This window comes from Streptomyces sp. SID5643 (assembly GCF_009872555.1).
GTDB classification, from domain to species: domain Bacteria; phylum Actinomycetota; class Actinomycetes; order Streptomycetales; family Streptomycetaceae; genus Streptomyces; species Streptomyces iakyrus.
The window spans coordinates 57,080-98,855 of sequence record NZ_WWIC01000124.1; the positions used below are offsets into that span (position 1 = coordinate 57,080).

The 41,776-nt window shown below is 71.9% G+C and carries 33 protein-coding genes; 19 read left to right on the forward strand and 14 right to left on the reverse strand.

What is annotated here, in order from left to right:
• Window positions 1-27 precede the first annotated feature (27 nt).
• Together GTY56_RS15795 and GTY56_RS15800 are read right to left on the reverse strand one after the other, a co-directional pair.
• Window positions 28-240: an EF-hand domain-containing protein gene (locus GTY56_RS15795; protein WP_161366005.1), complete on the reverse strand. Its 213-nt coding sequence runs from the start codon at window positions 238-240 to the stop codon at window positions 28-30.
• A gap of 59 nt (window positions 241-299) precedes the next feature.
• On the reverse strand, window positions 300-1,214 hold the full coding sequence (locus GTY56_RS15800) for a helix-turn-helix domain-containing protein (protein ID WP_161366006.1): 915 nt from the start codon (window positions 1,212-1,214) through the stop codon (window positions 300-302).
• Window positions 1,215-1,263: 49 nt separating this feature from the next.
• On the opposite strand from GTY56_RS15800, the gene GTY56_RS15805 reads away from it, so the two are divergent.
• Complete coding sequence (locus tag GTY56_RS15805; protein ID WP_346345498.1) at window positions 1,264-1,941, forward strand: GNAT family N-acetyltransferase; 678 nt, start codon at window positions 1,264-1,266, stop codon at window positions 1,939-1,941.
• On the opposite strand, the gene GTY56_RS15810 is transcribed toward GTY56_RS15805, so the two are convergent.
• From GTY56_RS15810 to GTY56_RS15830, 5 genes are all read right to left on the reverse strand, one after another.
• The gene (locus GTY56_RS15810; RefSeq protein WP_161366009.1) at window positions 1,908-3,080 is read right to left on the reverse strand and encodes a YncE family protein; all 1,173 of its coding nucleotides are present in this window, start codon (window positions 3,078-3,080) and stop codon (window positions 1,908-1,910) included. The genes GTY56_RS15805 and GTY56_RS15810 overlap by 34 nt on opposite strands.
• A gap of 72 nt (window positions 3,081-3,152) precedes the next feature.
• On the reverse strand, window positions 3,153-3,761 hold the full coding sequence (locus GTY56_RS15815; protein ID WP_161366011.1) for an ATP-binding protein: 609 nt from the start codon (window positions 3,759-3,761) through the stop codon (window positions 3,153-3,155).
• Window positions 3,762-3,930: 169 nt separating this feature from the next.
• Entirely contained in the window at window positions 3,931-4,698 is a 768-nt protein-coding gene (locus GTY56_RS15820) for an enoyl-CoA hydratase/isomerase family protein (protein WP_161366013.1), read from the reverse strand.
• Between the two features lie 81 nt (window positions 4,699-4,779).
• A complete protein-coding gene (locus GTY56_RS15825) occupies window positions 4,780-6,012 on the reverse strand; it encodes an Ig-like domain-containing protein (protein WP_161366015.1) in 1,233 nt (410 codons plus the stop codon).
• A 160-nt stretch (window positions 6,013-6,172) separates the two neighbouring features.
• The gene (locus GTY56_RS15830) at window positions 6,173-7,417 is read right to left on the reverse strand and encodes an Ig-like domain-containing protein (protein ID WP_161366016.1); all 1,245 of its coding nucleotides are present in this window, start codon (window positions 7,415-7,417) and stop codon (window positions 6,173-6,175) included.
• Between the two features lie 186 nt (window positions 7,418-7,603).
• Here GTY56_RS15830 and glgX point away from each other — a divergent pair, with 186 nt between their 5' ends.
• The 9 genes from glgX (at window position 7,604) to GTY56_RS15875 (ending at window position 17,245) form a co-directional block, all read left to right on the forward strand.
• Window positions 7,604-9,856, forward strand: a complete 2,253-nt coding sequence (gene glgX, locus GTY56_RS15835) for a glycogen debranching protein GlgX (protein WP_161366018.1) — start codon at window positions 7,604-7,606, stop codon at window positions 9,854-9,856.
• 86 nt (window positions 9,857-9,942) lie between these two features.
• Complete coding sequence (locus tag GTY56_RS15840; protein ID WP_161366020.1) at window positions 9,943-11,658, forward strand: FAD-dependent oxidoreductase; 1,716 nt, start codon at window positions 9,943-9,945, stop codon at window positions 11,656-11,658.
• A gap of 285 nt (window positions 11,659-11,943) precedes the next feature.
• Window positions 11,944-13,101: a SchA/CurD-like domain-containing protein gene (locus tag GTY56_RS15845; RefSeq protein WP_161366022.1), complete on the forward strand. Its 1,158-nt coding sequence runs from the start codon at window positions 11,944-11,946 to the stop codon at window positions 13,099-13,101.
• A 68-nt stretch (window positions 13,102-13,169) separates the two neighbouring features.
• Window positions 13,170-13,613, forward strand: a complete 444-nt coding sequence (locus tag GTY56_RS15850; RefSeq protein WP_359637248.1) for a cupin domain-containing protein — start codon at window positions 13,170-13,172, stop codon at window positions 13,611-13,613.
• Window positions 13,610-14,878, forward strand: coding sequence for a beta-ketoacyl-[acyl-carrier-protein] synthase family protein (locus GTY56_RS15855; protein WP_161366023.1), 1,269 nt, complete (start codon window positions 13,610-13,612; stop codon window positions 14,876-14,878). Before GTY56_RS15850 ends, GTY56_RS15855 begins: the two co-directional genes overlap by 4 nt.
• A complete protein-coding gene (locus GTY56_RS15860; RefSeq protein WP_161366024.1) occupies window positions 14,875-16,125 on the forward strand; it encodes a ketosynthase chain-length factor in 1,251 nt (416 codons plus the stop codon). Before GTY56_RS15855 ends, GTY56_RS15860 begins: the two co-directional genes overlap by 4 nt.
• A gap of 30 nt (window positions 16,126-16,155) precedes the next feature.
• Complete coding sequence (locus GTY56_RS15865) at window positions 16,156-16,410, forward strand: acyl carrier protein (RefSeq protein ID WP_161366025.1); 255 nt, start codon at window positions 16,156-16,158, stop codon at window positions 16,408-16,410.
• A 1-nt stretch (window position 16,411) separates the two neighbouring features.
• On the forward strand, window positions 16,412-16,891 hold the full coding sequence (locus tag GTY56_RS15870) for an SRPBCC family protein (protein ID WP_161366026.1): 480 nt from the start codon (window positions 16,412-16,414) through the stop codon (window positions 16,889-16,891).
• Between the two features lie 21 nt (window positions 16,892-16,912).
• A complete protein-coding gene (locus tag GTY56_RS15875; protein WP_107459510.1) occupies window positions 16,913-17,245 on the forward strand; it encodes a TcmI family type II polyketide cyclase in 333 nt (110 codons plus the stop codon).
• A 113-nt stretch (window positions 17,246-17,358) separates the two neighbouring features.
• Here the strand turns inward: GTY56_RS15875 and GTY56_RS15880 are convergent, their stop codons facing one another.
• From GTY56_RS15880 to GTY56_RS15905, 6 genes are all read right to left on the reverse strand, one after another.
• Window positions 17,359-18,387, reverse strand: coding sequence for a methyltransferase (locus GTY56_RS15880; protein WP_161366027.1), 1,029 nt, complete (start codon window positions 18,385-18,387; stop codon window positions 17,359-17,361).
• A gap of 39 nt (window positions 18,388-18,426) precedes the next feature.
• Entirely contained in the window at window positions 18,427-19,515 is a 1,089-nt protein-coding gene (locus tag GTY56_RS15885; protein WP_202510238.1) for a right-handed parallel beta-helix repeat-containing protein, read from the reverse strand.
• A gap of 89 nt (window positions 19,516-19,604) precedes the next feature.
• Complete coding sequence (locus GTY56_RS15890) at window positions 19,605-20,264, reverse strand: response regulator (protein WP_161366028.1); 660 nt, start codon at window positions 20,262-20,264, stop codon at window positions 19,605-19,607.
• Entirely contained in the window at window positions 20,257-21,510 is a 1,254-nt protein-coding gene (locus GTY56_RS15895) for a sensor histidine kinase (RefSeq protein WP_161366029.1), read from the reverse strand. The genes GTY56_RS15890 and GTY56_RS15895 overlap by 8 nt, the downstream gene beginning before the upstream one ends.
• A 43-nt stretch (window positions 21,511-21,553) precedes the next feature.
• Window positions 21,554-22,303, reverse strand: coding sequence for an ABC transporter permease (locus GTY56_RS15900; RefSeq protein WP_202510239.1), 750 nt, complete (start codon window positions 22,301-22,303; stop codon window positions 21,554-21,556).
• Window positions 22,300-23,211 (reverse strand): ABC transporter ATP-binding protein, encoded by a 912-nt coding sequence (locus GTY56_RS15905; RefSeq protein WP_161366030.1) that lies wholly within the window; start codon window positions 23,209-23,211, stop codon window positions 22,300-22,302. The genes GTY56_RS15900 and GTY56_RS15905 overlap by 4 nt, the downstream gene beginning before the upstream one ends.
• 205 nt (window positions 23,212-23,416) lie before the next feature.
• Here GTY56_RS15905 and GTY56_RS15910 point away from each other — a divergent pair, with 205 nt between their 5' ends.
• From GTY56_RS15910 to GTY56_RS15940, 7 genes are all read left to right on the forward strand, one after another.
• A complete protein-coding gene (locus GTY56_RS15910; protein WP_161366031.1) occupies window positions 23,417-25,231 on the forward strand; it encodes an ABC transporter ATP-binding protein in 1,815 nt (604 codons plus the stop codon).
• Window positions 25,228-27,102 (forward strand): ABC transporter ATP-binding protein, encoded by a 1,875-nt coding sequence (locus tag GTY56_RS15915; protein ID WP_161366032.1) that lies wholly within the window; start codon window positions 25,228-25,230, stop codon window positions 27,100-27,102. The genes GTY56_RS15910 and GTY56_RS15915 overlap by 4 nt, the downstream gene beginning before the upstream one ends.
• Before the next feature lie 24 nt (window positions 27,103-27,126).
• A complete protein-coding gene (locus GTY56_RS15920; RefSeq protein WP_161366033.1) occupies window positions 27,127-28,905 on the forward strand; it encodes an ABC transporter ATP-binding protein in 1,779 nt (592 codons plus the stop codon).
• A complete protein-coding gene (locus tag GTY56_RS15925; protein ID WP_161366034.1) occupies window positions 28,902-30,674 on the forward strand; it encodes an ABC transporter ATP-binding protein in 1,773 nt (590 codons plus the stop codon). Before GTY56_RS15920 ends, GTY56_RS15925 begins: the two co-directional genes overlap by 4 nt.
• Before the next feature lie 170 nt (window positions 30,675-30,844).
• Entirely contained in the window at window positions 30,845-32,905 is a 2,061-nt protein-coding gene (locus tag GTY56_RS15930; protein WP_161366035.1) for a M4 family metallopeptidase, read from the forward strand.
• 233 nt (window positions 32,906-33,138) lie between these two features.
• Window positions 33,139-34,785, forward strand: coding sequence for a M4 family metallopeptidase (locus tag GTY56_RS15935; RefSeq protein WP_161366036.1), 1,647 nt, complete (start codon window positions 33,139-33,141; stop codon window positions 34,783-34,785).
• A 68-nt stretch (window positions 34,786-34,853) separates the two neighbouring features.
• On the forward strand, window positions 34,854-35,384 hold the full coding sequence (locus GTY56_RS15940) for a DUF1990 domain-containing protein (RefSeq protein ID WP_524540106.1): 531 nt from the start codon (window positions 34,854-34,856) through the stop codon (window positions 35,382-35,384).
• Window positions 35,385-35,458: 74 nt separating this feature from the next.
• Here GTY56_RS15940 and GTY56_RS15945 read toward each other — a convergent pair whose 3' ends face one another.
• Window positions 35,459-38,077 carry an alpha-glucan family phosphorylase gene (locus GTY56_RS15945; RefSeq protein WP_161366038.1) on the reverse strand — a complete coding sequence of 873 codons (2,619 nt, stop codon included), beginning with the start codon at window positions 38,075-38,077 and terminating at the stop codon, window positions 35,459-35,461.
• A 277-nt stretch (window positions 38,078-38,354) separates the two neighbouring features.
• Between GTY56_RS15945 and GTY56_RS15950 the strand changes: the two genes are divergently transcribed.
• Both GTY56_RS15950 and GTY56_RS15955 read left to right on the forward strand, forming a co-directional pair.
• Window positions 38,355-39,551, forward strand: a complete 1,197-nt coding sequence (locus tag GTY56_RS15950; protein ID WP_161366039.1) for a S8 family peptidase — start codon at window positions 38,355-38,357, stop codon at window positions 39,549-39,551.
• A gap of 214 nt (window positions 39,552-39,765) precedes the next feature.
• On the forward strand, window positions 39,766-41,776 hold a 2,011-nt coding region (locus tag GTY56_RS15955), incomplete at its 3' end, for an alpha-1,4-glucan--maltose-1-phosphate maltosyltransferase (protein ID WP_161366040.1).

The following is a 41,776-nucleotide window of genomic DNA, read 5'->3' on the forward strand; positions in this document are numbered from 1 at the left end:
CCCTTCGCTGGGCTGCGCCCGGGCGGGCTACTTGTTCAGGTAGGCCCAGAACTCGTCGAAGCTCAGCCGCTTGTCGCCGTCGAGGTCGCGGGTCTTGATGACGACCTCGGCGACCGACTCGGTGACGTTCCAGTCCCCCGTCCTGGCCAGGGCGGCCTTGAACTCGGCAGCGGTGATGAACCCGTCACCGTCCGTATCGATCCGCTCGAACTGCTTGCGTGCTTCCTCGATGTCCGCCACCGATCCGCCCCTCATCCCGTGCTGTACGTCCTGCTGACGCAGGTATGACGCAGGTCAGATTAACCGGCCGTGTGCGCCTCCAGCGCGGCGACCACCCAGGCGAACTCCGCCCGGTAGGCGGCCTCGGGTCCGGCTCCCTTCACGACGGCGAGCAACTCGCGGTACCGGGCGACCCGGTGGGTGGCGTGCGACCGCAGCCGGGTGAGCACGGTCGCCGGGTCGGCGTCGCCCAGCAGGGCACTCAGCACCTCGGCCGCGTCCGGCGAGCCGGGGGCGATGCCCCGCTCGACGGCGTCGGCCCCCAGCTGCACGAGCCGCCGGGAGAACCACACGGACGCCCCGGCGGGCGTGTCGTGCCCGCGGTCGGCGGCGTTGAACTCGGCCACCTTGCGCATCTCGGCCCGGAAGTCCGGGTTCCGGAGCATCTCCGCCAGCTCCAGCCAGGCGTCGACCTGCTCGGGCGTGGGCTCCTCGGGCAGGTCGGCGACGGTGCTCCGCATGCTCTCCCGGATCACCGGGTCCGCGGTGTCCAGGCCGTGGAACACCTCGTCCACGAAGTCCTCCACGATCCGCCGCCGTTCCGCCGCCGACAGGCGCGCCAGTCTGTTCACGAGGGTCATCTCCTCCGCGTCCGAGCCCCGCTTCGCCACCGTCGACAGCACCGCGCGGGTCACCTTGAGCGACCGGATCTGCGCGTCCAGCGCGACCACGTGCGCCGCCGCGACCTGCGCGACGGTGGTCTCACCGGACAGGAGCCGGCGTACGTCCGCCAGGCCGAGGCCCAGCTCGCGCAGGGTGCGGATCAGCTCCAGCCGGGCCACCGACGCCGCGTCGTACAGCCGGTAGCCGCCTGCTGACCGGGCCACCGGAGGCAGGGCGCCCCGGTCGGACCAGTAGCGGATGGTGCGCACGGTGAGTCCGGTGACCCGGGCCAGTTCCCCGATGGTGAGCAGTCCGGTGCCGTCGTCGATCATGTCTGCGAGTCTGGACCCTCCATCGGGTGGAGACTCAAGGAGTGCGACGGTGGCGAAGACCCTGGGGGACATACTCGACGCGGCAGCGCACGGCGTCTTCCCGCCCACGGACGGCGGGACGACGATCGTGCCCCAGCCCTCGCCCCGGGACGCGGGGGTCATCGCCTTCACGGCCCACTCGGTCGTCTTCACCGACGAGGACCCCGACCGGGTCCGCGACGCCCTCGCCCGGACCGACTGCGACGCCCTCGCGGCCACCATGAACGCCCGCTTCCTGACGGCCCTGATGGACCGGACGGGGCGGGTCTGCGACACGGTCGACGTGCTGCTGACCGGTGCCGCACTACCCGGGGAGCCGTCGGTCGCGCTGACGGAGATCGACGACCCCGGGCATCCGCGCGTGGCGTCGGCCCGCAGGCGGCGGGACGGTGTGCGGGTGTGGGCGGCGGACGGCGGGGTGCTCGTCCTGGGCCGTGGGGTGGCGGGACGGTGGGAGGTCGCCGTCGAGGTGGACGAGGGGGCGCGGCACCGCGGGATCGGGAGGCGGCTGGTCACGGCGGCGCGGCAGCTGGCCGGGGGCGCGCCGGTGTGGGCGCAGGTGTCGGCGGGGAACGCCCGCAGTCTGCGGGCGTTCCAGGCGGCCGGTTACCGGCCGGTGGGCTCGGAAGCGCTGCTCGTCCCCGGAGCCGGGCGTCAGCGGAAGATGCCCGTGTGGCCGAGCGAGTAGCGGCCGGGCTGCGGGTAGACGGCGAGGCCGTGCGGACCGCTGCCGACCGGGATGCGGGCGAGCTGGGTGCCGGTGCGGGTGTCGATGGCGTACACCTCGGCGTCGTAGCGGCCGGACAGCCACAGCACCTTGCCGTCGGCGGAGACGCCGCCCATGTCGGGGCTGCCGCCGTCGGGCAGGTCCCACTTCTTGGTCAGCTTGTTCTGCGTGAAGTCGAAGACGGAGACGGTGCCCTCGCCGCGGTTGGACACGTACATCTCTCGGGAGTCGCGGCTGACGTAGAGGCCGTGGCAGCCCTTGCCGGTCGGCATCAGGGTGGGCTCGGTGAACGTGTCGCCGTCCAGGACCCACATACCGTGGGCCATCATGTCGGCGATGTAGAACGTCTTGCCGTCGGGCGAGATCTTCACGTCCTGCGGCATGGCCCCCTCGAACGGCAGCCGCTGCTGCCCGACGACCTCCATCCGCTCGGTGTCGACCTTGAGGAGCTCGCCGCTGAACTCGCAGGAGACGATGAAGTAGCGGCCGTCGAGGGAGAAGTCGGCGTGGTTGACGCCGTAGCAGGAGACCGGGACGGTCTTCTTGACCGCCATGGTGTGCGGATCGCGGAAGACCAGCTCGCGGTCGAGGGAGGCCATGACGACGGCGTACCTGCCGTTGGGCGTGAAGTAGAGGTTGTAGGGGTCGTGGACCTCGACCTCCTTGCCCGCCTTGCCGGTCTTCGGGTCGATCGGGGTGAGGGTGTGGCCGCGGTTGTTGTTGACCCAGAGCGTCTTCAGGTCCCAGGAGGGCACGACGTGCTGGGGCTGCCGGCCCACGGGGATCGTCTCGATGATCTCGTACGTCTTCGGGTCGATGACGGAGACCGTGTCGGACTCGGTGTTGGGGACGTAGACCCGGGAGGGGAAGTCCTTGACCACCGGGGACAGCTTGTTCGGGCGGTCGGCCGCGTACACGTCCTCGGGGTCCAGGACGGGCGGCATGCCGGGCAGGCCGTCCACGGGCTTCTTCTCGGGTGGGGCGGGGACGGCGGCCTCGGTGCCCCGTGCCTCGGAGGTCCGCTCCCCGGTGCCGCAGGCGGAGAGGACGGCGAGGGCGGCACCCGCGACCAGGGCGCTCTTGACGAGATGGCGGTGCATTGCACCATTTAATGGGCGCCTTGCGGGGAAAAGCGCGATTCGCCCGTCCGGCGACCGGGTGAGGCATCGCGGTCAGCGGTCGGCGACCCGCATCTCGAACCAGGTCGTCTTGCCCCGGGGCAGCAGGTCGACCCCCCAGCGGTCGGCCAGCTTGTCGACGAGGAACAGGCCCCGGCCGCTGATGTCCAGCTCCTGGACGGGCATCAGGCACGGCAGCCCTCGGGAGGGGTCGCGCACCTCGACACGGATCCAGCCGCGGCGCCGGTGCAGACGCAGCCCGAAGACGCGGGCACCGGTGTGCCGGACGGCGTTGCCCACCAGTTCGGAGACGAGCAGGACCGCGTCCTCCGTGGTCTTGGGGGTGAGCCCCCAGTGGCGCAGGACCACGACCTGGGTGAGCCGTCTCGCGGTGGCGGCGGACTCGGGACGGGACGGCAGTGGAACCTCTGCCTCCGTCGGATTGCCGTACAACTCCAGCGCCTTGAGCGCGTGTTCGTCCTCGACGGTCGGCGACCAGCGCGCCGCGGCCGCATGAGCGTGTCCCCGCGGCTGTTCCATACCCTCCAGCCCCGCCATGCCCCCATCATGGCCGCCCGGAGCGCCGCTCGGGGCCGTTCCCGGGGAATACGCCCCGGTGAACGGGCGGTGAAACGGCGCCCCCCTGTCATATGCCGGAGACATTTCGAAGTCGCCGGAAACCCCTCCGACCTGCTGGAACGCCCGTTTCCGGAGTGACCGGCGGGCTCCCCCGACCGAGCGGGCTTAAGGTTGCCTTAAGGCTGCCATAAACCGCCCCATCGAGGGACTCCGGGTCAGACATCGTGTCAATTGCAAGCCCCTGGAGGGGTGTTCAGAGGAACTTCGCCTTGCCCGGCCCCTCCGCCACGAAGCTGCGCATCCCGCGCTCGCGGTCCTCGGTGGCGAACAGACCCGCGAACCAGTTCCGTTCGATCGCGAGGCCCGTGTCGAGGTCCGTCTCCAGACCCGTGTCGATCGACTCCTTGGCGGCGCGCAGCGCGAGCGCCGGACCCTGGGCCAGCCTGGCGGCCCAGGCGTGCGCCTGCGTGTACACCTCGTCGGCGGGGACGACCCGGTCCACCAGGCCGATCTCGCGGGCCTCCTCGGCCTTCACCATCCGGCCCGTGAAGATGAGGTCCTTGGCCTTCGAGGGGCCGACCAGGCGGGCCAGGCGCTGGGTGCCGCCGGCGCCGGGGATCAAACCGAGCAGGATTTCCGGCTGGCCGAGCTTGGCGTTGTCGCCGGCGATGCGGAAGTCGGCACACAGGGCGAGCTCGCAGCCGCCGCCCAGCGCGTAGCCCGTCACGGCCGCGACGACCGGCTTGGGGATCCGGGCCACCGCCGTGAACGAGTCCTGCAAGGCGCGGGCGCGCAGGACCATCGCGGTGTGGTCCATCTCCTGCATCTCCTTGATGTCCGCGCCGGCCGCGAACACCTTCTCGCCGCCGTAGACCACCACGGCCCGGACGTCCTCGCGCCGCGTGGCCTCCTCGGCGAGTTCCTTCAGCCGGTCCTGCGTGGCGATGTCCAGCGCGTTCATGGGCGGGCGGTCGAGACGGAGCGTGCCGACGCCTTCAGCGACTTCGAGAGAGACGGTCATAGGCAGCAGGTTAACCACGACTAACGGGTGAGGCCCCGGTGCGGTCCGTCACACCGGGGCCCTCTTGTCAGCAGCGGAGAACTACTTCTTCCACTTCTCCCACGACATGTTCCAGCCGTTGAGCCCGTTGTCCGGGTCGACGATCCGGTCCTCGGAGTTCTTGACGACCACCACGTCGCCGACCATCGAGTGGTTGAAGAACCACGCGGCGGCCACCTTCTTGTCCCAGCCGCCGCGCACGTCACGCAGGCCGATGCAGCCGTGGCTGGCGTTGTAGTTGCCGAAGGCACCGCTCGCCCAGTAGTTGCCGTGCAGGAACGTGCCGGAGGTGGTCAGGCGCACGGCGTGCGGGACATCCTTGATGTCGTACTCGCCGCCGTAGCCGACGGTCTCGCCGTTCATCCGGGTCACCGTGAGCATCTCGCTGATGACCATCTGGCCGTTCCAGGTCTCCATGCCGGGCTTGCCGGTGGTGACCGGGATGGTCTTGACGACCTTGCCGTCGCGCATCACCTTCATGGTGAGCTTCTTGGCGTCGACGACCGAGACCTGGTTGCGGCCGATGGTGAACTCGACCTTCTTGTCCTGCTCGCCGTAGACGCCGGAGCGGCCTTCGACGCCGTCGAGGTTCAGGTCGACGGTCACCTTGGTGCCGGGCTTCCAGTACTTCTCCGGGCGGAAGTCGAGGCGGTCGTTGCCGAACCAGTGGCCCTCGACCTCGACGGCCGGCTCCGTCGTGATGCGGATGGCCTTCTCGACGTCCTCCGGGTTGGTGATGCCCCGGTCGAAGCGGATGGAGAACGGCATCCCGACGCCGACCTTGGAGCCGTCCTCGGGGGTAAAGGTGCCGGTGAAGGTGTTCTTGGGGGTCAGCGTGGTGAAGTCGGCGTCCTCCGCGGCCGTGCGGCCCTCGGAGTCCTTGGCGACCGCGTGGACCGTGTACTTCGTGGCACCTGCCAGGTGGATGGACGGCGTCCAGCTGGCGCCGTCCTCGGATATCGCGCCGTCGACCTTGTTGCCCTTGGCGTCCTTGACCTCGACCTCGGTCAGCTTCCCCTTCTCGGCGGTCACCTTCAGCGCACCGCTCGTGTCGACGGACTTGGCGCCGTCCTCGGGGGTGATGCCGACGACCGCCTCGGACTGCTTGCTCTGCGCGGCGTCCGAGTCCTTGCCCTTGCTGTCGCTCCCGCCGGAACCGGAGCCGCTGCCCCCGCCGCCGCACGCCGTGACGGCGAGCAGCAGCACGCCGAGTATCAGCGCGAGCACTCCGTTCCTGCGCCCAACCGACGCCCCCGATATCGGTCGCCCGTTCACGTGGTTCTCCCCTCCCCGGGGCCTGGTCAGGCCCGCACGCGCACCCGCGCGTCCCCCGCGCGTCGGCGAATAGTAACCACAGGTCGGACGGCATCGGAGGCCGGCGATTGTCACCGTTCGGTCCCAACGGATCGCCGGGTCAACCCGCCCCCCTGTCCGGCTACTTCACCGCACTGCCCGCCTTCCATGCGTTCCAGTCCATATTCCATCCTCCGAGCCCATTGTCGGGAGAGACCTTTTTGTCATTGCTGTTGACGACTTCGACGACGTCCCCGACGAGACTGCGGTCGAAGAACCAGCCGGCCGGGGTGTCCGAGCCGCCGCCCTTCACGTCCCGCAGTCCGATGCATCCGTGACTGACGTTGGTGCGGCCGAAGACGGTGTGGTGCGCCCAGTAGTTGCCGTGCAGGAAGGTGCCGGAGTCGGTCAGGCGCATCGCGTGCGGAACGTCCGGGATGTCGTACTCGCCCTTGCCGTCGCGCTTCTTGAAGCCGACCGTGGCGCCGTTCATCCGGGTGACGTCGAGCATCTCGGTCACCACCATCTTGCCGTTGTAGGTGGTCGTCTTCGGGGCACCGGCGGTGACCGGGACGGTGGCGAGGGGCTCGCCGTCGCGCCGGACCTCCATGGAGTGCGCGGCGGCGTCGACCACGGAGACCTGGCTGCGGCCGACGGTGAAGGAGAACGTCTTGTGCTGGAGGCCGTAGACGCCGGGCGCGCCCTCGACGTCGCGCAGGCGCAGGGCGACGGTGACCCGGGTGCCGGGTTTCCAGTAGTCCTCGGGGCGGAAGTCGAGGCGGGTCCTGCCGAACCAGTGCGGACGGATCTCGACGGCCGGGCGGGCGGTGACGCGCACCGCGCGTTCGACGGCGGCCCGGTTCGCGATCTTCCGGTTGAACTCCAGGGAGACGATCATGCCGGTGCCGACGGTGGCGCGGTTCTCCGGGGCGACGTAGCCGATGAAGCGTTCTTCCGGGACGTAGGTGGTGAAGGTGGTGCGCCGGGCCGAGCGGCGGCCGTCGCCGCCCACGGCCACCGCGTCGACCGTGTACTTGGCGGCCAGCGCGAGCCGCTGCTCGTCGGGTTCCCAGGTCAGGCCGTCGGCGGAGAGGTGCCCGGGCACCGGGGACTCCTGAGCGTCCTGTGACCTGACGACCTTCACCTTCTCCAGCCGGCCGTCGGGCACGCGCACCCGCAGCCGCTTGCCGGGGCGCACTCCCCTGCTGCCGTCGCCGGGCGAGACCTTGATGACGTCCTCGGGCGCCGGGGGCGCGCCGAACGCCCCGGCGATCCCACCGGTGTCGTCCGAGGTACAGCCCGTGGCCCCCGCGAGGAGCCCTGCCCATGTCACTACGGCGGCCAGCGCGGCCCTCGCGCGCCGCGCGCGCCCTTGTACGTGCCTCACGAGGTGCCCAACGACCGGCCGAGTCCCCGGAAACGACCATGCCCGCCCCCGGGGAAACGTGAGTGCGAGCCACGCTCTGGGCAGAACAGTGGGGAGGACGACGCGCAGGGGAGCCGCGGCCCGGGCCGCAGACAGGGCCGCACCCCTCTGTCCCCCGTCGTCCCACGAGCCGCGGGAGGCTGACAGGTGTCCAGCGCAGCCGAGCAGGAGGCGGTGGCCGGTCGTCGGGCCACCGGGAACGGGCGCCAGGCCGCCGCCGTGAACGGGGCCCGGCCTGCCGCGCCGCCGCCCCCCGTGCCCGCGTGGCCGGGCGCGCCGACACCGCTGGGCGCCCGGTTCCGGGTCGGCCCGGACGGAGTGGCGGGCACCAACTTCGCGTTGTGGGCGGGCGGGGCCGAGGGGGTCGAGCTGTGTCTCTTCGACGAGTCGGGCAGGGAGTCGCGGGTCCGCCTCGCCGAGCTGACCCACGAGATCTGGCACGGCTTCGTCCCCGGTGTGCTGCCCGGGCAGCGCTACGGCTACCGGGTGCACGGCCGCTGGGACCCGTGGACGGGCGCCCGCTGGAACCCGGCGAAGCTGCTGCTCGACCCCTACGCCCGTGCCGTGGACGGGGACTTCGGCCTGCCGCCGGAGGTCTACGGGCACGTCCGCGACTGGCCGCAGCAGCATGTCGCCGACACCGTGCGCGACGACCGGGACTCGGCGCCGCACGTCCCCAAGGGCGTCGTCGTCCACGATGACGACGACTGGGCCGACGACCGCCGCCCGAAGACCCCGTGGGCGGACTCCGTGATCTACGAGCTGCACGTCAAGGGCTTCACGCAGCTCCACCCGGGCATCCCCGAGGAGCTGCGCGGCACCTACGCCGGACTCGCGCACCCCGCGGCCATAGAGCACCTGGTGAAGCTGGGTGTGACGGCGGTGGAGCTGCTGCCGGTGCACCAGTTCGCGCATGAGGACCACCTGCTGCGCCGGGGCCTGAGGAACTACTGGGGCTACAACTCCATCGGTTACTTCGCCCCGCACGCGGCCTACGCGGCCTCCGGGACGCGGGGCCAGCAGGTCGGCGAGTTCAAGCGGATGGTGCGCGCCCTGCACGCCGCCGGGATCGAGGTCGTCCTCGACGTGGTCTACAACCACACCGCCGAGGCGGGCGAGCTCGGCCCGACACTGTCCCTGAAGGGCATCGACAACCGCGGCTACTACCGCCTCCAGGACGACGCCCGCCGCTACGCCGACTACACCGGCTGCGGCAACACCCTGCACGTGGTCCAGCCGCACGTGCTGCGTCTGATCACCGACTCGCTGCGCTACTGGGTCACGGAGATGGGCGTGGACGGCTTCCGCTTCGACCTGGCGGCGGCGCTGGCCCGCTCCATGCACGACGTCGACATGCTCTCCCCGTTTCTCGCGGTCATCGCCCAGGACCCGGTGCTGCGCCGGGTGAAGCTGATCGCCGAGCCGTGGGACGTGGGGTCGGGCGGCTACCAGGTGGGAGCGTTCCCGCCACTGTGGACGGAGTGGAACGACCGGTACCGCAACGCCGTCCGGGACTTCTGGCGGCACGCCCTGCCGGACGTCCGCGAGATGGGGTACCGGCTGTCGGGCTCCAGCGACCTGTACGCCTGGGGCGGGCGCAGGCCGTACGCGTCCGTCAACTTCGTCACCGCGCACGACGGGTTCACCCTGCGGGACCTGGTGTCCTACGAGCGCAAGCACAACGAGGCCAACGGCGAGGGCAACCGCGACGGCACGGACGACAACCGGGCCTTCAACGGCGGCACCGAGGGCGAGACGGACGACGAGGAGGTGCGGGCGCTCCGGCGCCGGCAGCTGCGGAACCTGCTGACCACCCTGCTGCTGTCGACGGGCGTGCCCATGCTGGTCGCGGGCGACGAACTGGGCCGCACCCAGCGCGGCAACAACAACGCCTACTGCCAGGACAACGAGATCAGCTGGCTGGACTGGGGACTGCTGGAGGATCCGGGCTGGCAGGCCCTGTTCTCGCTGACCTCCCGGCTGATCGCGCTGCGCCACCGCCACCCGGTGCTCAGGCGCCGGGCGTTCTTCTCCGGCCGGGCCCAGACCGCGGACGGGCTGCGCGACCTGGCCTGGTTCACGTCCCGGGGCACGGAGATGACGGAGCAGGACTGGTACGCGCCCGCCGCCACTCTGGGCATGTACCTGTCCGGCCGGGACATCCCGGGGCGCGACGAGCGCGGGGAGCAGATCCTCGACGACAGCTTCCTGGCCGTCCTGCACGCGGGTGAGGGGCCGGTGGACTTCACCCTGCCGGGGCCGCCGTGGGCCGAGCGGTACGAGGTCGTCGTCGACACGAGCCGGGAGGAGCAGGGAGAGGCGCCGGGCGTGGAGCACCGGGCGGGGACGGAGATCACGATGCCGGCGCGGGCGGTGCTGCTGCTGCGGGTGGCGGGGTGACCCGGGCGGGGCGGCCGGCGGGTGCGGACGGTCAGCACGCAGCAGGCGGGTGAAGCCTGAGCCACTGTCACCTTCCCGGGGCATGCATGAGGATCTCCGCCGCATCCGGCCGGGTCGGCGGTATCGATGCGCTGGAGGCGACAGTGACGAACGAACGAGGCGGACAGACGGGTCCGCACACCATCAGCGTCCCGGTCCTCATCGTCGGCGGCTCCCTGGTCGGCCTGTCGACCTCGCTGTTCCTGGGACGGCTGGGCGTGCCGCACGTGCTCGTGGAGCGCCACGCGGGCACCTCCATCCATCCGCGGGGCCGGGGCAACAACGTCCGCACGATGGAACTGTTCCGGGTGGCGGGCGTCGAGAAGGCGATCCAGGACGCGGCCGCCACCCTGGCCGTCAACAAGGGCATCCTCCAGACGCCCACGCTGACCGGTGACGCGGGCGAATGGCTGTTCAGGGACATCGACCCCGGGGGCGGCCTGGCCCGCTTCAGCCCCAGCGCCTGGTGCCTGTGCAGCCAGAACGACCTCGAACCGGTGCTGCTCGACCACGCCCGAGGGCACGGCGGGGACCTGCGCTTCTCCACCGAGCTGATGTCGTTCGAGGCCGGCACGACCGGTGTGACCGCCGTGGTCAAGAGCCGCGAGACGGGTGAGCACACCACCATCCGCGCGGACTACCTCGTCGCCGCGGACGGCCCGCGCAGCCCCGTGCGTGAGCAGCTCGGTATCGCTCAGAGCGGGCCGGGCGACCTGTTCCACAACGTCAGCCTCACCTTCCGCTCCCGCCGCCTCGCCGAGGTCGTGGGTGAGCGCCACTTCATCGTCTGCTACCTGACGAACCCGGAGGCCGACGGCGCCCTGCTGCCGGTGGACAACCGCGAGAACTGGGTCTTCCACGCCCCCTGGCACCCCGAACACGGCCAGACCCTGGAGGAGTTCACGGACGAGTGGTGCACCGAGCACATCCGCCGGGCCGTCGGGGTCGCCGACCTCGACGTGGAGATCACCGGCAAGGCGCCGTGGCACGCCGCGCAGCGGGTCGCCCGCAGCTACCGGTCCGGACGGGTGTTCCTGGCCGGTGACTCGGCTCACGAGATGTCCCCCACCGGGGCCTTCGGTTCCAACACCGGCATCCAGGACGCGCACAACCTCGCCTGGAAGCTGGCCGCGGTGCTCGACGGCTGGGCCGGGGAGCGCCTGCTGGACACCTACGACACCGAGCGCCGTCCCGTGGCCGAGGCCACCAGCGCGCGGGCCGCGGCCCGGTCGGCCGAGCACAGCCACCCCGGATTCGCCGCGCCGGCCGGAGCGGGCGGCGGTCCCCAGCGCGGGATCCTCAACGTGGCCCTCGGGTACCGCTACCCGCAGGGCGCCGTCGTCGGCGCCGATCCCGCGGCCCCCGTGGTGCCCGAGGGTCTCGACCTGACCGGCGCCCCCGGCAGCAGGGCCCCGCACCTGTGGGTGCGTCACGGCGACGAACGGATGTCGACGCTCGACCTCTACGAGCGGTCCCTGGTGCTGCTCAGTGACGCCGCCGAGCCGAACGGATGGCACGAGGCCGCCCTCCGCCTCGCCGACGAACTGACCCTCCCGCTCGTGTCGTACCGGGTGGGCACCGGACCTCGGGCCGACCTGGTGCCGGAGGACGCCGCCGACTGGGCGGAGCGCCACGGTACGGGGCCCGGGGGCGCCGTGCTCGTGCGGCCCGACGGGTTCGTCGCATGGCGGTCGCCGGGTCCGGACCCGGATGCCGAGGACGCGCTGCGCCAGGTCCTGAGGACCGTCCTGGCCGTCGGCTGAAATCCCCCCGCGGGCCCCGAACCGGCGAGTGCCCCGACGGGTGGTGAGGGGCGGACTGCCACCTCCTCATCACCCGGACGGGGGGACCGCGGCCGGCAGGCCGCCGACCCCGCGGACGGCCCGGTTGTCCTGACCCGTCCCGTCCGGCGGCCGCCCGCCCCGGTCACTCGCGTACGCCGTCCGAGTCGCGCGATGTGCGGGGACGGACACAGGATCGAGGAACGCCGACGTCGCATCCCCGCGGCCGGCGTTCACGTTCCCCGCCGCGAAGGAGATGTGCGCAGGATGACCACCACGTCCGAACGGGGGGCAGGTTCGCGGGCGCGACAGGCCTCGCACCATGTCTCCCAGTCCGTGTTCGACGGTTCCCGGCTCCGCGTCGTCCTCCTGGTCGACGTCCATGACGGGGCCCAGCAGGAGTTCCTGGAAGCCTACGAACAGTTGTGCAACCAGGTCGCGTCCGTCCCCGGGCACGTCAGCGACCAGCTGTGCCAGTCGATCGAGAACCCCTCCCAATGGCTCATCACCAGTGAGTGGGAGAGCGCCCCGCCGTTCCTCGCCTGGGTCAACAGCGAGGAGCACGTGCGGATGGTGGAGCCGCTGCACAGCTGCGTGCGGGACACGCGGTCGTTGCGCTTCCACGTCGTCCGCGAGACCGGCGGACCGGCGAAAGGTGCCGACCAGGCGGCGCGCCGCCTCCAGACGGCCCCCCGGATCGGCGACGGCGTGATCCGGCACGCGCTCACGTTCACCGTGAAACCGGGCAGCGAGGAGATCGTCGCCAAGATCCTCGCCGACTACGACTCGCCCGAGCCGAAGGTCGACGACACCACCCGGCTGTGCCGCACCTCCCTGTTCATGCACGGCAACCGGGTGGTGCGGGCCGTCGAGGTGCGCGGCGACCTGCTGGCCGCGCTGCGCCACGTCGCCCGGCAGCCCGAAGTGCGGGCCGTCGAGGAAGCCATCAACCCCCACCTGGAGCAGGACCGGGACCTGGGTGACCCCGAATCCGCCCGGGTCTTCTTCACCCGGGCCGCGCTGCCGGCCGTCCACCACGTGACGGCGGGGCGGCAGGAGCCGCAGGGCGAGCGGTACGCCCTGTACTACCCGGCGCGGCCGGAGCGCGGCATGCAGCTCGCCGAACTCCTGGCCCATCGCGACGAGGCGGCCGCCGACGACCCGCGCAGCCCGGTCCTGCGCAGCACGATCTTCCAGCGCGACGACGTCGTCGTACGGCTGATCGACGTGCACGGCGCGATCGAGGAGGCCGACCCCGGCCACCTCCTCGGCCTGTCCGACTCGGCGCAGGTGACCGAGCTGACGACGCTCCTGGACGACGCCGCGGACATGGACGCGGCCCCGTCGAAGGACGGCAGCCTCGCCCGCCTGCTCGAACGGGCGCGCATGGATCTCGTCACCGACCGCCGGTCGCCCGACGCCTGATTCGCCATCCGGCGGGAGGGGCGACGCCGCCCCTCCCGCGTCGGCGCAGCACCTCAATGGAGGAACGCGTGATCACATCTCGTCCCAACATCGTGAGCCTGAGCGACGTCGAGCCCAACCGCCGCCGAGGCGGTGACCTGCGTGCCATGCTCACCCCGGCCGCGGTGGGCGCCACCAGTGGATTCATGGGCGTGGCGCTCATCGAGCCCGGTGACCGCATCGGTGAGCACTACCACCCGTACTCCGAGGAGTTCGTGTACGTGGTGTGCGGGCAGCTCGAGGTGGACCTGGACGGCGAGCCGCACCCGCTCCGTCCCGAGCAGGGGCTGCTGATCCCCGTCAACGTGCGCCACCGCTTCCGCAACGTCGGCGAGGAGGAGGCCCGGCTGGTCTTCCACCTCGGCCCCCTGGCGCCGAGTCCGCCGCTGGGCCACGTCGACACCGAGGAGACCGACGCCGAGTCCGCGGTGGTGGGAGCGGAGGCGGCCGCACGACGTCAGGTCCACTCATGACCAGGCGGGTGGCGGTCACCGGCATAGGTATCGTCGCTCCCGGAGGCATAGGCGTACCGGCGTTCTGGAACCTCCTGGCGGCCGGGCGCACCGCGACCCGGGCCATCACGTTCTTCGACCCGTCCGGTCTGCGCTCGCGGATCGCCGCCGAGTGCGACTTCGACCCCGCTGCCCACGGCCTGGACCCTCGGGACGTGGAACGGAGCGACCGTTACATCCAGTTCGCCATGGTCGCGGGCGACGAAGCGGTACGGGACGCCGGTCTCGACCTCGCCGCGGAGGACCCCTGGCGGGTCGGCGTCTCGCTCGGCACCGCGGTCGGCGGCACCACCCGGCTGGAGCACGACTACGTCCTGGTCAGCCACGGCGGGCAGCGCTGGGACGTGGACCACCGGGAAGCGGGCCCCGACCTGCACCGGGCGTTCACGCCCGGCGCACTCGCCTCGACGGTGGCGGAGCGGTTCGGGGCGCGCGGCCCGGTGCAGACCGTCTCCACGGGCTGCACCTCGGGGCTCGACGCGGTCGGCTACGCCTTCCACACCGTGGAGGAGGGCCGGGCCGACATCTGCATAGCCGGCGCCTCGGACTCGCCGATCTCCCCGATCACCATGGCCTGCTTCGACGCGATCAAGGCGACCTCCCCGAACAACGACGACCCGGCCCACGCCTCGCGTCCCTTCGACGCCGACCGCGACGGATTCGTCATGGGCGAGGGCGGCGCCGTGCTCGTCCTGGAGGAGCTCGAACACGCCAGGGCCCGCGGCGCGCGCGTGTACTGCGAACTGGGCGGCTACGCCACCTTCGGCAACGCCTACCATATGACCGGTCTCACCAGCGAGGGCGTGGAGATGGCCCGCGCCATCGACGACGCCCTCGACCACGCGCGGCTCGACCCCACCGCGATCGACTACGTCAACGCGCACGGCTCGGGCACCAAGCAGAACGACCGCCACGAGACCGCCGCGGTCAAACGGGTCCTGGGGCCGCACGCCTACGAAACGCCCATGAGTTCGATCAAGTCGATGGTGGGCCATTCCCTGGGCGCCATCGGAGCGATCGAACTCGTCGCCTGTGTGCTGGCCCTGACGCACCAGGTGGTACCGCCGACCGCGAACTACGAGACCCCCGACCCCGAGTGCGACCTGGACTACGTCCCCCGCGAGGCCCGCGAGCGCAAGCTCGACAGCGTGCTCTCGGTGGGCAGCGGGTTCGGCGGCTTCCAGTCCGCTGTGGTCATGAACCGGCCGAGGGAGACGTCACGATGAGCGAACCTCGCCCCCGCGCGGCCGTCACGGGCATCGGTGTGGTCGCGCCGAACGGATCCAGTACCGAGACGTTCTGGAAGTCCACCAAGGAGGGCATCAGCGTCCTGGACCGCGTCACCCGGGAGGGCTGTGAGCACCTGCCGCTGCGGGTCGCGGGCCAGGTGCGCGACTTCGACCCGGCGGCGGCCGTCGAGGAGCGCTTCCTGGTCCAGACCGACCGGTTCACGCACTTCGCGATGGCCGCGGCCGACCTCGCCCTGGACGACGCCCGGCTCCCCCGGTCCGAGACCGACGAGGCGCCGTTCTCCGTGGGTGTGGTCACCGCGGCCGGATCCGGCGGCGGCGAGTTCGGACAGCGCGAGCTCCAGCAGCTGTGGGGCAAGGGCAGCCGCTTCGTCGGCCCGTACCAGTCCATCGCCTGGTTCTACGCCGCCAGCACCGGCCAGATCTCCATCCGCCGCGGCTTCAAGGGCCCCTGCTCGGTCGTCGCCGCCGACGAGGCCGGTGGTCTGGACGCCCTCGCCCACGCGGCCCGGGCCGTGCGGCGCGGCACGGACGTCATCGTGGCCGGGGCGACGGAGGCGCCGATCGCGCCCTATTCGGTGGTCTGCCAGCTCGGCTATCCGGAACTCAGCACGGTCGACGACCCGGCCCGTGCCTACCGTCCGTTCACGTCCGGGGCCTGCGGGTTCGTGCCCGCCGAGGGTGGCGCCATGGTCGTGGTGGAGGCGGAGAGCACGGCCCGGGAGCGGGGCGCGCCCGTGCGGGCCCACCTGGCCGGGCACGCGGCGACCTTCACGGGGGCCTCCCGCTGGGAGGAGTCCCGGGAAGGACTCGCCCAGGCCGTCCGGGGCGCTCTGGCGGAGGCCGGCTGCGCCCCGGAGGAGATCGACGTGGTGTTCGCCGACGCGCTCGGCGTGCCGGAGGCGGACCGGGCCGAGGCCCTGGCCATCGCGGACGCTCTCGGGTCCCACGGCACCCGGGTGCCCGTCACAGCGCCGAAGACCGGGATCGGCCGGGGCTACTGCGCGGCGCCGCTGATGGACGCCGCGGCGGCGGTGCTCTCGATGGAGCACGGTCTGATCCCGCCCACCCCCAACGTCTTCGACATCTGCCACGACCTCGACCTCGTGACGGGCCGGGCCCGTACCGCCGAGGTACGCACGGCGCTGGTGCTGAGCCGTGGACTCATGGGGTCGAACTCGGCGCTGGTGCTGCGGCACGGCGCCACCGACGTCTCGTCGTGAGGCGCCTGGAACGGCAAGGAAGGGAAAGGCATGACTGACCGCATCAGTGTGGAAGAGCTGTCCGAACTCATGAAGAAGTGCACCGGTGTCACCGTCACCCCGGAGGAACTGCGCCGTGACGGGACGGCCTTCGAGAGCCTCGGCGTCGACTCGCTGGGCCTGCTGGGCATCGTGGGCGAGCTGGAGAACCGGTACGGCACTCCCATGCCGACGGACGCCGAACGCTCCAAGACGCCCCGGCAGTTCCTCGACCTCGTCAACGGTGCCCTCCTGGCAGGAGCGTGACATGGCCGGACACACGCAGAACGAGATCACCATCGCCGCGCCGGTCGACGTCGTCTGGGAGGTGACCAACGACCTGGAGAACTGGCCGCAGCTGTTCAGCGAGTACGCCTCCGTCGAGATCCTCTCCCGGGAGGGCCGCAAGACGACCTTCCGGCTGACGATGCACCCGGACGAGAACGGCACCGTCTGGAGCTGGGTCTCCGAGCGCGAGCCGGACCGCGAGACGCTCACCGTCAAGGCCCGGCGGGTCGAGACGGGCCCCTTCGCCCACATGGACATCCACTGGCGGTACGAGGAGGTCCCGGCCGGCACGCGGATGGTGTGGACGCAGGACTTCGCGATGAAGCCGGACGCGCCGGTCGACGACGCGTGGATGACGGACAACATCAACCGGAACTCCAAGGTGCAGATGGCCCTGATCCGCGACCGTGTCGAGAAGATCGCCGCGGAGCGCGGTGCGAGTGCCGGACTGACCGACTGAGCCGGACGGAGAAACAGCCCCATGCACCAAGCCCTGATCGTCGCCCGCATGGCCCCGGGGTCGGCGCCCGACATCGCCAAGGTGTTCGAGGAGTCCGACCGGGGGGAGCTGCCGCACCTCGTCGGTGTGACCCGGCGCAGCCTCTTCCAGTTCGGCGACGTGTACCTGCACCTGATCGAGGCCGAGCGCGAGCCCGGGCCGGCCATCGCCGAGATCACCGGCCATCCCGAGTTCCGGGACGTCAGCGAGCGCCTGTCCGCGTACGTCAGCGCGTACGACCCCGCGACCTGGCGTTCGCCGAAGGACGCCATGGCGCAGCGCTTCTACCTCTGGGAGCGCGACCCGGCCGGCTGACCGGTGCCGGCACCCGACGGCCGCCGGGTCCGCAGCGTCGCGGACCCGGCGGCCGTTCGTCTGCCTGCATCAAGGAGTGCCGGGATCGCCGGGTTCCCCGGGACGCGGCCGGATCAGCCGGGGATGTGGCAGTCGAACGCGTGCAGGTAGGGATTGACCGGACTGATGTCGTCGATGACCAGGCCGGCCTCGGTGAGCCGGTCCACCATGCTCTGCCGGGTGTGCTTCGCCCCGCCGACGTTGAGGAGCAGCAGCAGGTCCATCGCGGTGCTGAACCGCATCGACGGCGAGTCGTCGACGAGGTTCTCGATGACCACCACGCGCGTCCCGGGGCCGCCGGCCTCGCGGACGTTGTGCAACGTGCGGGTGGTGCTCTCGTCGTCCCACTCCAGGATGTTCTTGATGACGTAGACGTCGGCCTTCACCGGGACGGCCGTCCGGACGTCGCCGGGCACGATGTGCGCGCGGTCCGCGAGGTCGCCGCCCGTGCGCAGTCTCGGGACGGCGTTCTCCACCACCCGGGGAAGGTCGAGCAGCGTCCCGCGCAGGTCCGGGTACTTGTCCAGCAGGCTCGCCACGACGTGCCCCTGGCCGCCCCCGATGTCGGCCACCGAGGTGCATCCCGTGAGGTCCAGGAACGCGGCGACGTCCTGCGCCGACTGCACGCTGGAGGTCGTCATGGCGCGGTTGAAGACGTCGGCGGACTCCGGGGCGTCCTCGTTGAGGTAGGGGAAGAACTCCTTGCCGTACAGGTCCTCCACCACGTTCCGGCCGGTGCGCACCGCCTCGTCCAGCTTCGGCCAGACGTCCCAGGTCCAGGGCTCGGTGCACCACAGGGTGATGGCGCGCAGGCTGTGGGGGTCGTCCTCGCGCAGCAGCCGGGAGACGTCGGTGTGCGCGAACGTCCCGTCCGGGCGTTCCGCGAAGACGCCGTGGCAGGACAGGGCTCGCAGGAGCCGTCGCAGCGGCCCGGGTTCGGTCTTCACCGCGGCCGCGATGTCCTCCACGGCCAGGGGCTCGTCGCCGAGGGCGTCGGCGACGCCCAGACGGGCGGCCGCGCGCAGGGCGGCGGCGCATGCCGCCCCGAAGGCGAGTTCCCGCAGCCGCATGGACGGCGGAGGCGCGGGCTGGGTGGTCGTCATGTGCCGCCTTCCTGATTCGATCACGTCAACGGTGGGGGGTCAGCACAGGCCGGCGGGCTGGGACAGCCGGCAGGTGTTGCCCTGGAAGGTGTTGCCCTGACCCGGGTCGGTGTTGACCAGGTCCGCCGGAGCGTTGCCCTGGAGCAGGTTGCCGCTGACGCGGTTGCGCTCGCTGGGCGTGCCGACGAAGCTCTTGAACACGACGATGCCGCCCGACAGCGGGGACGTGCCGACGTTGTCCCTGATCACGTTGCGGGTGATCAGGTTGTCCTCGGTGCCCGTCAGGACGATGCCGGATCCCTGGAGGGCGTCCAGCCGGGCGGTCTTCGGGCAGGACTTGTTGTTGCGTTCGATGCGGTTCTCGCGCACGGTCACCAGGCCGGCCTTCGGCTTGTTCTCGTCGCCGACGACGAACAGCCCCGCGCAGTTGCCCGTGAGGTGGTTGTCCGAGACGGTCAGGTTGCGCAGCCGGCGGACGGTGAGGCCGATCCGGTTGCCCCGCAGCCGGTTGTGCTCGACCACCGTCCCGCCGGTGTCCATGGCGCCGAGCTCCTCCGTGACCGTGTTGGCGAGGAACAGGCCCGCGTCGCCGTTGTCCCGGGCGGTGTTGCCGCGGAAGGTCCCGCGGGCCGACTGCTCCGTGGCGATGCCCCACACCCCGTTGCCGACCGCGTCGACGTTCTGCACCGTCAGCCCGTCGGCCTCGTGGGCGTATACGCCTGTCTTGCGGTAGCCGGTCACCGTCAGGGAGGCGATGGTGACGCCGTCGACGCCGTGGTCCCGCGTGCCCTCGACGCAGATGCCGTTGCCGGCCGTGGCGCAGGTGTCGGCGGCCCGGCGGGCGTCCGGTGCGGTCGCGGCGCCCGGGTCCGCCTGCGGCCGGAGCACCGTGCCGCGGCCCATGCCGCGCAGGGTGAGTCCGGGCGTGCTGACGCTGACGCTCCCGCGGTGGGTGCCGTGGGCGAGCAGAACGGTGTCGCCCGGCCGGGCGGAGTCGACCGCCTTCTGGATCGACTCCCCCGGCCTCACCAGATGGACCGTGTGTGTGGCGGTCGGCGCGGCGGCGCCGAGGCCCGTGCCGAGCAGCGCCGCCGCGCATGCCAGTGGCGCGATATGACATTTATTCATATCGCGCAGATTAGGGGTGAAAAGCCGCGAATCGGCGGGATGGGCCATCCGGCGGCGTGGCACCCGGGGCCTGGTGTGGACGACGGGCCCTAGCCGAGGATCCCCCGGTCGTAGGCCACCGCCACCGCCGCCGCGCGGTCCTTGACGCCGAGCTTGGCGTAGAGGTGCGTGAGGTGGGTCTTCACGGTCGCCTCGCTGATGAACAGTTCGCGGGCGATCTCGCGGTTGGAGGTGCCCTTGGCCACCAGCGCCAGGACCTCGCGTTCCCGGGCGGAGAGCGGCTCGTTGCCGGGGGCCCTGGGGGTACGGACCGCGGAGACCAGGCGGGAGGCCACCGCCGGGGAGAGGACCGTGCGGCCTTCCGACGCCGCCCGGACGGCCGTGAACAGCTCCTCGCGCGGGGCGTCCTTGAGGAGGTAGCCGGTCGCACCCGCCTCGATCGCGGGGAGGGTGTCCGAGTCGGTGTCGTAGGTGGTGAGGACGAGGACCTTGGCGCGGGCGCCGGTGCGGCCCAGTTCGCGGATGGCGTCCACTCCCCCGCCGCCCGGCATGCGCAGGTCCATCAGGATCACGTCCGGGTCGAGGCCCGCGGCGAGCGAGACCGCCTCGACGCCGTTCGGTGCCTCGCCCAGGACGCGGAAGCCCGGCGCGGACTCGAACATGCCGCGCAGTCCGTCCCGGACGACGGGGTGGTCGTCGACGATCAGCAGGGTGATCGGGGCGTCCCCCGTCGTGGCGTCCTCAGTCATGGCGGACCAACGGTACGCGAGCGGAGACCGCCGTACCGAGGCCGGGTTCGGACTCGACGGTGAGGGATCCCGCGATGCGCTCGGCGCGGGCCCGCATGCCGGGCAGGCCGAAACCGCCGGTACTGGTGCGCTCCCGTACGACGGTCCGGTCGAAGCCGCGGCCGTCGTCGCGGATGTCCAGGGTGACCTCGTCGCCCATGAAGGACAGGGTGACGCCGGCCCGGGTGGCGTGTGCGTGCCGGGCGGTGTTGGACAGGGCCTCCTGGGCGATGCGCAGCAGGGTGGCCGCGACCTCGTCGTGGAGCTGCTCGACCGTGCCGGTGACGGTGAACCGCGTGTGCACGCCCGTGCGTTCGCCCCATTCCGACGCGGTCTTCTCCAGGGCCTCGGGCAGGCCGTCGTGGGCGAGGGCGACGGGGGCGAGGTTGTGGACGGAGCGGCGGGCCTCACCGAGGCTGTGCCGGGCCAGGTCCGTCGCCCGGGCCGCGTGCTCCCGGGCCAGGTCCGCGTCCGGGGTGTTCGCCACCACCTGGAGCTGGGCGATGATGCCGGTCAGCCCCTGGGCGATGGTGTCGTGGATCTCGGCGGCCAGCCGTCGGCGCTCGTCGGCGACCCCGGCCTCCCTGGCCTGCACCAGGAGCTGGGCGTGCAGGGCGGCGTTCTCGTCGAGGGCCTGCTGCAACGCCGCGTTGGTGCGCTCCAGTTCGGCGATGGTGGCGGTCTGGAGACGGCTGCGTTCCTCCTCTCGCGCGGCCAGTTGCCCGAACACGACCAGCAGCGTGACGTGGACGCAGAGCAGCCCGCCGAACACCGCCCAGCCCAGCGGCCCGTGCAGCGGCATGCCGCCCGCCTGGGAACCCGCGATGACCACCGAGGTGGCCACCAGCCCGGCCTTGAGTGCGTGGCCGCGCAGCAGCCGGTCGGGGCCGACGTACCCGGCGGCGGCGTAGAACGCGAAGAACGGGTTGCACCAGCTGAGGGCGAAGGCCACTGCCCAGCGCGCGAAGTAGTAGCAGGCGCCCGGCACCGAGGGGGCCAGGGGCCGGCCGCGGGACCGTTTTCCCCACCACAACTGCAGGAGCACCGCGGCACCGGTCAGGGCGACGGCGGTGTACCTCTCCCCCGTCGTCATGCCCACCGCGTCGACCGAGGCCAGGGCGAGCACCGCGCCGGCCGCGAGCAGCCCGTAAGGCCCCCAGCGGAAGTACGTCGCCCAGCGCCGCTCGACCCCCGCCACGTCCGTCATGCCCTCAGTGTCGGCCACGGTCCCGCCCCCGCCCCCGGTCCGGTCATTCCCAGCGGAACCAGCGCGCGGCCGACACGGAGAGCACCGCTGTCCACGCGGCGAGCACGCCCAGGTGGAACCAGCCCGGCCAGGAGCCCGCGGCCGCCTCGTCCAGGGCCCGGGCGGCGGCGCCGAACGGGGTGCACTCGACGACGCGGGCCAGCATGTCCGGCATGGCCTGCACCGGCACCCACACCCCGGCGCTGAACAGCGCCGGGAAGAACACGGCGGTCCCGATCGCGGTGGCGATCTTCGTCGTCCGGGCCCGGGCCGAGACGACCGCGCCGAGGGAGAGCGCGGCGAGCACGGCGAGGAGCAGCGCGAGCAGGTATCCGGCGGGCTGCGCGGGCAGCCGTACGTCGAAGACGAGCCGTCCGGCGGTGAGCGTGAGCAGCGCGGAGGCGAGGGCCGCCAGGCCGTTCACCAGCATCTGTGCCGCCAGCAGGGAGGCGGGCCGGACCGGGGTGGTGGACAGCCGGCGCAGGATCCCGTTCTCGCGGTAGCCGGTGAGGGTCGGGGGCATCGCCTGCACGCCGGCCATGATGAGGGCGATCAGGACGCTCACCGGCACGTACACGTCGACGGTCCGCAGCCCGCCGAGTCCGTCCTGCGCCTCGCGGAACGACGGCACGGAGCCGAGGATGCCCAGGAGCAGGCTGGGGAAGAGCAGGATCCAGAAGAGACTGCCCGGTTCGCGCCGGAAGAGCCGGAACTCGCTGCGCAGCACGGCGGGGTTGATGAGGGCGGTGCTCATGCGGAGGCCTCCGTCAGGTCCAGGAACGCGTCGTCCAGCGTGGCGTCGGTGACGCGGAGCTGATGGGCGGTGATGTGGTGGCGGGCGAGGAGGGAGAGCACGGCGTTGACCGTGTCGTCCGTACCGGACAGCGTGATCCGGCCGTCCTTGTTCTCCGTTCCGGCCAGGGCGGGGAGGTCGTTCAGCTCACGGTCGTCCAGTGGCCGGGACGGGGTGAAGCTGATGACGGTGGCGCCCGCGGAGCGGCGGATCAGCCCGGCCGGCGTGTCCAGGGCGGCCACCCGTCCCCGGTCGATCACCGCGATGCGGTCGCACAGCCGCTGCGCCTCTTCCATGAAGTGGGTGACGAGCAACACGGTGACGCCCCGGGCGCGGACGTCCTCGATGAGCTGCCAGGTGTCGCGGCGGGCGCGCGGGTCGAGGCCGGTGGTGAGCTCGTCGAGCACGACCACCCTGGGGTCGCCGATCAGGGCGAGTGCGATGAACAGGCGCTGCTTCTGGCCGCCGGAGAGCTTCGCGAACCGGGTGGACAACTTCTCCTCCAGACCGAGCCGTTCGGCCAAGGGGCGCCAGTCGGCGGGGGCCGGGTAGAACGCGGCGTACAGCTCCAGGGCCTCCCTGACGGTGAGTCTGGGCTGGAGCTGACCCTCCTGGAGCTGGGCGCCCAGGACCCGGGCGACCCGCTCGTGATCGGCGACGGGGTCGAGGCCGGTCACGCGGACGCGGCCGGAGTCGGGCACACGCAGCCCCTCGACGCATTCGACGGTGGTGGTCTTCCCGGCGCCGTTCGGTCCGAGGACGCCGAAGATCTCCCCTTCCTCGACGGTGAAGGAGACACCGTCGACGGCGCGGCGGCCGGCGTAACTCTTGTGCAGGTCGGTGACTTCGATGACGGGTGCGGTCGGCATACGAAGAGGGTCCCGGCGGGGCGGGGCCCGCCACATCGGCCGTCGCGCTCGAACGGACATCATCCGATCGGTTGATGCGGCCCTACGACCCGGCCCGTGCGGCCGTACGACCCGTCGAACCCCCAGGTCGTAGGACCAACGGCCGACCCGGGTCCGGCCGAAACCCGGTGGGCAGTGTCAGTGGCGATCCGTAGGCTCGCTGCTGATGGCCACGACACCTGCCCCCGCCCAGGACCGTTCCGCCGTGCGTACGCTGCTGCGCCTGTGGCCGTACGTGCGGCCCGTGCGGGCGCGGCTGTTCAGTGCCGCGCTGGTCGCGATAGTCGCCTCCTGCGTGGGTCTGGTGATCCCGCTCGCGCTGAAGTGGATGGTGGACGGGCCGATCGCCGACCGGGATCCGGCGGGCGTGTGGCTCGGCGCGCTGTACCTTCTGCTGCTCGGTTTCACGGAGGCCCTGCTGTTCGGGCTGCGGCGCTGGCTGGTGGCCCGGCCGCTCTCGCACGTCGAGGCGTCGATGCGGGCGGCTCTGTACCGGCACCTCCAGCGGCTGCCGGTGGCCTTCCACGACCGGTGGGCCTCGGGGCAGTTGCTGTCCCGGGGGACGACCGACCTGATGCTGCTGCGCATGTTCCTCGCGTTTCCGCTGACGTTCCTCCTGGTCAACGGGGTGACGATCCTCGTCGGTGTGATCATCATGCTGCTCCAGGACTGGACGCTGGGGCTGGTCATCCTCGGGCCCGCCGTCCCCGTCATGGTCACGTGCGTGATCTTCGAGAGGCGCTACGCGAAGCTGGCCCGGCGCGCCCAGGACCAGGTCGGCGACCTGACGACGGTCGTCGAGGAGAGTGTGCTCGGCATCCGCATCATCAAGGGTTTCGGCCGCCACCGGAGCCAGGAGCGGGCGTTCCGGGACCTGTCGAAGACGCTGCGCGGCACGGAACTGCGCAAGGCGCGGCTGCTGGCGACGATCTGGGGCGTCATCGTGACGCTGCCGGAGGTGGCGATCGGGGCGGCGCTGGTGGTGGGGGTCGTCCAGGTGGCCGACGGCGTTCTGTCGGCGGGGACGCTCGTGGCGTTCCTGTCGACGGCGCTGGCGCTGCGGTGGCCGGTGGAGTCGATCGGTTTCCTGCTGGCGATGAGCCAGGAGGCGGCGACGGCCACGGAGCGGTACTTCGAGGTGATGGACGCGGAGGTGGAGGGAGCCGCGGGCGCCCCGCCCGCCACCGCCCCCGGCTCGGCCACCTGCACCGGTGCCGGCACCGGGCAAGTCCGGGACAGGGGACTCCGTTTCCACGACGTCCGGTTCCGCTACCCCGACGCGCCGCCCGGCAGTCCGCCCGTCCTTCAGCACATCGACCTGCACATCCGTCCGGGCGAGTCCATGGCACTGGTCGGCGCCACCGGCAGCGGGAAGACCACCCTCACCGCGCTCATCCCGCGCCTGTACGAGCTGACCTCGGGCCGCATCACCCTCGACGGCGTCGACATCGCCGACCTGTCCAGGCAGGCGCTGCGTACCAAGGTCGCCGTGGCCTTCGAGGAGCCCACGCTGTTCTCCGCCTCGGTGGGCGACAACGTTCTCATGGGGGCGAAGGACACCGCCGGCCATGCCGACCTGGAGCGCGCGCTCGCCGTCGCCCAGGCCGGCTTCGTGCACTCCCTGCCCCAGGGGACGGACACCCCGGTGGGCGAGCAGGGCCTCAGCCTGTCCGGCGGTCAGCGCCAGCGCATCGCGCTCGCCCGGGCCGTCGTGGCGCAGCCTGAGTTCCTCGTCCTGGACGACCCGCTGTCGGCCCTGGACGTGCACACCGAGGCCGCCGTGGAGGCCGCCCTGCGGCAGGTCCTCGCGGACACCACCGCCCTGATCGTGGCGCACCGCCCCTCCACCGTGCTGCTCGCCGACCGCGTCGCGCTGCTGTCCGGCGGCCGGATCGCCGCGGTCGGCACCCACCACGAACTGCTGCGCACGAACGACGAGTACGCACATCTGATGTCAGGGGAAGAGGAGGGCGCACGATGACGGCGGCGACCGGCGCACCGGCCGGCAGCAAGCCCGACGACCGGTCCGGCCGGCAACCCGGCGACCGGCCCGCCGCCACCGGCGACCCCTTCGACCGGGACCTCCTGCCCACTCCGCCGGGCGCCACCGGAGCCCTGCTGCGCTCCCTGCTCGCGCCCCTGAAGGCCCGGGTCGCGGTCACCACGCTCCTGCTGCTGCTCCAGCAGGCGGTCGTGCAGGCGGGCCCGCTGCTCGTGGCGTACGCCATCGACCGTGCCGTACCGGCCTTCCGGGCGCAGGACCACGGGCCGCTGATCGCGGTGGGCGCCGGCTATCTGGGCTGCGCGCTGGCCGCCGGCGGGCTTCAGTTCGCGTTCGTCGCCGCCGCGGCCCGGGTCAGCCAGGACGTGCTGCTCGACCTGCGCGGCCGGATCTTCCGCCACGCGCAGGCACTGAGCGTCGACTTCCACGAGCGCTACACCTCGGGCCGGCTCATCTCCCGCTCCACGGCCGACGTGGAGTCGCTGCGCGAACTGCTGGACGAGGGCCTCCACGAGCTCGTGACGGTCGTCCTCTCCTTCGTCTACATCTCGGCGATGCTGCTCTGGCTCGACCTGGGTCTCGGGGGCGTGGCGGTGGCGTCGCTGGTGCCGCTGTACGCGCTCGTGCGGTGGTACCGGCGGCGGGCCGCCCGGGTGTACCGGGCGCGGTCGACGGCCATCGCTGCCGTCATCGTCAAGTTCGTCGAGACGATGAACGGCATCCGGCCGGTGCGCGCCTTCCGCCGCGAGGCCGCCAACGACACGGACTTCGGCGAGCTCAACCGGCGGCACGAACGGGTCAACGGTGACGCGCTGCTGGAGATGGCCCGCTACGTCACCGGCTCCCGGCTGGTCGCCAACACGGCGGTGGCCTCGATCGTGCTGTGGGGGGCCTACCGGGTCGCGGACGGCACACTGGCCCTCGGCGTGCTGGCGGCCGCGGTCCTGTACCTGCGGCGGCTGTACGACCCCATCGACCGGCTCGGGATGTTCCTGAACTCCTACCAGTCGGCGGCGGCCTCGCTGGAGAAGATCGCCGGCCTGCTCGCCCAGACCCCGACGGTCCCCGAGCCGGCCACTCCCCGGCAGCTCCCGCCGCGCGAAGGCGAGCACCCCGGCCGCGAGGTGGTCTTCGACGGCGTCCGTTTCGGCTACCGCACCGGCGGCGAGGTGCTGCCCGCGTTCGACCTCACCCTCCCGGCCGGGCAGACGGTCGCGGTCGTGGGCTCGACGGGCGCCGGCAAGTCGACCCTGGCCAAGCTGCTGGCCCGGTTCTACGACCCCTCCGGCGGCCGGGTGCTGCTGGACGGCGTCGACCTGCGCGACCTCGCCGTGCCCGAACTGCGGCGCGGGGTGGTCATGGTGACGCAGGAGGCGTTCCTGTTCTCCGGCACGGTCGCCGACAACATCGCGATCGGACGCCCGGACGCCACCCGCGAGGAGATCGAGCAGGCCGCCAAGGAGATCGGCGCGCACGACTTCATCAGCAGCCTGCCCGACGGCTACGACACCGACGTACGGAAGCGGGGCGGCCGCATCTCCGCCGGGCAGCGGCAACTGGTGGCGTTCGCCCGGGCGTTGCTGGCCGACCCGGCGGTGCTGATCCTCGACGAGGCGACCAGCTCACTGGACGTCCCCGGGGAGCGTGCGGTGCAGCGCGCCATGGCGACGGTGCTGAAGGGCCGTACGGCCGTGGTCATCGCGCACCGGCTGTCGACCGTCGAGATCGCGGACCGGGTCCTGGTGATGGAGCACGGCCGGATCGTGGAGGACGGCGAACCGTCCGAACTCGTCGCGGGCACGGGCAGGTTCGCGGATCTGCACCGGGCCTGGCGGGACAGTCTGGCGTAGCGGCGGCGACAGGAGGGCGGACGGATGATCGACGCGTACGAGGACCCCGGCACGCCCGACCGCCGTGGCGGCGCCCGCTACCTGTGGTGGCTGGTCACCCGGCAGCCCGGACGGTGCGCCGCCGGGGCGATGTTCGGCAGCGTGTGGATGGTGCTGCTGGCGGCGACGCCGTACCTGATGTCCCGGGCGATCGACGACGGTCTCGGCCCCCGCGACATGGGCGCCCTGGCCGCCTGGAGCGGGGCGCTGCTCGCGGTGGGCGCGTTCAACGCCTGGCTGGGCACCATGCGTCACCGCACGATGACCCGCGTCCGCATGGACGCCAACTTCCGCACGGTGAAGGTCGTCGTCGGGCATGCGGTGCGGCTCGGCTCCTCCCTCTCGCGGCAGATGGGCACCGGCGAGGTCGTCACGATCGGCGTGGCCGACGTACAGACGATCAGCCAGGCCCTGACGGTCGTCGGTCCCGGCATCGGCGCGGTCGTCGCCTACCTGGTGGTCGCGGTCATGCTCGTGTCGGTCTCCCCGGTCATCGCCGTGGTGGTACTGCTCGGCATCCCGGTCATGGTCCTGCTCGTCGGCCCGCTGCTCGGCCGGTTGCAGGGCTCCGAGACCGAGTACCGCGAGCGGCAGGGTGTCCTGACCGCACGGATCGGCGACCTGGCGGGCGGCCTGCGGGTCCTCGGCGGACTGGGCGGCAAGGGCCTGGTGGCGGACGCCTTCCGCCGTGACTCACAGCGGCTGCGCGAGCAGGGCTACCGCGTCGGCGCGGTGACCAGCTGGGTCCAGGCCCTGGGCATGGGCCTGCCGACCGTGTTCCTCGTGGTGGTGACCTGGATGGCTGCCCGCCTGGCAGCGCGGGGCGACATCACCGTGGGCCAGCTGGTCTCGGTGTACGGCTTCGTGGCGATGCTGGTGCGGCCGGTGTCCTTCTGGGTCGAGTGCGGCTACCAGATCAGCCGCGGCCTGGTGTGCGCCCGACGGGTCGTGGGCTTCCTGCGCCTGGAGCCGATGGCCGACACCGGCACCCGGGACGCCCCGGCCGAACCCTCGGTGCTGTACGACCCCGGGTCCGGCGTGCGGATCCGGCCGGGCCGCCTGACGGCACTGGTCGCCGAAGACCCCGCGGACGCCACGACCCTGGTGGACCGCCTGGGTCGTTACGCCCCGTCCGACGTGACCTGGGGTGGAACACGGCTGGAAGAGATCGCCCTGAACCAGGTCCGGGCGCACATCGTGGTGGCGGACCACGAGTCCGACCTGTTCGCGGGAACCCTGCGGGACATGCTCGCCCCGTCTTCCAGGAGCGCGGGGCCGTGTCGAGGTGCGGCTCCGCCGCGGGGCGCGGCAAGCCACGAACGGCCCGCATCCGCCCGCGGCGGACAACCGGCCATCCGAACCGCGCTCCACACAGCAGCAGCCGAGGACGTCGTGCAGGCCCTCCCCCAAGGCCTGGACACCCCCATGGACGCCCGGGCCCGCAACCTCTCCGGAGGCCAGCGCCAGCGCATCCGCCTGGCGAGAGCCCTCCTCGCCGACCCGGAGGTCCTCCTCGCCGTCGACCCCACCTCGGCCCTGGACGCCCACACGGAAGCCGAAGTCGCAGCCCGGCTCAGAGAAGCACGGAGAGGCCGCACCACGGTCGTCACCACCACCTCCCCCCTGGTCCTCGACCACACCGACACCGTCCTTTTCCTCCAGGACGGCAAGCTCGCGGCCACCGGCACCCACCATGAACTGCTCGACACCACCCCCGGCTACCGCGCCCTGGTGGCCAGGGACACCGAGGAGGCCGTCCGATGAGCCGGGGACACCTCCCCGTCGCCGAGCGCACCGATGTACGGCGGGCCCTGCTGGACCTCGTACGGGCCGACGCCCGGGCCTTCGGCACGGTGCTCGGCCTCAACGCCCTTGCCGCCGTCGCCGGTCTCGCGGGTCCCTGGCTGCTCGGCCGGATGATCGACGACGTACGGGCGGGAGGCGGCGTGGCCGCCGTCGACCGCCTGGCCCTCGTCCTCCTGCTCTGCGCTCTCGCACAGCTGTTCCTGGCCCGCTGGGCCCGCTCCGTGGGCCACCGTTTCGGCGAACGGACCCTCGCCCGCGTCCGCGAACGGTTCGTGGACCGCGCACTCGCGCTCCCCGCGTCGGTCGTGGAACGCGCCGGCACCGGCGATCTGACGGCCCGCGGCACCTCGGACGTGACGACCGTGGGCAACACGCTGCGGGACGCCGGTCCGATGCTGCTCATCAACCTCGTACAGGCCCTGTTCCTGGTCGGCGCCGTGTTCCTGCTGGACCCGCTGCTCGGCGCCCTCGGCATGCTCGGGCTGACACCGATCTGGCTGGCGCTGCGCTGGTACCTGCTCAGGGCCCGGGAAGGCTATCTCGCCGAGGGCAGGGCCACCTCGGACGTCGCCGAGATACTGGCGGCGACCGCGGCCGGGGCACGCACGGTGGAGGCGTTCCGGCTCCAGGAACGGCGGACGGCGGCGAGCCGTGACGCACTGGAGAGGGCCCGGCGTACGCGGTTGCACACGCTGTTCCTGCGGTCGGTGTTCTTCTCGGCGGTGGAGGTCTCCTATGTGCTGCCCGTGGCGGGGGTGCTGGTGATCGGCGGAGCGCTGTACACGTCGGGTGCGATGAGCCTCGGGGCGGTCGTGGCGGCGGCCCTGTACCTGCACCAGCTGAGCGGGCCGCTGGACGAAGTCCTGATGCGGGTGGAGCAACTCCAGAGCAGCGGGGCCTCGTTCGCCCGGGTGGAGGGGCTGGCCCGGGCGCCGCGGGCCACCGGTGAGGAGGACGGTCCGGATCCTGACGGTGACCGGATCGACGTCACCGGGGTGCGCTATGCGTACGACGGGGGTGCCGAGGTGCTGCGCGGCGTCGATCTGACGGTGCGGCCCGGGGAGCGGCTCGCCATGGTCGGGCCGTCCGGCGCCGGCAAGACCACGCTGAGCCGGCTGATGGCGGGCATCGACGCGCCGACCGCCGGGACGGTGACGGTCGGGGGCGTGCCCGTGGTGGAGCTCGGGCCGGAGCGGCTGCGCCGCCAGGTCGTCCTGGTCACGCAGGAGCACCACGTGTTCCTCGGCTCGGTCCGCGACAATCTGCGGATCGCCGAACCGTCCGCCGGGGACGAGGAGTTGTGGGACGCGCTGGCCGTGGTCGGCGCCGAGGCGTGGGTGCGGGAGCTTCCGCGGGGGCTGGACACCCCGCTGGGCGAGGGCGGTCACCGCGCCGACGGCTCGCAGGCCCAGCAACTCGCCCTGGCACGGGTGGTGCTGGCCGATCCGCACACCCTGATCCTGGACGAGGCGACCGCGCTGCTCGACCCGGCGACCGCCCGGCACACCGAACGCGCCCTGGCCGCCGTTCTCCGGGGACGTACCGTCATCGCCGTCGCCCACCGGCTGCACACCGCGCACGACGCCGACCGGGTGGCCGTGATGGAGGACGGACTGCTGACCGAACTCGGCACGCACGACGAGCTGGTGGCGGCCGGCGGAGCATACGCGGCACTGTGGCACTCCTGGCACGGTGATGTACCCGACGGCGGCGAAGTGTCCGTATAGCGAACATGAACTTCCGGACAACGAACCGTTTCCGGCCATACTTTTGACGCGGTCCTGACAGAAAGCGCGCTCCCCTGCCACGCTTCCCACGACTGCTCCACAGGAACCCCACAGCAACACCTCCACCTCCCCAGGCCGGGCGACCCCCGGTCCCGCAGAAGGAGTCAGTGTTGAGAAGCAGTTCCTCGCGAAGAGGCACCTCCCACAGACGCACTCCCCACACCCCCCGCCGCACCGCGGCCGTGGCCCTCGCCGGCGTCGCCGCGCTGATCGCCGCAGCCGTGCAGGGCGGCACCGCCGTCGCAGCCCCTACGATGGCACCGTCGGCCGCGAGCAAGGCGAACCCCGGCTCCGAGTCGGTCAGGCTCACCCCCGCCCAGCGCGCCGCACTGATCCGCGAGGCCGACGCCGCCAAGGCGAAGACGGCCGAGGACCTGGGCCTGGGCGCCAAGGAGAAGCTGGTCGTCCGCGATGTCCTCAAGGACCGCGACGGCACGGTTCACACGCGCTACGAGCGCACCTACGAGGGCCTGCCGGTCCTCGGCGGCGACCTGGTCGTCGAGAGCACGAAGGCGGACGCCACCGCGGCCGTCGTGAAGGCCACCCGCGCCGCCATCAAGCCGGCGACGACGAAGACCGCCGTGTCCGCCGCGAAGGCCCGGCAGCAGGCCCTGAAGGCGGGCGAGGCCGACGAGGCCAAGGACGCCGGCATCAACCGCGCGCCCCGCAAGGTGATCTGGGCCGCCAACGGCAAGCCGGTCGTGGCCTACGAGACGGTCGTCGGCGGCTTCCAGCACGACGGCACCCCGCAGGAACTGCACGTCGTCACCGATGCCACCACCGGCGAGAAACTGTTCGAGTGGGAGGCGATCGAGACCGGCACCGGCAACACGGTGTACTCCGGCACGGTCGACCTCACCACCACCCAGTCCGGGTCGACGTACAACCTCACCGACGGCGCCCGCGGCAACCACAAGACGTACAACCTCAACCGCGGCACCTCCGGCACCGGCACCCTGTTCTCCGGCCCGGACGACGTCTGGGGCAACGGCACCCCCTCCAACCTGGAGTCCGCGGGCGCCGACGCGCACTACGGCGCCGCCCTCACCTGGGACTACTACAAGAACGTGCACGGGCGTTCGGGCATCAAGGGCGACGGCGTCGGCGCCTACTCCCGGGTCCACTACGGCAACAACTACGTCAACGCCTTCTGGTCGGACAGCTGTTTCTGCATGACCTACGGTGACGGCTCGGGCAACGCGAACCCGCTGACGTCGATCGACGTGGCCGCGCACGAGATGACCCACGGGCTCACCTCGAACACCGCCGGCCTCAACTACAGCGGCGAGTCCGGCGGTCTGAACGAGGCGACCTCGGACATCTTCGGCTCGACGGTCGAGTTCTACGCGAACAACTCCTCCGACGTCGGTGACTACCTCATCGGCGAGGAGATCAACATCAACGGCGACGGCACGCCGCTGCGCTACATGGACAAGCCGAGCAAGGACGGCTCGTCCAAGGACAGCTGGTACTCGGGCATCGGCTCGATCGACGTGCACTACTCGTCCGGCCCGGCGAACCACTTCTTCTACCTGCTGAGCGAGGGCAGCGGCACCAAGACCATCAACGGTGTCACGTACAACTCTCCCACCTCGGACGGCCTTCCGGTCACCGGTATCGGCCGGGACAAGGCGGAGAAGATCTGGTTCCGCGCGCTCACGACGAAGTTCACCTCGACCACCAACTACGCGGGCGCCCGCACCGGCACCCTCGCGGCCACCGGTGAGCTGTACGGCACCGACAGCGCCGAGTACAAGGCGGTCCAGCACGCGTGGGCGGGCATCAACGTCGGCGCCCGGCCCGGTGACGGAGGCGGCGGCGGCACGTCCTTCGAGAACACCGCCGACGTGGCGATCCCGGACCGGGGCGCGGCGGTCACCTCCTCGGTCACCGTCTCCGGCCGGACCGGCAACGCGCCGTCCAACCTCCAGGTCGCGGTGGACATCGTCCACACCTACATCGGTGACCTCAAGGTGGACCTGGTCGCCCCCGACGGCACGGCGTACACGCTGAAGGGGTACGGCACCGGCGGAAGCGCGGACAACCTGAACACCACCTACACGGTGAACGCCTCCTCCGAGGTGGCCAACGGCGTCTGGAAGCTGCGGGTCCAGGACAACGCGGCCGCCGACACCGGCTACATCAACAGCTGGAAGCTGACGTTCCCGTAGACGGCGGGCCCTTGGGCCCGTTGATCACAGGCCCGTAGGCCTCTCACGTCAGGGCGTCGCCCCGGTGGGTTCGAATCCCCCGGGGCGGCGTCCGTTTCACGTTCCCTCGCGTACATCCGGTCGTCGAGTTCCGGCCAACATCACGCCCACTCCTGACATGTACGCGTCCCAAGTGCCACTCTTCCCCCACGCCGCACAGCACCCCAGCACTTCCCCCACACCTAGGAGCTTGCGTGACCTCCCCTCTCTACGCGCGTCACAAGCGCGCCACGCTGGCCATCGCCACCGCCGTCGCCGCCGGCGCCCTGCTCACCACCGGCCTGACCCCCGGCAGCAGCGTCGCCGCCGACTCCGCGAGCAAGCCGGCGCTCGCCGCCGCCCCCGTCCTGCTCTCCGCGCCCGCCCGCACCGCGCTCATCCGGGAGCAGCAGGCGGACGCCCCGCGGACCGCGGACGAGATAGGCCTCGGCACCCAGGAGAAGCTCGTCGTCAAGGACGTCGTGAAGGACGCCGACGGCACCGTCCACACCCGCTACGAGCGCACCTACGCCGGTCTGCCGGTCCTCGGCGGCGACCTCGTCGTGCACGAGTCGAAGTCCGGCGCGGCCCGGGGCGTCACCAGAGCGACGAAGGCCACGCTCAAGGTCGCCACGCTCAAGCCGGCCGTCACCGCCGCCAAGGCGGAGAAGCAGGCCGTGACCCTCGCCAAGGCGGCCGGCTCGGAGAAGACCGAGGCGGACTCCGCGCCCCGCAAGGTGATCTGGGCGGCCGACGGCAAGCCCACCCTCGCCTACGAGACGGTCGTCGGCGGCCTCCAGGAGGACGGCACCCCGAACGAACTCCACGTCGTCACCGACGCCGCCGACGGCAGGAAGCTGTACGAGTACCAGGCCATCGAGACCGGCACCGGCACCACCACGTACAGCGGCAAGGTCGACCTCACCACCACCAAGTCCGGATCGGCGTACACCCTGACCGACGGCACGCGCGGCGGCCACAAGACGTACAACCTCAACCGCCGCACCTCCGGCACCGGCACCCTCTTCTCCGGCCCGGACGACGTCTGGGGCACCGGCAATGCGGCCGACCTGGAGACGGCCGCGGCCGACGCCCACTACGGCGCCCAGGTCACCTGGGACTTCTACAAGAGCACCTTCGGCCGCAGCGGCATCCGCAACGACGGCAAGGCCGCCTACTCGCGCGTCCACTACGGCAACAACTACGTCAACGCCTTCTGGTCGGACAGCTGCTTCTGCATGACCTACGGCGACGGCTCGGGCAACACCCACCCGCTCACCTCGCTCGACGTGGCCGCGCACGAGATGAGCCACGGTCTGACGTCGGCCACGGCGGGTCTCAACTACAGCGGCGAGTCGGGCGGGCTGAACGAGGCCACCTCCGACATCTTCGGCGCGGGTGCGGAGTTCTTCGCGAACAACTCCTCGGACGTCGGTGACTACCTCATCGGCGAGGAGATCGACATCAACGGCGACGGCAGCCCGCTGCGCCACATGGACAAGCCCAGCAAGGACGGCTCCTCCAAGGACAGCTGGTCCTCCACCCTCGGCGGCCTGGACGTCCACTACTCCTCGGGCCCCGCCAACCACTTCTTCTACCTGCTGTCCGAGGGCAGCGGGAAGAAGACCATCAACGGCGTGGCCTACGACTCGCCGACGTCCAACGGCTCCACGGTCACCGGCATCGGCCGGACCAAGGCCCTGCAGATCTGGTACAAGGCGCTGACGACGTACATGACGTCGACCACCAAGTACGCGGCCGCCCGCACGGCGACCCTGAACGCGGCCTCGGCGCTGTACGGAGCGAGCAGCACCGAGTACAAGGCGGTCGCGTCCGCCTGGTCGGCCGTCAACGTCGGCTGACCGAAGCACGACCATGGGCGGTACCCGGACCCGAAGCGGGTCCGGGTACCGCCCTACTCTTGGGGACCGTGTCTTCTACGGATCCGCAGGACTTCACCTACGCCGATGTCGGCGCCACCCGCGAGCAGGGCTTCTGCCCGCCGGGCTTCCACCCCATGAACGTGCGCACCCGCCTCGGCGAGGGCGAGGAGGTCTTCCGCCGGGCCTCCGACGCGGTCCTGACCTGGGAGATGCACCGGGCCATGGGCGTGGGCATCGACGCGACCGCTGACCGCGCCGCCCCCGGCGTGGACGTCACCGTCACCCTCGCCGGCATGATCAAGGCCCCCTGCCGCGTGGTCTGGACGGTCGAGGAACCCCGCCGCGCCGGCTGGGCCTACGGCACGCTGCCCGGCCACCCGGAGACGGGGGAGGAGTCCTTCGTGGTCGACCGCACGGGAGACGGCACGGTGTGGCTGACGGTGAACGCGTTCAGCCGGGCCGCCAAGTGGTACGCGAAGGCGGGCGGCCCGGCGACCAGAGGCTTCCAGCACGCGTACGCGCGACGGTGCGGCACCGTCCTGCGGAACCTTGCGACGCAGGACGGTGAGCCCACTTAGGGGCGCGGGGCTGTACCGATGTGCGGCTCCGCCGCGTGGGCGCGCCAAGCCCCCACGCACCCGCAGACGGCGAACTACCGCATCAACAACCCCGCAGCCGCCACCAGCTCCTCGCTCGGCCCGGCCACAAGCCCCAACTCCGCGCTGGAAGCCATGAGCCGATGCGCGGGCAGGATCCGCACCGTGTACCCGAAAGGCCCGGTGCGATCCAGCGACAAGGGCCCTTCGTAAACCCAGCACCCCTCCTGATCGGCGGAGCCCACCGGCTTCAGGGGCACGACCGTCGCGTCACCGATCCGGTCCTCCTCGTCCACCCGTCCCGAGACGACCTGGACATCGACGTCGTCCGGCCCGAGATCGCCGAGGGCGACCCGTACGCGCAGCCCCAGCGTCGTGCCGAGCTCGGCCAGCGCGTCGGACGCCGACGTCTCCACGTGGTCGACCGTGACGCCCGGCCAGGCCGCCCGCACCCGCTCCTTCCACTCGGCGAGATCCCGCGCCGCGTCCGGCCCCATGGACCGGTGGGAGAGGGCCGCGGGCGCGTAGAGCCGCTCCACGTACTCCCGGACCATCCGCCCGGCCAGCACCTTCGGCCCGAGCAGACTCAGCGTGTGCCGGACCATCTCGATCCACCGGTCGGGCAGCCCGCTCTGCCCGCGCTCGTAGAAGCGGGGCGTCACCCGCTGCTCCAGCAGGTCGTACAGCGCCGCGGCCTCTATGTCGTCGCGGTGGTCGGGGTCGGTCCCGGCACCGTCGGCCGTGGGGATGGCCCAGCCGAAGTCGGGCTGGAACCACTCGTCCCACCAGCCGTCGAGGACGGACAGATTGAGACAGCCGTTGAGCGCCGCCTTCATGCCGGACGTACCACAGGCCTCCAGCGGCCTGAGCGGATTGTTCAGCCAGATGTCGCAGCCGGGGTACAGCTTCTGCGCCATCGCCATGCCGTAGTCCGGCAGGAACACGATCCGGTGCCGCACCCGCGGATCGTCCGCGAACCGCACCAGCTCCTGCACCAGCCGCTTCCCGCCGTCGTCGGCCGGGTGCGCCTTGCCCGCGACGACGATCTGGACCGGCCGCTCGGGGTGCAGCAGCAGGTCCATCAGCCGGTCCCGGTCCCGCAGCATCAGCGTCAGGCGCTTGTACGACGGGACGCGCCGGGCGAAGCCGATCGTGAGGACGTCCGGGTCGAGGACGCCGTCGATCCAGCCCAGCTCGGCCGTGTGGGCGCCGCGCTGCCGCCAGGAGGCCCGCAGCCGCTCGCGCACCTCCTCGACGAGCTGTTCACGCAGCACCCGGCGCAGCTCGAAGATGTCCCGGTCGGGGATGTCGGCGACCGCGTCCCAGCGGTCCGAGCCGCCGACGGTCAGCGCGTCCTCGGCGCGCCGGTCGCCGACCTGCCGGGCGCCGAGCCGGAACACCTCGGGGGCGACCCAGGTGGGAGCGTGCACGCCGTTGGTCACGGAGGTGATCGGCACCTCGTCGGCGTCGAAGCCGGGCCACAGGCCGGCGAACATCTCGCGGCTGACGTTGCCGTGCAGCAGGGAGACGCCGTTGGCGCGCTGGGCCAGACGCAGGCCCATCACGGCCATGTTGAAGAGGTTGGGCTCGCCGCCGGGGTAGCTCTCCATGCCGAGCCGCAGGATGCGGTCGACGTCGATGCGGGGCAGCTCGGCGTCGGGGCCGAAGTGCCGGGCGACCAGTTCGCGGTCGAAGCGGTCGATGCCGGCCGGGACGGGGGTGTGGGTGGTGAAGACGGTCCCGGCGCGGACCGACTCCAGCGCGGAGTCGAAGTCCAGCCCCTCGGCACAGAGTTCGGCGATCCGCTCCAGACCGAGGAAGCCGGCGTGCCCCTCGTTGGTGTGGAACACCTCCGGCGCGGGGTGGCCGGTCAGCCGGCAGTACGTCCGTACCGCCCGGACCCCTCCTATGCCGAGGAGCATCTCCTGGAGCAGCCGGTGCTCGCTGCCGCCGCCGTAGAGCCGGTCGGTCACGCCGCGCTCGCCGAGGTCGTTCTCCTCGACGTCGGAGTCCAGCATCAGCAGCGGGACCCGGCCGACCTGCGCCAGCCAGATCCGGGCGTGCAGCCGCTTGCCGCCGGGCAGGGCGAGGGAGACCTGGGCGGGGGTGCCGTCGGCCTCCTCCAGCTGGACGACGGGCAGCTCGTTGGGGTCGAGGACCGGGTAGTGCTCCTGCTGCCAGCCGTCCCGGGACAGGGTCTGGCGGAAGTAGCCGTGCCGGTAGAGCAGGCCGACGCCGATCAGCGGGACGCCGAGGTCGCTGGCCGCCTTGAGGTGGTCGCCGGCCAGGATGCCGAGGCCGCCGGAGTACTGGGGCAGGGCGGCCGTGATGCCGAACTCGGGTGAGAAGTAGGCGATCGCGGCGGGCAGTTCCTCGGGCTGGGTCTGGTACCAGCGGTCGCCGGTCGTGTAGTCGTGCAGATCGCCCGCGACCGCGGCGAGGCGGCGCAGGAACGGGCCGTCGCCGGCCAGCTCCGCGAGCCGCGCGGGCGGCACGCTGCCGAGCAGCCGGACGGGGTCGCCGCCCGAGGCGGCCCACCGCTCGGGGTCGACCGACCGGAACAGGTCACGGGTCTCCGCGTGCCACGACCAGCGCAGGTTGCGGGCCAGATCACCGATGGGCCGGAGGGGGTCGGGGAGAACGGGTCGGACGGTGAATCGACGGATCGCCTTCACGGGTTCCACCTCGGCGCGTTCGCTGGATTTCGCAGGGCTTCGACGACGTCTCCTACGACAGTACCGGCGTCGGTGCCTGTGCCGCTGAAGCTCCGCCACCCGCCGCCCGATCGGCCTGAACAGCACCATCCACGGATATGGCCGATTCCGCACCCATAGGCGTCCTTGTGGTGCTTCACGCGTCACGAGAGGCTGCCTCTGGCGTACCCGGCCCGTGCCCGCCGTTCGCGGCGCCGCGCGGCAGCCGTACGCCGAGTCGAGGAGGGGAACTCGGACCATGGCTCGGACGCGCGAGCGGCGTCTGCGCCGGACGGGGGGCCTGGCGGCGGTCTGCGCCGCGGCGTTTTCGGCCATCACCCTGCCCGCGCACGCCGCATCGGAGGGGCGGATACTCGGCGCCGGATCACCCGGCTCCGTGCACGGAAGTTACCTGGTGACGCTGAGGGAGGGCACGCCTGCCGGGTCGGCGGCCGGAAAAGAGCTCGCCGGACGGTACGGGGTGGAGATCAGCCACACCTACGGCACCGTCCTGAACGGCTACGCCGTCCGCGCGGACGAGAGACAGGCCGGGCGGCTGGCCGCGGACCCCCGGGTCGCCTCGGTCGTCCAGGACACCCGCGTCCGGCTCGACGGCACCCGGAACCCCCCGTCCTGGGGGCTGGACCGCCTCGACCAGCACAAGCTGCCGCTGGACCGGAGCTACACCTGGCCCGGGAAGGCGGGCGCCGGGGTGACGGTCTACGTGATCGACACCGGCGTCCGGACCACCCACCGGGACTTCGCCGGCCGGGCGGGCCACGGCTGGGACTTCGTCGGGGGCGACCCGGTCGCCGCGGACGGCAACGGCCACGGCACCCACGTCGCCGGCATCGTCGCGGGGACGGACCACGGCGTCGCCAAGAAGGCCCGGATCGTCTCCGTGCGCGTCCTCGACGCCGCGGGCGGGGGCACCACGGCCCGGGTGATCGCAGGGGTCGACTGGGTGACCCGGCACGCGAGGAAGCCCGCGGTCGCCAACCTCAGCCTGGGCGGACCGCGCAACGACCGGCTGGACGCCGCCGTCCGCGCCTCCATCGCCTCCGGCGTCACCTACACGGTCGCCGCGGGCAACGACGGCAGGCCGGCCGGCCTGTACTCCCCGGGAAGCGTCGAGCAGGCCGTCACGGTCGGGGCGACCGACCGGGGGGATAGGAAATCGGCCTTCTCCAACCACGGTCCGGCGCTCGATCTGTTCGCTCCGGGTGCCGGTATCACCTCCGCGTCCGCCGCGAGCGACACCGCGCGGGCCACCTACTCGGGTACCTCGATGGCGTCCCCGCACGCCGCAGGCGTCGCCGCGCTCTATCTGGACGATCATCCGAAAGCCACTCCGGCCCAGGTCGGGAGGGCCTTGACGGCCGGAGCCACGACCGGGAAGGTCTCCGGCCGGGGAGCCGGTTCGCCGGACAAGTTACTGCGGGTGCCGCGCGAGTAGGGCGAAGGAGCAACCATGCCAGGGGCCGGCCTCGTCCGTCGCGGACGAGGCCGGTCTTGTGTGTCGACATACGCGTGAGTAGTTAACAAAGTGCCGGATTGCCCACCCGAATAGGGTGGGAAGGCTCCTGCGGGTACCCCTCTCAGGAGCACCAAGCAGGACCCACCTCCCCACAGACCTCCGCCCACCCACGTTGACGCGGACAGGAGCGGTCATGCCCGCCAAGCACCATTCGCCAGCACCCCCCAACCGCCGCACCACCGGGGCGCGCGCGCCCGGCGGCGAAGCACGCCCCGCGCGCCCGGCCGATGCCGGTCCCCCGGCCTCGCCACCACCACCTGGCAACGCGACCGCCGTCGGGCGCATACCCGTACTCGATGTCCGTCCGGTGGTCCAGCAGGGACGCCGGCCGGCCAAGGCCGTCACCGGCGAGACCTTCGAGATCTCGGCGACCGTGTTCCGGGAGGGGCACGACGCGGTGGCGGCCAATGTCGTCCTGAAGGACCCCGGGGGCCGGCCCGGCCCGTGGACGCCCCTGCGGGAGCTGGCCCCGGGCACGGACCGCTGGGGCGCCACGGTCACCGCCGGGGAACCCGGCCTGTGGACGTTCACCGTCGAGGCTTGGGGGGACCCGGTCGGTACCTGGCGTCACCACGCCGAGATCAAGATCCCGGCCGGCATGGACACGGACGTCGTCCTGGAGGAGGGCGCACGTCTGTACGAGCGGGCGGCCGCCGGTGTGCCCGAGGAGGAGGGACTGCGCGACGTGATCCTCACCGCCGTCGACGCCCTGCGGGACGAGGACCGCCCCGCGGCGGCCCGTCTGGCGGGGGCGCTGACGCCGGAGGTGGACGAGGTCCTGGCGCGGTATCCGCTGCGGGATCTGGTGACCAGCAGTGAGCCGCTGCCGCTGCTGGTGGAGCGGGAGCGGGCGCTGTACGGCTCGTGGTACGAGTTCTTCCCGCGTTCGGAGGGCACGCGCGAGCAGCCGCACGGCACGTTCGCCACGGCGGCGCGCAGGCTTCCGGCGATCGCGGCGATGGGCTTCGACGTGGTCTACCTGCCGCCGATCCACCCCATCGGCACCACGTTCCGCAAGGGGAAGAACAACACCCTCTCCCCCGGTCCGGACGACGTGGGTGTGCCCTGGGCGATCGGTTCGCCCGAGGGCGGTCATGACGCGGTGCACCCGGATCTGGGGACGCTGGAGGACTTCGTCGCCTTCGTGCGGCGGGCGCGGGAGCTGGGCATGGAGGTGGCGCTGGACTTCGCGTTGCAGTGCTCGCCGGACCATCCCTGGGTGCAGAAGCACCCGGAGTGGTTCCACCACCGCCCCGACGGCACCATCGCCTATGCGGAGAACCCGCCGAAGAAGTACCAGGACATCTACCCGATCGCCTTCGACGCCGACATGGACGGTCTGGTCGCGGAGACGGTGCGGGTGCTGCGGCACTGGATGGACGCCGGGGTGCGGATCTTCCGGGTGGACAATCCGCACACCAAGCCGGTGGTGTTCTGGGAGCGGGTGATCGGGGAGGTCAACCGCACCGACCCGGATGTGATCTTCCTGGCCGAGGCGTTCACGCGTCCGGCGATGATGCACACCCTGGCCCAGATCGGTTTCCAGCAGTCGTACACGTACTTCACGTGGCGCAACACCAAGCAGGAGCTGACCGAGTACCTCACGGAGCTCTCGGGTGAGGCCGCTTCCTACATGCGGCCGAACTTCTTCGCCAACACCCCCGACATCCTGCACGCCTACCTCCAGCACGGCGGCCGGCCCGCCTTCGAGGTCCGGGCCGTGCTCGCGGCGACCCTGTCGCCGGCCTGGGGCATCTACTCCGGCTACGAGCTGTGTGAGAACACCCCGCTGAAGGAGGGCAGCGAGGAGTATCTGGACTCGGAGAAGTACCAGCTCAGGCACCGCGACTGGGCCGCCGCCGAACGCGAGGGCCGCACCATCACCCGGCTCCTCACCCGGCTCAACACCATCCGGCGGGAGCACCCCGCGCTGCACCGGCTCAGGAACCTCCGCTTCCACCACACCGACAACGACGCGCTCATCGCGTACAGCAAGCGCAGAGGCTCCGATGCCGTCCTGGTGGTCGCGAACCTCGACCCGCACCACGCCCAGGAGGCCACGGTCTCGTTGGACATGCCGCAACTCGGCCTGGACTGGGACGAGTCGGTGCCGGTGCGCGACGAGCTCACCGGCGAGACCTATC

Excerpts from the sequence above, each read along its gene's own strand:
- GTY56_RS15800 (WP_161366006.1), bottom strand. The coding sequence starts at position 1,214 with ATGATCGACGACGGCACCGGACTGCTCACCATCGGGGAACTGGCCCGG.
- GTY56_RS15810 (WP_161366009.1), bottom strand. The coding sequence starts at position 3,080 with ATGCACCGCCATCTCGTCAAGAGCGCCCTGGTCGCGGGTGCCGCCCTC.
- GTY56_RS15815 (WP_161366011.1), bottom strand. The coding sequence starts at position 3,761 with ATGTCTCCGGCATATGACAGGGGGGCGCCGTTTCACCGCCCGTTCACC.
- GTY56_RS15820 (WP_161366013.1), bottom strand. The coding sequence starts at position 4,698 with ATGACCGTCTCTCTCGAAGTCGCTGAAGGCGTCGGCACGCTCCGTCTC.
- GTY56_RS15840 (WP_161366020.1), top strand. The coding sequence starts at position 9,943 with ATGAGGATCTCCGCCGCATCCGGCCGGGTCGGCGGTATCGATGCGCTG.
- GTY56_RS15845 (WP_161366022.1), top strand. The coding sequence starts at position 11,944 with ATGACCACCACGTCCGAACGGGGGGCAGGTTCGCGGGCGCGACAGGCC.
- GTY56_RS15855 (WP_161366023.1), top strand. The coding sequence starts at position 13,610 with ATGACCAGGCGGGTGGCGGTCACCGGCATAGGTATCGTCGCTCCCGGA.
- GTY56_RS15860 (WP_161366024.1), top strand. The coding sequence starts at position 14,875 with ATGAGCGAACCTCGCCCCCGCGCGGCCGTCACGGGCATCGGTGTGGTC.
- GTY56_RS15865 (WP_161366025.1), top strand. The coding sequence starts at position 16,156 with ATGACTGACCGCATCAGTGTGGAAGAGCTGTCCGAACTCATGAAGAAG.
- GTY56_RS15870 (WP_161366026.1), top strand. The coding sequence starts at position 16,412 with ATGGCCGGACACACGCAGAACGAGATCACCATCGCCGCGCCGGTCGAC.
- GTY56_RS15875 (WP_107459510.1), top strand. The coding sequence starts at position 16,913 with ATGCACCAAGCCCTGATCGTCGCCCGCATGGCCCCGGGGTCGGCGCCC.
- GTY56_RS15880 (WP_161366027.1), bottom strand. The coding sequence starts at position 18,387 with ATGACGACCACCCAGCCCGCGCCTCCGCCGTCCATGCGGCTGCGGGAA.
- GTY56_RS15885 (WP_202510238.1), bottom strand. The coding sequence starts at position 19,515 with ATGAATAAATGTCATATCGCGCCACTGGCATGCGCGGCGGCGCTGCTC.
- GTY56_RS15890 (WP_161366028.1), bottom strand. The coding sequence starts at position 20,264 with ATGACTGAGGACGCCACGACGGGGGACGCCCCGATCACCCTGCTGATC.
- GTY56_RS15895 (WP_161366029.1), bottom strand. The coding sequence starts at position 21,510 with ATGACGGACGTGGCGGGGGTCGAGCGGCGCTGGGCGACGTACTTCCGC.
- GTY56_RS15900 (WP_202510239.1), bottom strand. The coding sequence starts at position 22,303 with ATGAGCACCGCCCTCATCAACCCCGCCGTGCTGCGCAGCGAGTTCCGG.
- GTY56_RS15905 (WP_161366030.1), bottom strand. The coding sequence starts at position 23,211 with ATGCCGACCGCACCCGTCATCGAAGTCACCGACCTGCACAAGAGTTAC.
- GTY56_RS15910 (WP_161366031.1), top strand. The coding sequence starts at position 23,417 with ATGGCCACGACACCTGCCCCCGCCCAGGACCGTTCCGCCGTGCGTACG.
- GTY56_RS15915 (WP_161366032.1), top strand. The coding sequence starts at position 25,228 with ATGACGGCGGCGACCGGCGCACCGGCCGGCAGCAAGCCCGACGACCGG.
- GTY56_RS15920 (WP_161366033.1), top strand. The coding sequence starts at position 27,127 with ATGATCGACGCGTACGAGGACCCCGGCACGCCCGACCGCCGTGGCGGC.
- GTY56_RS15925 (WP_161366034.1), top strand. The coding sequence starts at position 28,902 with ATGAGCCGGGGACACCTCCCCGTCGCCGAGCGCACCGATGTACGGCGG.
- GTY56_RS15950 (WP_161366039.1), top strand. The coding sequence starts at position 38,355 with ATGGCTCGGACGCGCGAGCGGCGTCTGCGCCGGACGGGGGGCCTGGCG.